The organism is Listeria grandensis, assembly GCF_014322885.1.
Classification (GTDB): Bacteria; Bacillota; Bacilli; order Lactobacillales; family Listeriaceae; genus Listeria_A; species Listeria_A grandensis.
Window position 1 is genome coordinate 1 of record NZ_JAASUG010000001.1, and the last position, 57,671, is coordinate 57,671.

The 57,671-nt window shown below is 36.6% G+C and carries 52 protein-coding genes (1 of these 52 running past the window's edge); 11 read left to right on the top strand and 41 right to left on the bottom strand.

From position 1 onward, the window contains the following. Window positions 1-342: 342 nt before the first annotated feature. Window positions 343-951 carry an HD domain-containing protein gene (locus HCJ54_RS00005; RefSeq protein ID WP_187136158.1) on the bottom strand — a complete coding sequence of 203 codons (609 nt, stop codon included), beginning with the start codon at window positions 949-951 and terminating at the stop codon, window positions 343-345. 90 nt (window positions 952-1,041) lie between these two features. On the opposite strand from HCJ54_RS00005, the gene HCJ54_RS00010 reads away from it, so the two are divergent. After that, a complete protein-coding gene (locus HCJ54_RS00010; RefSeq protein ID WP_187136159.1) occupies window positions 1,042-1,815 on the top strand; it encodes an ABC transporter ATP-binding protein in 774 nt (257 codons plus the stop codon). A 90-nt stretch (window positions 1,816-1,905) separates the two neighbouring features. On the opposite strand, the gene pepT is transcribed toward HCJ54_RS00010, so the two are convergent. Continuing rightward, window positions 1,906-3,138: a peptidase T gene (gene pepT, locus HCJ54_RS00015; protein ID WP_187136160.1), complete on the bottom strand. Its 1,233-nt coding sequence runs from the start codon at window positions 3,136-3,138 to the stop codon at window positions 1,906-1,908. A gap of 46 nt (window positions 3,139-3,184) precedes the next feature. Then, window positions 3,185-3,712, bottom strand: a complete 528-nt coding sequence (locus tag HCJ54_RS00020; protein WP_187136161.1) for a DUF1697 domain-containing protein — start codon at window positions 3,710-3,712, stop codon at window positions 3,185-3,187. Window positions 3,713-3,784: 72 nt separating this feature from the next. Between HCJ54_RS00020 and HCJ54_RS00025 the strand changes: the two genes are divergently transcribed. Continuing rightward, window positions 3,785-4,540 carry an exodeoxyribonuclease III gene (locus HCJ54_RS00025; protein WP_187136162.1) on the top strand — a complete coding sequence of 252 codons (756 nt, stop codon included), beginning with the start codon at window positions 3,785-3,787 and terminating at the stop codon, window positions 4,538-4,540. A 90-nt stretch (window positions 4,541-4,630) separates the two neighbouring features. On the opposite strand, the gene HCJ54_RS00030 is transcribed toward HCJ54_RS00025, so the two are convergent. The 5 genes from HCJ54_RS00030 to HCJ54_RS00050 form a co-directional block, all read right to left on the bottom strand. After that, window positions 4,631-5,698 (bottom strand): glucosaminidase domain-containing protein, encoded by a 1,068-nt coding sequence (locus tag HCJ54_RS00030; RefSeq protein ID WP_187136163.1) that lies wholly within the window; start codon window positions 5,696-5,698, stop codon window positions 4,631-4,633. Between the two features lie 221 nt (window positions 5,699-5,919). Beyond that, entirely contained in the window at window positions 5,920-6,771 is an 852-nt protein-coding gene (locus HCJ54_RS00035; RefSeq protein ID WP_187136164.1) for a glucosaminidase domain-containing protein, read from the bottom strand. Window positions 6,772-6,885: 114 nt separating this feature from the next. After that, a complete protein-coding gene (locus HCJ54_RS00040) occupies window positions 6,886-7,413 on the bottom strand; it encodes a DUF3267 domain-containing protein (RefSeq protein ID WP_187136165.1) in 528 nt (175 codons plus the stop codon). 213 nt (window positions 7,414-7,626) lie between these two features. Then, a complete protein-coding gene (locus HCJ54_RS00045) occupies window positions 7,627-8,241 on the bottom strand; it encodes a GyrI-like domain-containing protein (protein ID WP_187136166.1) in 615 nt (204 codons plus the stop codon). 247 nt (window positions 8,242-8,488) lie between these two features. Continuing rightward, complete coding sequence (locus HCJ54_RS00050; RefSeq protein WP_036067222.1) at window positions 8,489-8,683, bottom strand: hypothetical protein; 195 nt, start codon at window positions 8,681-8,683, stop codon at window positions 8,489-8,491. Between the two features lie 70 nt (window positions 8,684-8,753). On the opposite strand from HCJ54_RS00050, the gene HCJ54_RS00055 reads away from it, so the two are divergent. Genes HCJ54_RS00055 through HCJ54_RS00065 form a run of 3 tightly spaced genes read left to right on the top strand, consistent with a single transcriptional unit; the run spans window position 8,754 to window position 10,385 of the window. Continuing rightward, window positions 8,754-9,395 carry a uracil-DNA glycosylase gene (locus HCJ54_RS00055; protein WP_187136167.1) on the top strand — a complete coding sequence of 214 codons (642 nt, stop codon included), beginning with the start codon at window positions 8,754-8,756 and terminating at the stop codon, window positions 9,393-9,395. A gap of 60 nt (window positions 9,396-9,455) precedes the next feature. After that, window positions 9,456-9,905 (top strand): DMT family transporter, encoded by a 450-nt coding sequence (locus HCJ54_RS00060; RefSeq protein ID WP_187136168.1) that lies wholly within the window; start codon window positions 9,456-9,458, stop codon window positions 9,903-9,905. 12 nt (window positions 9,906-9,917) lie between these two features. Next, window positions 9,918-10,385 (top strand): DMT family transporter, encoded by a 468-nt coding sequence (locus HCJ54_RS00065; protein WP_187136169.1) that lies wholly within the window; start codon window positions 9,918-9,920, stop codon window positions 10,383-10,385. Between the two features lie 119 nt (window positions 10,386-10,504). Here the strand turns inward: HCJ54_RS00065 and HCJ54_RS00070 are convergent, their stop codons facing one another. Further along, window positions 10,505-11,104, bottom strand: coding sequence for a YdeI/OmpD-associated family protein (locus tag HCJ54_RS00070; protein ID WP_187136170.1), 600 nt, complete (start codon window positions 11,102-11,104; stop codon window positions 10,505-10,507). Window positions 11,105-11,305: 201 nt separating this feature from the next. On the opposite strand from HCJ54_RS00070, the gene HCJ54_RS00075 reads away from it, so the two are divergent. Continuing rightward, complete coding sequence (locus tag HCJ54_RS00075) at window positions 11,306-12,214, top strand: magnesium transporter CorA family protein (protein WP_187136171.1); 909 nt, start codon at window positions 11,306-11,308, stop codon at window positions 12,212-12,214. Between the two features lie 408 nt (window positions 12,215-12,622). On the opposite strand, the gene HCJ54_RS00080 is transcribed toward HCJ54_RS00075, so the two are convergent. The 5 genes from HCJ54_RS00080 to HCJ54_RS00100 all read right to left on the bottom strand — a co-directional run bounded on the left by HCJ54_RS00080 (window position 12,623) and on the right by HCJ54_RS00100 (window position 19,016). Continuing rightward, complete coding sequence (locus HCJ54_RS00080) at window positions 12,623-13,288, bottom strand: hypothetical protein (protein WP_187136172.1); 666 nt, start codon at window positions 13,286-13,288, stop codon at window positions 12,623-12,625. Between the two features lie 42 nt (window positions 13,289-13,330). After that, entirely contained in the window at window positions 13,331-17,512 is a 4,182-nt protein-coding gene (locus tag HCJ54_RS00085; RefSeq protein ID WP_187136173.1) for an NACHT domain-containing protein, read from the bottom strand. Between the two features lie 73 nt (window positions 17,513-17,585). Beyond that, the gene (locus tag HCJ54_RS00090) at window positions 17,586-18,134 is read right to left on the bottom strand and encodes a topoisomerase DNA-binding C4 zinc finger domain-containing protein (RefSeq protein ID WP_187136174.1); all 549 of its coding nucleotides are present in this window, start codon (window positions 18,132-18,134) and stop codon (window positions 17,586-17,588) included. A 217-nt stretch (window positions 18,135-18,351) separates the two neighbouring features. Then, window positions 18,352-18,594, bottom strand: a complete 243-nt coding sequence (locus HCJ54_RS00095; protein ID WP_187136175.1) for a helix-turn-helix domain-containing protein — start codon at window positions 18,592-18,594, stop codon at window positions 18,352-18,354. Continuing rightward, window positions 18,591-19,016 (bottom strand): sigma factor-like helix-turn-helix DNA-binding protein, encoded by a 426-nt coding sequence (locus tag HCJ54_RS00100; protein WP_187136176.1) that lies wholly within the window; start codon window positions 19,014-19,016, stop codon window positions 18,591-18,593. Before HCJ54_RS00100 ends, HCJ54_RS00095 begins: the two co-directional genes overlap by 4 nt. A 537-nt stretch (window positions 19,017-19,553) precedes the next feature. On the opposite strand from HCJ54_RS00100, the gene HCJ54_RS00105 reads away from it, so the two are divergent. After that, entirely contained in the window at window positions 19,554-19,889 is a 336-nt protein-coding gene (locus HCJ54_RS00105; RefSeq protein WP_187136177.1) for a plasmid mobilization protein, read from the top strand. After that, window positions 19,844-21,190: a relaxase/mobilization nuclease domain-containing protein gene (locus HCJ54_RS00110; RefSeq protein WP_187136178.1), complete on the top strand. Its 1,347-nt coding sequence runs from the start codon at window positions 19,844-19,846 to the stop codon at window positions 21,188-21,190. The genes HCJ54_RS00105 and HCJ54_RS00110 overlap by 46 nt, the downstream gene beginning before the upstream one ends. 51 nt (window positions 21,191-21,241) lie before the next feature. Here HCJ54_RS00110 and HCJ54_RS00115 read toward each other — a convergent pair whose 3' ends face one another. The 4 genes from HCJ54_RS00115 to HCJ54_RS00130 form a co-directional block, all read right to left on the bottom strand. After that, window positions 21,242-21,883, bottom strand: a complete 642-nt coding sequence (locus HCJ54_RS00115; protein ID WP_187136179.1) for a hypothetical protein — start codon at window positions 21,881-21,883, stop codon at window positions 21,242-21,244. A 16-nt stretch (window positions 21,884-21,899) separates the two neighbouring features. After that, window positions 21,900-31,172, bottom strand: coding sequence for a DUF6531 domain-containing protein (locus tag HCJ54_RS00120; protein WP_187136180.1), 9,273 nt, complete (start codon window positions 31,170-31,172; stop codon window positions 21,900-21,902). Window positions 31,173-32,068: 896 nt separating this feature from the next. Next, entirely contained in the window at window positions 32,069-32,953 is an 885-nt protein-coding gene (locus HCJ54_RS00125; protein WP_187136181.1) for a helix-turn-helix domain-containing protein, read from the bottom strand. Window positions 32,954-33,248: 295 nt separating this feature from the next. Beyond that, window positions 33,249-33,536 (bottom strand): hypothetical protein, encoded by a 288-nt coding sequence (locus tag HCJ54_RS00130; protein WP_187136182.1) that lies wholly within the window; start codon window positions 33,534-33,536, stop codon window positions 33,249-33,251. Between the two features lie 98 nt (window positions 33,537-33,634). Between HCJ54_RS00130 and HCJ54_RS00135 the strand changes: the two genes are divergently transcribed. Then, window positions 33,635-33,862, top strand: coding sequence for a helix-turn-helix domain-containing protein (locus tag HCJ54_RS00135; RefSeq protein ID WP_187136183.1), 228 nt, complete (start codon window positions 33,635-33,637; stop codon window positions 33,860-33,862). Between the two features lie 97 nt (window positions 33,863-33,959). Here the strand turns inward: HCJ54_RS00135 and HCJ54_RS00140 are convergent, their stop codons facing one another. From HCJ54_RS00140 to HCJ54_RS00170, 7 genes are all read right to left on the bottom strand, one after another. Beyond that, complete coding sequence (locus HCJ54_RS00140; RefSeq protein ID WP_187136184.1) at window positions 33,960-34,340, bottom strand: immunity 22 family protein; 381 nt, start codon at window positions 34,338-34,340, stop codon at window positions 33,960-33,962. A gap of 4 nt (window positions 34,341-34,344) precedes the next feature. Next, window positions 34,345-35,784: a T7SS effector LXG polymorphic toxin gene (locus tag HCJ54_RS00145; protein ID WP_187136185.1), complete on the bottom strand. Its 1,440-nt coding sequence runs from the start codon at window positions 35,782-35,784 to the stop codon at window positions 34,345-34,347. Then, window positions 35,771-36,073: a hypothetical protein gene (locus HCJ54_RS00150; protein WP_187136186.1), complete on the bottom strand. Its 303-nt coding sequence runs from the start codon at window positions 36,071-36,073 to the stop codon at window positions 35,771-35,773. Before HCJ54_RS00150 ends, HCJ54_RS00145 begins: the two co-directional genes overlap by 14 nt. Window positions 36,074-36,101: 28 nt before the next feature. Then, the gene (locus tag HCJ54_RS00155) at window positions 36,102-36,389 is read right to left on the bottom strand and encodes a TIGR04197 family type VII secretion effector (RefSeq protein WP_187136187.1); all 288 of its coding nucleotides are present in this window, start codon (window positions 36,387-36,389) and stop codon (window positions 36,102-36,104) included. A 144-nt stretch (window positions 36,390-36,533) separates the two neighbouring features. Next, window positions 36,534-36,770 (bottom strand): hypothetical protein, encoded by a 237-nt coding sequence (locus HCJ54_RS00160; RefSeq protein ID WP_187136188.1) that lies wholly within the window; start codon window positions 36,768-36,770, stop codon window positions 36,534-36,536. A 233-nt stretch (window positions 36,771-37,003) separates the two neighbouring features. Next, window positions 37,004-37,831, bottom strand: a complete 828-nt coding sequence (locus tag HCJ54_RS00165; RefSeq protein ID WP_187136189.1) for a hypothetical protein — start codon at window positions 37,829-37,831, stop codon at window positions 37,004-37,006. After that, entirely contained in the window at window positions 37,832-38,479 is a 648-nt protein-coding gene (locus tag HCJ54_RS00170) for a matrixin family metalloprotease (protein ID WP_187136190.1), read from the bottom strand. A 230-nt stretch (window positions 38,480-38,709) separates the two neighbouring features. Here HCJ54_RS00170 and HCJ54_RS00175 point away from each other — a divergent pair, with 230 nt between their 5' ends. Next, window positions 38,710-39,537, top strand: coding sequence for a helix-turn-helix domain-containing protein (locus tag HCJ54_RS00175; protein WP_187136191.1), 828 nt, complete (start codon window positions 38,710-38,712; stop codon window positions 39,535-39,537). Between the two features lie 94 nt (window positions 39,538-39,631). After that, a complete protein-coding gene (locus HCJ54_RS00180) occupies window positions 39,632-40,585 on the top strand; it encodes a hypothetical protein (protein WP_187136192.1) in 954 nt (317 codons plus the stop codon). A 185-nt stretch (window positions 40,586-40,770) separates the two neighbouring features. Here HCJ54_RS00180 and HCJ54_RS00185 read toward each other — a convergent pair whose 3' ends face one another. From HCJ54_RS00185 to HCJ54_RS00260, 16 genes are all read right to left on the bottom strand, one after another. Beyond that, window positions 40,771-41,484 (bottom strand): antirestriction protein ArdA, encoded by a 714-nt coding sequence (locus HCJ54_RS00185; protein WP_187136193.1) that lies wholly within the window; start codon window positions 41,482-41,484, stop codon window positions 40,771-40,773. Window positions 41,485-41,497: 13 nt separating this feature from the next. Continuing rightward, on the bottom strand, window positions 41,498-41,722 hold the full coding sequence (locus HCJ54_RS00190) for a transposon-transfer assisting family protein (RefSeq protein WP_187136194.1): 225 nt from the start codon (window positions 41,720-41,722) through the stop codon (window positions 41,498-41,500). Between the two features lie 2 nt (window positions 41,723-41,724). Then, window positions 41,725-42,714 carry a hypothetical protein gene (locus HCJ54_RS00195; protein WP_187136195.1) on the bottom strand — a complete coding sequence of 330 codons (990 nt, stop codon included), beginning with the start codon at window positions 42,712-42,714 and terminating at the stop codon, window positions 41,725-41,727. Window positions 42,715-42,734: 20 nt separating this feature from the next. Continuing rightward, window positions 42,735-43,511, bottom strand: coding sequence for a hypothetical protein (locus tag HCJ54_RS00200; protein ID WP_187136196.1), 777 nt, complete (start codon window positions 43,509-43,511; stop codon window positions 42,735-42,737). 47 nt (window positions 43,512-43,558) lie between these two features. Next, a complete protein-coding gene (locus tag HCJ54_RS00205) occupies window positions 43,559-45,613 on the bottom strand; it encodes a type IA DNA topoisomerase (protein WP_187136197.1) in 2,055 nt (684 codons plus the stop codon). After that, entirely contained in the window at window positions 45,610-46,320 is a 711-nt protein-coding gene (locus HCJ54_RS00210; protein WP_187136198.1) for a CD1107 family mobile element protein, read from the bottom strand. The genes HCJ54_RS00205 and HCJ54_RS00210 overlap by 4 nt, the downstream gene beginning before the upstream one ends. After that, window positions 46,310-46,576, bottom strand: coding sequence for a DUF4315 family protein (locus HCJ54_RS00215; protein ID WP_185426928.1), 267 nt, complete (start codon window positions 46,574-46,576; stop codon window positions 46,310-46,312). The genes HCJ54_RS00210 and HCJ54_RS00215 overlap by 11 nt, the downstream gene beginning before the upstream one ends. 19 nt (window positions 46,577-46,595) lie before the next feature. Next, window positions 46,596-49,013, bottom strand: coding sequence for a CD1108 family mobile element protein (locus HCJ54_RS00220; RefSeq protein ID WP_187136199.1), 2,418 nt, complete (start codon window positions 49,011-49,013; stop codon window positions 46,596-46,598). Window positions 49,014-49,081: 68 nt separating this feature from the next. Beyond that, window positions 49,082-51,526 (bottom strand): VirB4-like conjugal transfer ATPase, CD1110 family, encoded by a 2,445-nt coding sequence (locus HCJ54_RS00225; protein WP_222712934.1) that lies wholly within the window; start codon window positions 51,524-51,526, stop codon window positions 49,082-49,084. Continuing rightward, complete coding sequence (locus tag HCJ54_RS00230; protein WP_187136200.1) at window positions 51,483-51,878, bottom strand: PrgI family protein; 396 nt, start codon at window positions 51,876-51,878, stop codon at window positions 51,483-51,485. Before HCJ54_RS00230 ends, HCJ54_RS00225 begins: the two co-directional genes overlap by 44 nt. A gap of 15 nt (window positions 51,879-51,893) precedes the next feature. Beyond that, window positions 51,894-52,274: an LPD16 domain-containing protein gene (locus HCJ54_RS00235; RefSeq protein WP_187136201.1), complete on the bottom strand. Its 381-nt coding sequence runs from the start codon at window positions 52,272-52,274 to the stop codon at window positions 51,894-51,896. A 16-nt stretch (window positions 52,275-52,290) separates the two neighbouring features. Beyond that, on the bottom strand, window positions 52,291-53,106 hold the full coding sequence (locus HCJ54_RS00240) for a VirB6/TrbL-like conjugal transfer protein, CD1112 family (RefSeq protein WP_425324785.1): 816 nt from the start codon (window positions 53,104-53,106) through the stop codon (window positions 52,291-52,293). Between the two features lie 57 nt (window positions 53,107-53,163). Beyond that, the gene (locus HCJ54_RS00245) at window positions 53,164-53,376 is read right to left on the bottom strand and encodes a Maff2 family mobile element protein (RefSeq protein ID WP_036059534.1); all 213 of its coding nucleotides are present in this window, start codon (window positions 53,374-53,376) and stop codon (window positions 53,164-53,166) included. A gap of 14 nt (window positions 53,377-53,390) precedes the next feature. Continuing rightward, on the bottom strand, window positions 53,391-55,145 hold the full coding sequence (locus HCJ54_RS00250) for a VirD4-like conjugal transfer protein, CD1115 family (RefSeq protein ID WP_187136203.1): 1,755 nt from the start codon (window positions 55,143-55,145) through the stop codon (window positions 53,391-53,393). Beyond that, a complete protein-coding gene (locus tag HCJ54_RS00255; RefSeq protein WP_187136204.1) occupies window positions 55,142-55,639 on the bottom strand; it encodes a PcfB family protein in 498 nt (165 codons plus the stop codon). The genes HCJ54_RS00250 and HCJ54_RS00255 overlap by 4 nt, the downstream gene beginning before the upstream one ends. Window positions 55,640-55,811: 172 nt before the next feature. After that, window positions 55,812-57,671 carry the 3' portion of a SpaA isopeptide-forming pilin-related protein gene (locus tag HCJ54_RS00260; protein WP_187136205.1) on the bottom strand. It continues 534 nt past the right edge of the window, so only the last 1,860 of its 2,394 coding nucleotides appear in the window; its start codon lies off the right edge, out of view; it ends in the stop codon at window positions 55,812-55,814.

The window sequence follows — 57,671 nt, forward strand, 5'->3', positions numbered from 1 at the left end:
AATAAAAGATGAATCTGAATACTTATTCAACACCGTGAATAAGATCCTTGCGTCAAATTGACTTCGCTAGCAAATAACTTTACTAGTATTACTTGTGGAAATAGCTCTCTATTTCCGTCCTGTGATTCTTACCCGAAAACATTGCTGTCTTCTTGGTTTTATCTTTGTTTCTGTTCAGTTTTCAAAGGTCATTTGGCTGTTCAACACAACTTTCGTATCTTATCATATAACTCATAAGCATGTCAACAACTTATTTTTATTAATATTTTGAAGCTCTCAACTCGAGAACTTTTTAAGTATATAATATATATTCATAAAATGCAACTGTTTTGTTTTAATTCATTAAAATTGTATATTGCATTCATTTTCAAGCTCTTTTAAGAAAGATATCAATATACAATGCCTCTTGTCTGCTACTTCTTTCGCTGAATCTGTTTGAATGATACCCTTTATATTTAAAAGCTTATCAAAAAAATGTTGGACACTCGTCGCCTCTTTATTTTCTGAATTATAGATTTGTCTTCCTTCAGATCCACCATACGTAAAGCATCTAGCAATTCCTATTGCTCCAATTGCGTCCAAGCGATCCGCATCTTGTACAATTTTTGTTTCTAAGCTAAGATCATGAGAATGACTCGATTCGTTGCTATATGAGATATTTTTTATTACATTCGAAATCATTTCTATTTCCATTTCGCTTAAATTATTTGCTCTAAACCATGCTATCATTTGCCGCTCTGCTTCTTCTGGATATTCTTTCAGCTTTTTATCTGTAAAATCATGAAAAAGAGCCGCTAATTGAATGATCTTTAAATTACCACCTTCTTTACTCTGAAGCTGCGTTGCCATTTTATACACCCTATCAATATGATACCAGTCATGACCTGTCACTTCATTTGCAAACTCTTGTTTGATAAATTCTTTTGCTTTCTCCAAAACTAGGTTATTCATCTAACTACTACCTCACTTTATATTTCCAAATTTTCTAATACTTATGTAAAATAGATAAAAAGATAACACATATATTTAGGAGGAATCAGTTTGTTTAAATTCGATCAAGTATATTTAAAGCGTGATGAAAAATTTTTATTGCATGCTATTGATTGGGAAGTACATCATAAAGAAAATTGGGCAGTTCTTGGACTAAATGGATCAGGAAAGACTACGTTATTAAAATTATTAAACGGTTATCTATGGCCTACCTCAGGCTCTCTCACAGTTTTAGGGCAACGTTTTGGCGAAACTTCCTTACCCAACCTCCGTAAATCTATTGGCTGGGTAAGCTCGTCATTACAACAACAGTTAAAGGAGTATGATTCTGCTGAATCCATTGTACTGAGTGGCAAATTTGCTAGTATTGGCTTATATCAAAAAACTACTATAGAAGAAATGGCATTGGCCCGATCGCTATTAGCAGACTGTGGTGGTAAAGAACTTATAGGTAAACCATATGCTGTTCTATCGCAAGGAGAGAGGCAAGTTGTACTTATTGCTCGAGCTCTTATCGCAGAACCTAAGTTACTCATACTCGATGAACCTTGCACCGGTTTAGATATTTTCGCAAAAAAACGTCTATTGGAAAAAATATCTAAAATCTCAACGCTATCACATGCACCAACAATTCTTTACGTAACACACCATACCGAAGAAATATTACCATGTTTCGAATATACACTGTTACTTCGAGATGGTAAAACCTACGATGCAGGAAAAACTACTGAAATGCTCACAGTGGATAATTTATCGTCTTTTTACAAACATGATGTAGCAGTGGTTTCTTTGGAGAATGGACAAGTCTCCGTATTTCCTAAATGAGTTAGACAAGGGCTCTGTGGATTAGAGATATGCTACGAATCTCTCTCTAATCCATTGAGCCCTTGTTTTATAATAATATACTTCGCAACTTTAAGCTTCGTCCTCAAACAAGCGAGCTATTTCTATAATAACTTCTGTCGCCTTAATCATACTCTCAACGGAGATGTATTCAAATTTCCCATGATAGTTCTCTCCACCTGTAAAAATATTGGGTGTTGGCATACCTTTAAAAGATAACTGAGAACCATCTGTTCCACCCCTTATCGGACGAATATCAGGTTCAATATTTAAATTTTTCATTGCTCTATGTGCCATATCAACTATTTCTTTGACCGGTTCAATTTTTTCTTTCATATTGTAGTACTGATCATTCATTTCTAAAATTATCTTATCTTCTCCATATTCAGCTTTTAATTGATTGGCTATGGCGATAAACTTTTCTTTTCTTCTAATAAATGCGTCATGATCAAAATCACGGATTATATAATAAGACTTAGCTAGCTCGACATCCCCATTTAAAGAAATCAAATGGTAGAATCCTTCATAGCCCTCGGTATGTTCCGGCACTTCAGATTCAGGTAAGTGCGCATGAAACTCCATTGCCATTTTATTTGCATTGACCATTTTATTCTTGGCTGTCCCAGGATGTACACTATTTCCTTTAAATATAAGTCTCGCTGCGGCGGCATTAAAGCTCTCATATTCCAATTCACCTAGAGGTCCCCCATCCATTGTATAGGCAAACTCAGCACCAAAAGTATCCACATCAAAGTGATGCGGACCACGCCCAATTTCCTCATCAGGTGTAAATGCTACTCGAATTCGACCGTGCTTTATTTCAGGATGATGAATCAAATGGTTCATTGCTACCATTATTTCTGCTATACCTGCTTTGTCATCAGCCCCAAGAAGCGTAGTCCCGTCCGTCGTAATAATCGTCTGCCCTTTATATGTAGGTAGCTCCGGAAATGCTTCTGGTGAAAGCACAACATCTAACTCTGCATTTAGCGTAATAGCATTGCCATCAAAATTTTCATGAATTTGTGGAGAAACATTCTTACCTGTCATATCTGTCGCAGTGTCGATATGCGCTAAAAATCCAATTGTCGGTATATCCTTTGTAGTATTACTAGAAAGCGTGGCCATAACATAGCCATTACTATCAACAGTCACCTCCTCCATACCAATTTGCTTTAGTTCTTCTACTAGTATTTTGGCTAACTCCATTTGCCCTAGTGTTGTTGGCACCGTTTTACTCGCTTCGTTTGACTGTGTATCGACTTTTACATACCTGATAAAACGTTCGATTATTTCATTTTTCACGCCAATGACCCCCTTATTCAAAATGCATCTCAGTATCAGTATACGCTTATTGCTTACTTTTTTCATTCATTTTCATTACGGTATTCCAATTTCTCGCTGTTGCCTTTACTTGCAGTGTCTTTTCGACGAATTTATTTGAAAACAAACTATCTGATACTCCTTCTGTCAGTGAAACATATAGAAACCTATCTATTATTTTAAATTCGTCTTTATCACCTTGGCTTAGCTCTATAAGCCGAAGAACTGCATCCTCACTCGGTATCCTATCTAAGAAATGGAGCATCAAACGGTCACCTTGAAAGGCTTTAGCTCTGACCCCTCGTTCATATTCTTCTAACTGAAAAGCAACTGCTGGTACATCAAATTTAAGATGAACTTTAATAATATGTTCGATGTTCCTTTGAATGGCTTCGTAACTCTCTTCTTCGTGCTCAGCAATAATATTTCCAGTCTGGATATACGTTGAAACATTCCGATACCCCTCGCTTATCAGTGCTTCTCTTAAGTCAGCCATCTTGATTCTACGATTTCCGCCCACATTGATTGCTCGTAGAAAAATTATATATTTCATCATCCACCTCCTGCCTTATATTATACCGAATAATTAATATAAGGTATAATATTAGTAATTGGAGGAGTGATAAAATTGAAATTAATTTCTTGGAATGTGAATGGCCTTAGAGCTGCGGAGAAAAAAGGATTTATGGATTATTTCCAAACAGTAGACGCAGATTTATTCTGTCTTCAAGAAACAAAATTACAAGAGGGACAGATTGATCTAGACTTATCAGGATATCATGATTACTGGAATTACGCTGTGAAAAAAGGCTACTCTGGTACAGCTATTTTCTCTAAAATCGAGCCGCTTAACGTATACTATGGTTTAGACATAGAAGAACATGATCAAGAGGGCCGTGTCATCACACTCGAATTTCCGAAATTCTATATGATTACTGTGTACACACCAAATTCGCAAAATGAGTTGAAACGATTAGACTACCGAATGGACTGGGAAGATGCTTTCTTGGCTCATTTAAAAAAATTGGATAGCGTAAAACCAGTAATTGTCTGTGGTGATCTAAATGTAGCACACAAAGAAATCGATTTAAAAAATCCCAAGACAAACCGCAAAAATGCTGGATTCTCAGATGAAGAGCGTGGGAAGTTCACTGATTTGCTTGCCAATGGCTTCACCGATTCCTTTAGATACTTGCACCCAGACATAGAAGGTGCCTATTCTTGGTGGTCCTATCGGATGAACGCTCGTGCTAGAAATACTGGTTGGCGCATTGACTATTTCATCGTTTCTAACAGAATCGCCACTCATATAGAGAGTGCTTCCATACATGCTGAGATTCAGGGCTCTGATCATTGCCCTGTTGAACTCACAATTACTATTTAAAGCTATAGTATTTATATTCGACATACTTTCTTAAAATCCTTTAAAACACTAAAAAAATCTCGTACCCTTTTTATCGGATACGAGATTTTTTTATTTTAGTACTGGAGACTCAACCCAGCCTAGCCGTTTATCGCCATCATTAATGCGATACCAAATTTGGTTGTTAATTACGGCTTGTCTATCTACATGCACTTCCTCTAAACCTACAAGTGTTCCTCGAGCAGTACTTGCATCGACTATCGGAAACGCATAAATTTTTCCATCGGCTTTTTCAACACCTCGGATTAAATTTACTTCTTGTTCCATCGAAGTTGTGTACACAAGATTTAAGTCTGTAGCATTGATCCAACCAATATGAACGCCGTTTAAAGTGGCCTCATACCAAGTCGAACCATTGCTTACTTTCGCTCGGTTAGTCAGCCGTAAGTTTTTGCCTTTATACTTAGACAGAGATGCTTTTTCCGTTGCGCCTTTTAGCGTATTTGGTAAGCTCCAGACCGGGCTTTGTGTATTTGGTTTCGCTTGTCCATATGCATAGATAGTTGTTTTTGCTGTGACTGTATCATAAACTTGGTCATACTTGGCAAGTCCGTATGTTTCTACAGTTTCAATAAGCTGCTCAGCATAATTAGGATCCGTTGCATAACCACCATCCTCAATAACCTGTGCCGCTACTCGGTAATCCTCTTCGCCGACCATGTTTGCATATTTGTTTGGGCTCCACGATGGTCCGTTAACAAATAGTAACGCGTGATCCTCTAGCGACTCATAATAACTCGGGTAAGCACGGAAGGCTGCATCAATTGTCGTCCAGCTATTATTATAAAATTCTTTCGTATTCATCGTGATAGATTGGCCTTCGTAGCTACCTTTAATTCCAAATAAATTATTGGCTTGCTGCGTTAAACCACTATTTCCCCATCCTGATTCTAGAATAGCTTGAGCAATAGTAACACTTGTTAAAATCCCATGCTCGCGTTGTAGTTTCTGGGCATCTGGAACTATTTTATCAAGAAAATTTTGTTGGGAATTTGTGTAGCTTATTTGTGAATTATTTTCTCGTTCTGCCGCATATGTGCTAACAGGAATACCAACTGTGCCCATCATCATTCCAATGGTTCCTAGAATAGCTAAGTTGCGTTTGACTGATTTTTTCATTCGATTTATTCTACACTTCTTTCTGAAATTTTTTATAGTATTTTTGTTTTCATGTATCTTTTCAAATCAACAGGGTTCATTCTAGCAAAATTAGTGTTTCATTTAGGTTACAGGAACGTTTCATTTCTGTTTATAATATTACGATGGCTGTATAGACCGCTTTATAAAGCCAATGCGAACATATGTGTTTTTCTTGAACACATCAAAAAAACGCTCTAATTTCAGAGCGTTTTAATGCGAATCACATCTTTATTTACCCAACCTAGTGTTTTTTGATCCACTTTTAGCTGATACCATATCCTATTTCCAAGCTTCATTTCTTGAACAATTTCCAACTTTTTATTTCCATATTTAGCTAGATTATTTATTTTTTTTGCGTTTTTTGTTCTCTGTGGGCTAGACCAAATTGCAGTGTCTTTTGCAATGATAGGCACCCCTGTTAGATTGACTGCTTTCGTGTACACAATTGGATCATAAATTTTGTCGTATGCTTGCAAATCCTGTTGTTCGATAAGATCAATTAGCTTCGTAGCATATTCTGGATCAGTTGCATATCCTGATTTTTGCAAAGCCTGCGCAGCTGTTTTGTAGTCTTTAGCTTGGATGACTTCACGATATTTATTTTTGTCCCACGAGGTTCCTTTCAGAAAAAGTGCGGCGTGATCGTCAAGTGATTCGAACCAAGTTGGATACTTTCGGAATGCTGCATCAACCGTAACCCACTGATTATTTTCGTACTCCTGGGTTTGCATTGTCACAGAGTCTTGCTGGTACTCGCCCTTGATACCAAATAAATTCCGACCTTTCGTTGCCAGCCCACTGTCCCCCCAGTTAGACTCCAAAATCGCTTGGGCTAGAGTGATACTTGTCAAAATTCCTTCTTGATCTTGTATTTGTTGTGCATGTCCAGCAAGCAGTTCAATAAATTCTTGCTTTGGGTCGACATATGTTATTTCTACGGGGTCATCATCTTTTAAAAACAGCTTGTCAACTGCGATAAAAGCCATTCCGCCGACTAGAACGACTGCAAGTAAAATTCCAATAAGAAGTGGCGCTTTTTTTCGACGTCTCATTCTGTTTAAAAACCTACTTTCTTTACCTTGATGCCCTTTTTATCCTATCCTCTCATTGTATACGAAAAGCTACCCCAATAGCATCCAACTTAAGCCTGAGAAGCATAATTTCAGTTAGTTTTCTGACACAATTTGGATACCTTCTCTCGTATCTTTTATTTGTGCTTTTTTTGGTGCAGATGATATTAGTTTCATCGTGTATATATCTGCCATACAAAAACCTGAATGTGCAGTGATCAGCAAATAAATAGCCACAAGATCTACCGGAAATTCTAATGCTAAAATGACTAGAATTAGGGTTAAAAGAACACATGGACCAATCGTAATAATCTGATACTGCCATTTTGAAAAAGATTGATTGGGACAGTTGAAATATAAAAACCCTTTTCGATGACTCAACTTGATTTTATCATTACTGAATATCCAGAAAAGAAGTCCGTGGATAAGCTCATGGATAGTAAAAATAATATACAGTGCGATGCAAAATAAGATAATACCCCATACTGTAAAATTAATTGGCACTGATTCGCGTAAAGCTAGCACTGCGCCGACAATTAACATTATCACGATGAGAGCAGTGGCCATTAATTTAATGGTTTGCATTCTTTTTTTGTCGTTAACAATGTTGTATTCTTTAGACAATGCTTGTGTCCTCATAACAAATCTTGACCTCATTTCTCACAATTCTTACTAACATACATGACATTCCCTATATCCATTATAGTATGAAAAATAGCTAGAAAACAATTATTATGTAAAAGATAAAAATAAAAAATCCGTCTTTCTTCTATATAGAAGCGGTTTCCCTATATAAAAAACTTTTTGCACCAGTCTCAATTTGGCGCAAAAAGTCGATTATTTATATTTAATCCGAAACCGTAATGTTGTTTTTAATTTTTCTGGGCTTACTTTGCTGGCATCGGTCAAATAGATTTCTTTATGCGCTTTGCTCAAACGCTCTAAATTATTCGCCTCACAAAATGCCTCCATTTTGGCAAATGAAGCTGGTTCGTCATCGTAACTTCCGAGGTGCAACATTTGTAAGTTTAATCCTTCTGTTATTTCCTCTAATTCTAATTTGTCACGATGTTCAGCTGGAACTTTTTTTACGATGGCTTCTTTGGCAATTTCGAACAATTCTGGTGTCACAAAATCAGGTTGCCGAATCATGAGCTTGTAAATCAGCTTCTCTTTATCAAGCACCAGACTGCCCTTTTCTAAACTCCAAAAACCCTCCAGTGGAAATACAGTATAATCATAGTATCCATCGGGTGTTATCCCTTTTTTTGGCATCATTTTAATCGCGTAAGACGTGGCGTATAAGGCTGTTACTAACTCCGAAAAAGCAGGGGCATTCGGATTTCCTTTGCCACAAATCGTGATGTATTTTACTGGACCTAGTTCGATGATTTCAGGATTTTCTTTTGGTAAATATATTTTCTTGTCATGTTTTCGCCATTCATATTTCATTAGTAGACTCCTTTATCGGGAAACAAGCTTCTGTTACCCAGTTTTCTGGATTTGGTTCGGTTGCAATGGATACGTGATAAATATTAAACATCTTGTTGCCTCCCTCTTTACTTTTATACTCTTATCTTAAACTATGACACATGCGGAGAGTCAAGCGTCTTCTTCGTAACGGATGTTCACGCTGGGAAAGCGATTGGTTATTAGCCTAGCAAAAGTGGCCTGCTGAAAATAAAGCAGACCCCTTTTTTTATTTGCGTTTTTCGATGATCCAGCTGCCCAACGCCCCTACTAAAAGAATCGCAAGTGATGGTACAGAATGATCTATGAAAAATGTCGTGAATGGGATTCCTGCGAATTGTAGGGCAAGGCTCACTAACCTCCCAACTAGCAAAATAAGCCCGATAACCACTAATACATTGAAAAAAATCTTTAAAAAATGCATAGATACTGTCCTCCTTATTCTCCCATGGTATAATTTTATAGAAGAAAGTTCAAGTTTAGGAGTGATTGGCATGACTTATCCAAGAGAATTAATTGATCCTATTATCGCGAAAAATGCTGATTTCGATTTAGAAGGCTTTGTATTTGGGAATGGCGACTTCACGCCTGATATTATGCTTATCGGGGAGGCACCAGGTGAGGTAGAGATTCGAACGGGGATTCCATTTACTGGACGTTCTGGGAAAGAGCTGGACAAAACATTGGCAATAGCGGGGCTCACGCGGGATCAAGTCTATATTACAAGCATTGTTCGCAGCCGCCCTTTTGGTAGAAAAATGATGATCGATAAAACTGGGAAGAAAATCGTCAAGCGTCCGAATCGCATGCCGAAAACGCAAGAAATTTTGCTACATGCTCCATTATTAGACTACGAAATCTCACAAGTAAAACCGAAACTGATCGTGGCACTCGGAGGATGCGCGCTAAAAAGACTAATCGATAATAAGATGACCATTTCAGAATCCCACGGGCGTGTTTGGCATGGCAAGATTAAACAGATTGGGCCTAATTCTAAATATGTCGCTTCTGAGCAAGAATATCACGTATTCCCAACGTTTCACCCTGCCGCTATTTTTTACAATCGAAAAATAGCGACCGATTTAATGACAGATTGGGAGAAGTTAAAAGAAATTTTGGCTAAAAAGACTTTTTAAACGACAGATCCGCACGTTTGTTCTATAATGAGACTACTATGAAAAAGGGGGATTGTTTGAATGACGCTACTTTTGATGCTAGCTGGTCTGATGGCTGGAATGACGATTCCAGTACAAACGGCCGTGAACTCGCGACTTCGCGGTTACACAAAATCACCTTTTATCGCCTCTTGGGTGTCTTTTTTAATTGGAAGCTTGATTTTGATTCTATTAGCACTTACTGTTGAACATGGTTGGACACTCGATTTACATATGTTTGCGGTGAATCCATGGTGGATTTGGTTTGGTGGCGGAGCGCTTGGTGTATTCTTCCTAACGTCAAATATTTTATTGATGCCAAGACTTGGATCAGCCTTAACTGTTGTCATTACACTTTGCGGGCAAATGGTGATGGCGCTTTTGATCGATCATTTTGGATGGTTTAGTGTGCCGGTGCATGAGCTCAATTTGCCAAGATTAATTGGGATTGCAATGATGTTTTTCGGTGTTGTTTTGATGCAACGATATTAAGGAGGGGTTTTTATGACAGCAAAAAGATCCAAATCGATGATCGCGTTTATGTGTATGGGACTCGTCGCTGGGATGATGTCCCCCATTCAAACCTCGATTAACAGCCGCCTTCGCATTGCGGTAGATTCGCCCATCATTGCCTCGCTGATTTCTTTTTTAGTCGGGATGACTTTATTGCTAATCTTGTCGCTTCTTGTGGAGCGCAGATTAACATTCCAATTACGCGGAGTCGGACGAATTCCTTGGTGGATATTTACCGGCGGCGCATTAGGTGTTATTTTTGTGACGTCGAATATATTGCTTTTACCACTACTCGGATCGGCACTTACCGTGGTTTTAGCACTCTGTGGACAAATGATTATCGCGCTGACTATCGATCATTTCGGTTGGTTCGGGATTATTCCACATCCAATTAATCGCTATCGTCTACTTGGCGTGCTTTCCATGATTGGCGGCGTCTTATTAATTCAATGGTTTTAAAGCAACCGCTTCGCCCTTCCCAAGACTGGGTTGGGCGTTTTTGTTCTATTTTATTCTTCCGCTAAGCGAGCGTCAAAAAAAGATTTCCCTCGGCATGCTAGGAAATCCATTTTCTTCATTTAGTATCTGTCGTTCAACCCAATACCATCAAAAATCCGATCCATATACTTATCAATTCTTGAATCGCGGGTTTTCGATTGCTTCGGTGCTGAGAAGAATAGTAAGTAGGCTCGTTGCCGCCCTGGCGTTAGTTTCTCGAATGCTTCTTTAAAAGCTGGTTGTTCTTCAAAACGATTTTGTAATTCTTCGGGAACCGTGAATTCCGTTTCCTTCTTCATTTCTACTTCCACGCCTGATTTCTCTACTTCGATGGCTTCATGAATATAAGCTTTGATCATCGGTTCCATTTCTTTGATCTCTTCCAAGCTTTTAAAACGAATTTGGCGCGCTGCTTGTACATTCTCTGTTTGTTGAATTAGAATACCACTCGGATCCTTGAGCAACACACCTTTCATAAATAAAAGCGCACAGTACTCCTTGAAACCGTGGATCAGAACAATATTCCTGCCTTCATGCATAAAACAAATATTTTTCCACTTTATGTCCTCAGATAAGCCGCAATCAAGCCCAATTGCTCTTAATGTTTCGAATTCCGTCTTCCATCTCTTTGCTTTGCCTAAGTATTCATCCACTTTTGGGTTCGTTTCATTTTTTGCCATCAGGAGACACCTCACTTTAATTTGGTGGATTCGCTCGTCATTATGTCCATCCTAGAACTTATTTTCCACTTTCCCTGTTATTTTAACGCAGTTCGCGGGGTCTTGCAACATTTGCCGTAATAAGCTTCGACTTAGACTTTCTTTATTTAAATTTACTGCTATAATAATAGAGGGTTACATGCGAAAGAGGGAGCTGATTTCATGATTACGAAAATACCTTTTAATAATAATACGTGTGATTGGATTAATATAAATGTCGATAGTAGTGTTGAGTTAGAGCAGTTTTATAAGGAATATGATATTGACGATGAAGTGGTCGCTTATTCTTTGGATAGAAATGAACGGGCTCACTTGGAATATGATGCCGCGACGAATACTTTTGTTTTATTTTTCAATGTGCCTAATCCTGGGAAAATTGACAATCATTACGAGACGATTCCGATGACATTTTTAATAAAAGGACAGCAATTGATTACGGTGACGAATAGCAAAAATCATTACGTAACGGAGAAGTTGAAAAATTATTTGGCTAACAATGATGCGATGAGCACGTTTAAATGCCTGTTTAGTTGCCTATTTTTAATTACTGATTCTTTTTTTCCATATGTAGAGGAAATGGATATTGATCGAAAAATCATTAATGACAAGTTAAAAGAAAAAACAACGAAGCAAAACTTGCTTTCATTATCTGATTTAGAGACAGGCATTGTTTATTTTGTTTCCGCTTCGAAGCAAAATCTTGTTTTACTAGAGCAAGTGAAGACGCATGTGGTTTATCGGACGCTCGATGCGAGTGAGAAGGAGCAGTTTGACGATGCGGTGATTGAGGCGAAGCAGCTTGTTGAGATGACGCAATTATCATCGCAAATTTTGCAACAGCTCTCTGGGACGTATAATAATATTTTGAATAATAATCTGAATGATACGATTAAAATTTTGACTGTATTATCGATTTTGTTAACTGTACCCACGATTGTTACCGGATTTTTCGGGATGAATATGCCTTTGCCGCTGGAGCATAATGCACTCGGTTGGGTGACGACGATCGCGATAAGTTTAGTTTTATGGTTTGTGCTTTCATATATATTGCGCAGATTGTTGAGAAGATGACGTGTGAAAACCTCTGGCGAATTTGTTGGAGGTTTTTATATTAACTTGACGCCGTGGTAGCTTTGCTATACGAAAAAAATTTATAAACACAAAACTGTTATCACTCGACACAGAAAAAGCTCTAAAACCTTATCATTACTGGGGTTTTAGGGCTTTGTTTACTATTCCCACTCTATAAAGTACGTACAGCATATAAACAAGTATCATTGATAATCAAGGGTTTTGAACGTTTATTAAAAACTATAAAATGAAGACAAAAATATAAAAAGTGCAATAATAGTGCAATGAAGTTTTAGCCTTGCTCGGGCTTTAGAAAGTAATTGTTCATGATATTCGACAATACATTTAGAAGACCAAATATCTGTGGTCTTCTTTTTGTTTATAGTGCTGATTATGATCCCCAGTACCTCAACTATCCATTATTTCTTTATTAATGAATTCTTGCTCAATATCATAAAGCAACTCTACTATAGCATCAATCGTATATCTTACTATTTCTTCACCGACTTCAGAAGAGCTTAGCTGATCATGTACAAATTCATTTCTCAATTTTCTACTTTCCTTCAAATACTCTGGCATTGAGATTTCAGATTTCAAGAACTCATTTAGTACAAAGACGTACTTTTCAACGTTACTCATTCCCTTAGAACGAATTTTCTCATCTGAAATAAATAATTTAACTAAATCGTTTAAACAACTTTCTAAAAACGAATTTAGTAGTGTCACTGCCGTTAAGTAGAGCGTCTTATTTCTATTGAAAGACCATGTAGATTTGACTGATTCCTGAGTCATTTCTAATTCTGCTGTTCCAATCCAAATCCAATCTGGTTCCATATTGGACTGTAAATTTATTTGTTCTTTCGTCTCTTCATTTGTTTTTTCTAAAAGAAAGACTATATAATCATTAAGCCGTTTTAATTCCTCTTCATAAACTGGAAAAGGAAACCGACTACTGATACTTCTATACAAATAGTCTTGATAATCCAAATGGGTTTGCCATTTATTTGTATCTTCATCTACTATTATATATGGGTCACTGGATGGGTACAATCTATCCTTTTCTATTTGCTTCATTTATACACCTAAATTCACTTTTTTATTTTACTATACGCGTGTTTAAAACGAACAGTCCATGACGTAGAAATCAACAATCTTTTTATCTACTTTGACCTGCGTTGCTTTCAATTGTTTAATTACTTCATTCTTCGATAACTTTTTAGCATGGCTCCTTCTATCAGTCATATCCCATTTCACACTGTTAAACCATCCTACTAAGTATAGACCACATGAATTAGGATTGCTTTCTAAATAACGATTTATTAATTGCTCTTCCATAGCTATCATTAAATCCTTATTCCAGTTGCCCTTTACTTCAATAATGAGTTCTATTTGTTTATATGATTCATTCTGCCTCTGTGAAGTAGCCGAAATAATTATATCAGGGCGTTCCCCACTAACAGAACCACCAGATCTCCTTATTTCAACCTCACGATTAGCCACAATTCCTTTATCATCAAGCCTCTCTCTTAAAAACTGGCAAACATAATCAGAAAATTCATTTTCAGTTTTAGGATTATATACTTTAGAGCCATTTCCATTTTTTTGCTCGTTCCATAAAAATTGTACTTGAGGATTTTCGCATTGTAACTTAAATTGCAAATCATCTAGCAACCTTTTAATAAGAGCTATTAATTCTTCTTCACTATTAATTAATGTACTTTTATTTGAATGAACAAGTTGTAATAATTCATTAGTTGAGACGGGTTGCCATATTTTCCGCCTAGCGTTATCTCTAGCTATATTTAAAGAATATTTCAACCATACTTTCTCTGGGTTGGCTTGTGATATTTCTAGAAGCATCTGATAACTAAGTTTAGTTCCTTTTTCTCGTAAAATAGTTATTAATCCATTTCTAAACTCACCTATTTCATCTCGTGGAGATACGAAATGAGCTACTCCTCCCGAATGCTTTGGATCATCTTCCTCAGGATATTCCACTAGAGTATATTTATATAATTCTGCAACGTCTTCTTCAGTTAGACTTATCCATTCTTGGCGCCTGCATGATGCAAGTTCTTTGATTATTTCTTTACCAAAATCATGATCTACATTCATGTGCTTCCACAATAACTTCCAATATTCATTCTTAAAATTATTCAGCACAGTTCCTACCGAGTTAACTAGTAGCTCCATTTTATATGGACTAGCTTGGTTTATGTTCTGCGCAATTTCCAAGAGGAAACCAGTGAAAATTGGCATTTGAGCATTAGGAACATTCTCCAATACATATTTAAAGCTTTTAGCGGTGAAATTCTCCGTTCTATACTTATCAATAACCCATTCAGTCCATTCTTCATCCCATATTCTTGCTGCTAATCGTAATGTAGATAAATAGCCTGAATCTATATTTTCTTTTTCTACTTGTATAATGAGTTTACTGATTATCATATTCGAAGCTTTTGAGTGAATTAATGCTATTAATTCTATTGCTTTATGTTCCATCTCACTACCTGTAGAGTATGGATATTTAATTATACATGGTATGAAAATCATCCACTTCTCAAGTTTAAGTTCAAATAATACACCCTTCTGATTGTCCCATAAATAGCTAAGAATTTTAAATACTAATAATTGCTCATAGGTTACACTTGTCTCGCTCTTAGCACATTTTATTTCTACTACATTTTCTAGATACATTTTCATGCCTTCAATAATTAAATTCTCTGTTTCCTTATCAAGTAACTTCCATATATCCGTTTCATCAATTTTAGACTCCCACGTGTTCTTAGTATTTCCATATTTATCAAACGCCATTATTTCCAATGCATTGAATAAAAACTTGGTATCTCCATTTAAAGAGAATTTATCCAACTCATTTTTGCACTCTTCCATTTCCATATCAACTATGCTATTCTCCACGGATTCCTCTTTATTCTTCAGTTCCCAACTTATCCACTCTCTTCCTTCTTTGGCTTTCTCAGACTCTAATTCGATAGCTTCAAAATAATATTTTAATTCTCGGTGTGCGGCATCATCCTTCTTCATCAATCTAAATATAGCTTCATGTACACTGCTATCTAAACTATAGTGGAAAAGCATAAAAACTAATTTTAATATATATCCTTTATTAAATTGCACTCCAAAATCGTATTCATTAATTAGATATATTATTATTTCTTTATTCTCACTTGAATCTCTGAAATATTTTATTATATCCGAAAATCGCTCTACATCAGGTGCTATCATCATCATATTTCCCCAAAAACTAATTGCCTCCAGAGAATTTAAGCTTAGATAGAATTTTCTTGAACGCTCATACGAAGAAGGAACATTTTTTGTTATTTCATTAAAAATTGTTTGGCACACCATTCGCGTACTTTCTGGATAATTACTAAACAAGAGTTCTCTAATTTTCGAGATAAGTTTATCAAGCCTCCTGCTCTTAAAAAATTCATTGTCTAGCTCTGATAACCACTTAGCATAAACATCTAATTCTTCCTCAATTTTTGATTCTTCAATTTTAGTTATGAAAAGCTCATAAGATCCATAAAGCTCTAACTCATTTTCCCGTATCATTAAGTAGCCCAACATTTCTTCTGTTTCAATTAAATCAGGCCATAATATATCTAATATTGTGCCTCTTAATCGAAAATCAAAATCATTTTTATCATTGATAAATTTTCTCAAATCTAGCTTTGCATTTATATTTCCATATTGTCCTATATAAATAGCACATTCCTTTTTAAATAAAACGTTCTCATTTGAATCATCCAATATGCCAAAAAGTAATTCAATTATTTTATTTATTTCTCTACCGCAATAGCCATAAATTAAAAGTGCCTGTCTGCGAGACAATAAATTAAATTGAGAGCCTTTGATATACTTTAATAATATTTCTTCCATATTGTTAAAATACAGTCCACCTATACAGCTTCTTAAATCCAATTGAAAGTCGTCTAATTTGTACTCTTCTAAAAAGAGCAATATATTTTCTAAAATTAATTTTTTCTCTACATCAGAAAAATGACTCAAGTCACTTTTTATTGCAACATCTGGATTATTTTCAATCAATAATTCTCTTATACTTTTATTTTTAGCAGCTACCCAAACAGCCGTTTCAACAAGCGGATTCACAGATTGTACACCTGCAGTGATATTCTCAAATAATAGTGTCTCTAATTGTATATCCGTTAGTTTCTTTTCTAAAATATAATATGCTGCTAAGAACTCAGCATAAGAATAATGACTCCATGCATATTTCTTTTTTCCATCTGTTCTAAACAGGGCTGTCTCTAAAACTTGTCGTATATCAGATTCCTCAATTTGCATACTTTCATCTAATGTATAGTCTGAGCCATTAGCAAGTTCACTAATAGTTATACTATTTCCGTCTTCACAAAATTGTTCTAGGACAAATACATTACGATTAGTAAATATAGAGATAGCCGCTATCCTTGAAGCAATGATAAAACTTTTTCGCAATGTCAATGGGAGTTTTCCTGTTTTTTCTGTACGCTTAGAATTTATCTCCCCACAAAGTCTCTGACATCCATTGAAATACAAATCAAATATATCTGTAGGAAACTGTTCATTCTCATCATACATGTTAATTAACATGTTTAAAGTAACTGGTCTTAATAAAAATGGAATTACCTTCGCCCGTTCTGCTTCCTGAACAAATTTATCCACATCTATTTTTTTATCTATGAGTACTTCTCTAACATTAGATAATTGCAATGGCGCCAAATTAAAAATTTGAACTTCATTTATTACCTGATTAGCTTGTTTAGAAGGATACCAAGCTTTTTTTATATCATCTAGAAAAAAACTTGGCCATTCGGTACTTCTAGAAGTAATCCTAACAAATAGTTTTTCCTTGAACTCTTTTAGTTTTTGAAACTCTTGAATCAATAGGAGACCAATACCCGGCATTCTCGACTGGCATTCATCAAAACTATCTAAAAACAAATACATGCTACTGTTATTATTTTTCCATGTTGCAATTTGTTCATTGTTAAAAACATTACTAACTACGTTTTCTTCATTATAACAGTTAGATAAATCTACATATACCTTATCCGCCGTGGTATTATTTCTGATTTTTTCCAGCTCCGTACTTTTCCCAATTCCTGGATCTCCAAGAAGAATTAGAAAGGGGATCCACGCAATATCTTGATATATAGTAGCATTATTCCTATATTTATCCGTATCTAGCATAAAATCATCAAGAACTGATTGCTCCATAAAATATGCAGCCTGTTCTTCGCTATACCAATATCTTTGAGCCATCTTTTCCATTTTTAAATCTCCAATCACTACTATATTTAAATTATAATAATAATGTTTATTCACCTATATTTTTCAGTACATGCTATGAATAGATTCTCCGCAAATCATGACTTAAATCGCCAACTTCCTCTACAGACAGTACTCCATATAAATATTTTTCCATGTCATGATTATGCCAAAGTTCTGTTATAATTTCATGCGGATCGTCCACAACATAATTTCTTCCCTGTAGTGAACCGCAATGCTCACAAGTATTGGCAATATATGTTGATTTAGTTGTATGGCTATAACATTCTTTTATTGATGGAATCCCCTGTTCTAATAGTCTGTCCACAGATTCCAAATCACCAAGACCAATTGGTCCAAGCATGCCTAAATAACTATCTAATTCTTCTAGCTCATAATTTAGAAAATAAGAAATAACAGGTGTTGTTTTACTGCATTTCCAGCATATTTTTCCCCAACAATAAATCTTTATTCCTTTTTCTTTAATAAAATTTTCTACTAGCTCAGGAATCTTCATAGACGATTTACATTTAGGAAATTCAGAACAACCAGCAAATACACCAAATTTTCCATCTCTAACAATATAGTGTCCCGTACATGTTTTAACTTTGCATAAGATCTCCATTTGCACATATCTCCTGTCTTGATTTTTATGTAAGCGTTATACTATTTATAGTATACCATATTAATTCTACTTAAATATGGAATTTCTATCTTTTTTATACATGAATATAGTCCAATTTATAATATTAAAATAGCAAGAATAATTCGGTTTTAATTCGAACAACTCTTGCTTATTTTTCTCTATTTAATTTCTACATCATACTATCTTGTTATCTGATTCACATAGCATCGAATAATAATAGCTTTGAAACCAATTTAGCTTCTATCCTCCGTCTTAAGTCCTCATCAACACATACATGCGAATTACCAAATTCATCAAATAATAATCTTGTAGAGAGCGTGATAATATAGCCAGTGAAATGACTCAACACTAATTGGATTGCTTCCACATCGCCTTGGGATGCTGCAACAATGACTGGGTAAGGTATAAGAACTGTTCTTCCTTGATTTATTTTGTTCATTTTCTAAGTTCCTCCATTATCTTTTTTAATTCTGAAAGTGAAATATTCCGCCTTCGTGAAACAGTACGACGAACAAGATCTAATTTTTCAGCAATTTCTCTATCTGTCATTCCTAAAAAATAAGATAGTAATACGATATTACGTTTGTCTTCTGGTAGATTTTTCAGTGCTTCCGCAATAAGCTCCCCCGTTACCACTATTGTTCCTACGCCGTTCACTTCAAAGAAAAATTCATTCTTTAGATGTCCTTCATGAATCACATATTGTGACAATTCTTTTTCAGATAGACTATCCATAGACACTTCATATTTCCTTAACCGTTCAAATTCTTTATAGATATTTCGTGTTTCGTTTTTTAAAATTTTCTTGCAGTAGCTATCAAAGGCGTGCTGCTTGTGTTTTTCATGCGACTGTAGACTCATCTCCTCACCTCCTTACGCATTTTCAAAGGAGATATTTTCCTTTGCACCACTACTACAATAAAAACTATTATTTGGGACATTACTCTACCAAATATCAAAAAGACTCCAAATTAAAGTTAGGTAAGTAAATCACCAATACTCATATGGGAGTTCTTTTAATATTATTTTATTCAAACGTACTATATTACTATCTAAAACTTTTTAGCCTATCTTGTAATTTTTAAAAAGCTCAATAATTACCAATAAATTTTATCATAAAAATAGCTAGAATTAGTCAAACTACACAATCTAGACACAAACTAGCTTAATGACTAGAAAAAATGTATTTTTCAATAATATTAATAATAATGCTGCCAAAAACCCGTTTTAATTTGTAATAGTATTGCGAAAGTTAGTTAGTAGCAAGCACTGGAAATGGATAGCCATTTCCTATTTTCAGCCGATTTCGCTATCGCGATCTCGGTTGAAAATGCTTGTTGGGGAAATCCCCAAACCCCTATCCTTACTAAAAATTATGTATAAAGGAGAAATCTATTTATGACGACAAGAACAAGAAATATTCAACTAAACTTTAGAGTCACTGAGGAAGAAAGAGATTTTATTCACTTGAAAATGAAAGAAGCTAATATTCCCAACCGAGAAGCTTATTTACGCAAGATGGCAATCGATGGTACTATCCTTACTTCTAACTTTGAGGAAACTAAGAAACTTATTTTTGAAATTAATAAAATCGGTATAAACATTAATCAAATTGCCCATATCGCAAACACAGATGATGAAATAACAAAAGAAGCTATTCTAGAAATAAAGGAGATGATGAATGAACTATGGCAGTTACAAAAATCTGGTCTATTAAGCAAACGCTCTTCCTAGCTATTCAATATATTTTAAATCCTGATAAGGTTGCCCATGTCCACAGCTATGCCTGCGCGCCTCAAACTGCTGACTTGGAATTTGAATTGACTTTGGAACAAAATAGCCGTTCTGGCGGGAGTAATAAAGCGTTTCATATCATGCAATCGTTTAAGCCACATGAAACAACACCCGAACAAGCGCATGAGTTAGCAAAAGAAATGCTTGAACGTCATCTACAAGGGAAATTTGAATATGTGTTAACGACTCATGTTGATAAAAAACATATTCATAACCATATTATTTTTTGCGCTTCAAGTTATGTGGATCACAAAAAATATAATGACTGTACAAAGACGTATTATCAGCTACGTGCTATCAGTGATGAGCTTTGTCATGACAATAATTTATCTGTTATTCCGCCAACTGAAAATAAAGGCATCAGTCACTATGAATGGCAAATGCGACAAGAAGGAACGAGTTGGAAACAAGAACTTCAAAAAGCAATCGATAATGCTATTGGCTCCACGAATTCTTATGCGGATTTCCTTGTAAAAATGGAGCTTCTTGGTTATGAAATCAAACATGGTAAGCATCTTGCTTTTCGTGCCAAAAATCAAGAACGTTTTACGCGCGGCAAACGTCTAGGTGAAGCGTATACAGAAGAAAATATTAAGTTGCGGATCGAGCAAAAAGATAAGGTGGCAGTTAAAAAGCGCAAAAAAATAAGCCCAACCAATCAGCCGTTAAGCATCATGATTGAACTCGATAAAAATAAAAAAGCAATGGAGAATAAAGGCTATGAACATTGGGCGAAATTGCATAATTTGAAGCAATCTGCGAAAACAGTAAACCTAATGAATAAGTATAATATTAGTTCTATTGATGAATTAGAGGACGTGATAACTCAATCGAATACGCAGCTTCAAAATTTAACCACTGAGATAAAGGTTGTAGAAAAAGATCTCGCTCTTCAACAAGAAATAAATAAGTATTTAAAAGTCTACCATCAAACACAGAAAGTTTATTCAGATTATCAGCATGCTAAAAATAAAACAGTATATTATGACTCGCATTCCTCAGCTATTTTATTGCATCAAACGTCTATGAAGGTATTACAAAAACTCAAAGTAAATCCTAATACGATTACATCCAATTCATTACTTGAGAATATATCTAAGCACCAAGAAAAACGACAACATCTAAATCATGAACATAACACTCTCAAGAAAAAATTACGAGAATATCAAACTCTTCATCAAAACATTAATCTAACACTGAAATCTAATAGAGAATCAAACAAAGATGATAAGGAAAGATAGTTGGATGTAAGAAAAACCAAGCAAATACGCATGTTTGCTTGGTTCATCTACTTATTCTAAACGAGCATTTTCCTCAAGATTTTTTCCTGTAGTCTCAATTAAGAACTCATTCAATAATTCATATAAATTCTTAATTGCTTCTTCCTCTATTTCACTGTAAAAATTTATTATTCGATACCAGTCTTGACCTGTTTTCACACTGTATTTATTTTCGATCCATTTTTGAAATTGTAGGCTGAAATGTATCCCATTGATATCACTATTATTACTCACACTTTCATACCCATGAATCAAATGATATAGCCTATATAATTTGTTCTCTGAACCAACTATTAAGATAGGACGTAATCTGTTAAAGTACAACAATTTATATATTGTTTCATTTCTGCCGTCTGTGATCTCTAATTTAGGAACATCACTATTCATAAATTCATCTAATTCATCATAAAAATTATTAAAAGCTAATTCATCACTCAATCCACTTTGCCAGAGAATTATATGCTTCCAGTTATAATAACTATATACATGATATTTATTTTGTAGTCTATGTAAAAATCTTTCAAAAAATGTTGCATCCTTAATTTCCTTAACTCCTTGATAATAACCAAATATATAGTATTCTAAGGCTTCTATTGATTTTTTTCCTATTATATTTTTATAATCATTCTTTATACTCATTAGTAATTCATACATTATTTAACCACTCTCCTTAATAAAACACGGTTTTTAGGCTCTGATATTTTCCTGGTGTTATTGTTGGTGCGCCTGGTCCTACAAAATCATTCAGCCAAGCTTTTAAGGGCATCCCTGCTTTATGTACATTACAGAAAACAATCCCTTTATATAGAACACCTGTGTGATACCCATTTGTACTAATAATACTCTGTGAACTACCCACACCAAAAATGGCTTCCATGCTATTACTTATCACATGACCGTTACTAGTTAATGGGAACTTCATTGATATTTGCTCAAATTCTTCACCCAAATTTTTCAAAAACGCTACAGCAGCTGCCGCTGCTTGGATACACTCATAATTCTTGTATTTATCCATAATATCACTTAATCCATCTAAAGTATTTACCCTAGGAATCGTACTCGCAGGAGCTGGTGTTAGAAATACAAAGGCAACACTACCAATAACAGCGATTAATGGTATTCCCAATCCAAGGATTCCCCACAATGGCAATGTTCCTATTACGCCAGCAAAAGTAGCTAATGAGCCTCCAAATAATAAAAATGCATCCATAATAACTTTTTCAATCGGAACTGGATCAATGACAACTCCTGCATTTATTCCAGCAGTCATGACTTTGATTGTAATACCATTTTTAGTAGTTCCTCCTGTTGAAGTATCAGGATTTGGTCCGAATGTTGGCTTAAATGAATCCGCTCTTGCTTGTGCCTCACTAAGATTTAACGTTCCTGCATCTAGTGCGTCACACAGCTTTATTATTTCTATAACTCTTCGCAGTAATGCTTCACCAGTAAGTCCATCCAGTAGACCATCAATATTTAACCCCCATGCCTTTGCACGAGAAATTGCTTCATTAGTCATTTCTTCAGTTCTTATTGCGTCTAGTGCCGCTTCACGAGCTAGTTTTTGTTCTCTAGATTCATAGCCTTGACCTTCATAATATTCTTGTAACTTGTAGCCACCATCTGAACCACCATTCGAAAGTGGTGTACCTCCGCCTACAGGTTTTGATATGGATGGAGTATCATCACAATCAATGAGTGTTTTACCATCTTTCGCTAAACATTTCTTCCCTTTTGGAGCTGGTCTGAGGCTAGTATTAGTTGAACGAGTCGCTTTATGCCCACTCGGGTCATTCGCATTCGTCGGATTATTTTGTGTGTATGCAAATCTGTTCTGGCTCGCAGGACTTCTTGTATCACCTAAGTATGAATCTTGTTGACCGAATGTTCCCGACTTATTGTCATAGTAACGCACTCTTAAGTATTGTGTTCCATTAAAATCATGACTCTCAGCGTTATAGCCGTACTGATTATCCATTTTGACATTAGTTTTTCCAAAATCATTATAAGTTGCTTTGAAACTGAGTTGCTCTGGTTTTTGTATTGTTTCTTGCCCAATAACTGAGCCACGAGCATCATATGCATAGTAAGTTGGTGCTTCATCTTTTTTTGTATCATTAATGCGTTGCACGCCGTATGTATAAGTATGAATCGTATTCCCATCTGCATTTTTCGTTTGCAGCACTTCGGTAAATTCACGATTAATGTCGTTGATATAGTTAATCGTTTCTAGACTTTCCTTGGGGGCATCTTCATCTTCCACAGGACAGGTTTGATCATAAGTGTCGAGATGATCGCTAATAGTTTGACGAAGATTATTTAGCTGTTCATTGGTTGTCTGACTCACTAATTCTTGATTGTAATCTTCGTTATATGTATCGTCTGATTTCAAGAAACTGAGGAAGCCTGAATCTTCACTCGAGGTAATCGATGTCTTCTCTGTTTTTTGTGTTCGATTCCCAAAACCATCATAGGAATAGTTGATGGTTTTTCCTGTTGTTGATTGGACACTGAGTAGCATTCCTTCTGTGTCATATGCAAATTTCTCAACAACACCATTAGCATAGCGTTTTTGGCTCACGTTTCCAGTGGCATCGTATGAATAATCAACACCTAGTCCGCCTTTTTCTTCAATCAACGCATTTTTGTTATCAAACTTGTATTGCTTATTGGTTACAATCCCCGCGATGGTTTCAGTCGCCGCAAGCTTATTCCCAACTTGATCATAGAGATAACTATATTCTTTCGTTGTACTACCGCTCACATGTGTTGAAGATAGTAATTGTTCTTCTTCATCATAGGCATACGTTTTCAGCGTGTTGATACCATCAATAGTTGCATTCTCTGAACTAATATTACCGCGCTCATCATACGCATATTCAATGTTTGACATGATGGTGCCATTTTTACTCACGGTTTTCAGTTGCTCTATCTGATTATTAGCGTCATAAGAATAACTCGTCACTGACCCATTTGGAAGTATTGTCGATAACAGATTTCCAAGTATATCATAGGTATAGTTTGTGATGTCGTTCCCAGTACTCACTTTCACCAGATTATCGTTCAAGTCATACTCATATTTTGTTTGTATACCATCAGGGTAAGTCAATCCCACTCGGCGACCAATGCTGTCATATTGATATTGTACCATGTTTTGATTTTGATCCGTATAGGAAATCAAATCACCATATTGGTTGTATGTAAGTGTTGCTTGTGACTTAGTGTCAGTTACACTAGTGACTTGGTTTTCCGTATTATACGAGTATTGATATTGTTTGTCGTCAAATCCTTTATAGACTTGATTATTTAAGGCATCATATTTATAGGTGATACTTCGTCCATCTTGATTTTTTTGTGAAATCTCGTTGCCTTTTAAATCATACTGGAAGCTTTGTACTTTTTGGTCTGCGGTAATAACTTTGGTTTGATTATTATTTTTATCATATTCAAACTTGGTACTATTGCCACTCGCATTCGTTGCTTTGATAAGATTGCTGTTGGCATCATACTCATACTTTGTTTCTGCGTCTTTGCGGTTACGAACAGTCGTCATACGGTTATTCGCATCATAATCGAAGGCGGTTGTATTGCCACTGGCGTCAACTTCAATCGTTTTATTGCCATTAGCATCGTACGCATAAGTCACTTCATTACCTTTTGCGTCACTTTCGCTCGCGATTGCTCCACGCTCATCATAAGTTGTTGTTTGTGTTTGACCTAAAGCATTTGTTGTTTCGATCGTTTGGTTGTTTTTATTGTACTTATATTCAGTAGTTGCAGTTAATGGATTAGTCTCAGTTAATAGATTTCCATTGCCATCGTACATGTATGTAAATGTTTTATCACTTGGATATTTCACCGCAAGGACTTGTCCTAAGGCATCATACATGTATGTAAATGTTTTATCACTTGGATATTTCACCGCAAGGACTTGTCCTAAGGCATCATACATGTAGGCAGTTACGTTCCCACGAATATCCGTCATCGTTTCAACGCGTCCATTTTCATCATATGTATAACTGATTATATTACCATTTGCGGCGATTGTTTTGATAATTTGACCTTTAGAATTGTATTCATACTGAGTTTCGTTTTTATTTCCATCAAGTTTGCTAATCAATTGTCCAAATTGGTCATAGGTGTTGACTTCACTTGGTGTCGCGTCTTGATTATTTTTCACTTCAATGACATCACTAAACTCGTTATAGGTTGTCGTAACGACCAAACCATTTGGCTGTTTCGATTCAATTAATTGGTCAAAGTCATTGTAGGTATTCGTAGTGACATTTCCTCTACCATCCCATGATTTTGTCAAGAATCCTTTCGCGTCATATTCATAGCGCTCTGAAATATCATTTGGTGATTCAAGTTTCGCTACTTGATTCCAAACATTATATTCAGTTGTGGTTGTATTATTCTTTTTATCAGTGGTACTCACTGGTCGATTGAGTGCATCATAGTCAGTTTGTACACCGTAGCCTAATGGATCGATCGCTAAAATCTGATTCCCGTTTTCGTCATATTCGTATTGGGTCTTGTTTCCTTCAGGATCAATCACTTGAATCAATTGTCCTTTTAAATCATACGTATTCTGAACCATACCACCGTTCGCGTCCGTGCTTGAGGCTATCAGTCCTGTTGGTGTATAGGTTGTTTTCATAACGTTGCCAAGTGCATTCGTCGTTTCCACAAGTTGTCCTTTCGCGTCATATATAAATGTCGTGACATTGCCGTCTTGATCAGTGGTTGCGACGGGATTTCCAATCAAGTCATAGCTATACGTTGTGTTTTCGGTATCCGTCGTTCCACATGGTAAACAACTGGTTCCCATGCTTTGAAGTGTTTGTCCAATACCGTTATAGGTTACGGCTTTTTCATTACCTTTCGCGTCTTGTTCTAATGTGAGTTGGCTCGAATCATCGTAGGTATATGTAGTGACATTACCACGCATATCGGTTGATGTCGTTTTTTCATTATATTCATTGAAAGTGGCACTTGTGGTTTCACCTTTCCAGTTCGTGGTTTTAGTTTGGTTGCCCATGACATCATATTCGTACTTCGTGAAACGATCAAAGTTATCACTTGATTCAAGCAACTGTCCTAATTGATTATAGGTGTTGTAGGTAGTGACTCCAGTCGGAGCGATAATTTTAATTTGGTTCCCTATCGCATCATATTCGTAAGTCGTTGATTGGTTTAATGCGTCCGTTGATTTGATGAGTTGTCCTTTGGCATCATATTCATTAGTATTTTCAAATCCTCGTGCGTCAATTGATTTCTCAACACGACCAACAGTGTTGTAAATTGATGCGACTTCATTGCCGAGTTGGTCAACGGTTGTGACTAATTGACCTTTGGCGTCATATTGGTTTTGAACAACGCCACTATCAGGATAAGTTGTTGTTGCTAATTGATTACGTGCTGTATAGGTGTACGTTGTGGTGTTGCCGATTTGGTCAGTTTCACTGATCATATTGCCATTGCCATCATACGTTTTATGAACCGTGTTACCAGCACTATCAATGGTCGCGATAATATTATATTCACCATCATATTGGTAGCTTTGCGTTGCCCCATTACGCATCGTGGTTTTGGTAACCAGAAGTGCTGCATTATAAGTGCGTGCAGTCTCAAAGTTGAGAGCATCATGCTCGCTTACTTCTGTATCCATTGTGCCAATAGTTTTAGAAGATATGCGAGTTCCATTTTGGGTTTCTATAGTGTTACCATTATAATCATATTTGTAGCTTGTCACTAAGCCATTTTTATCCGTTTTTTCAATCAGTTGATTTAAACCATTGTAGCTATTTGTTTCAATACTGCCATCAGGGAATATCGTTTCAAGCAAATTCCCTAAAGTATCATAGCTATAGCTTGTGACTGCACCATTTGGAGCAGTTTCTTTTGTTTTTTGATTCAGAATGAAATCATACTCATAATGGGTTTCAAAACCGAGTTGATCAATTGAAGTAATCAGGTGTCCTGCACTATCATACACATTCTGAGTATGACTTCCATCCGCATACGTCGTTTGAATTAAGCGATTAGAACTGTCATATGTAAAGTTCGTTTCTTCTCCAAGTTCATTGATCTCACTAGTCTGATTACCATTCACATCATAAGCATAGGTTTCGGTACCGTAACTATCCGTTTCACTTAGTAAGCGACCAATACCATCATAGCTATAGGTTTTCGCGTTACCATTCGCGTCAGTTTCCCATATTTTTTGTCCATCAGCATCATATTGGAATGCTTGCGTGCCATTTGGACGGACATAGCTTGTGAGTTCACCGCGTTTATTGCGGTTGTAAGTACTCGTATTCCCAAGTGCATCCGTCTCTGATTGAATCATTGAGTTGGCGTCATACGTGATTTGTTTACTTCCTAATGGATTTGATTCGTTTACTTTATTCCCACTTTGATAGGTATAGGTTGTAGTGTTGCCATTTTTATCAGTCTCACTTATTTTTTGACCATCAGTATTATAGATCCAAGTCATTGAACTACCATCACTATATTGAACTCCAGTCATATTATCATAACTGTCATAGGTGAAATGAGTAACTTCACCATCAAAATTAGTAATCTCTATTGGCATATGTTGCGCATTGTACATATAGGTTTTTACTTTGCCATCTGCTCGGGTTTCACTCGTATTATTTCCGTTCGCATCATAGGTATATGAAACTGGCTCTTCACTTGGTGTGTCAAGTGCCGTCATATTATTTGAACCATCATATGCTTGTACTTTACTTGTGCCGTCTAGATTGATTTTTTCGGTGGTACGTTTATTTTCATCGAAGTAGACGATTTCCTGTTTCCCATCATAATTAGTTGCGATTGTCGCATTTTCTTGGTACTCAAAAGTGACGACACGATTTTCCGCATCCGTCTGTTTTACTACTCGTCCTTTAGTGTCATACTCATTTTCAATGAGGGTTGGATTGCCACTCATTCTGGACTTATAACTTGTCATCGCATTCGGATTATTTATGTCTTCATACTTGTATTGGAGTTTATACCCCTCTTGGTCAATGAAAGCAGTTAAATTCCCGCTCTCGTCATACTCATATTTTAAGGTATTATTGTCGGGTAAGGTAATGGTTGTAATATGATAATCATTATTCGCATAGCTAAATCCGACCGTTTTTCCACTACTTGTCGTCGTTTTGATTAAGCGCTCTTTGTCATCATAGGTAAATGTCACTTCATGTCCATAACGATCGGTCACTATCTTTTGAAGCGTTCCAGTCTCATTAAAGTAATATGCCTGACCCTTCGTATCTTTTACGATAAAACTATTTAATTGAATTACTTCATCTTTTTGTTTTGGCACATCATCGACTTTATCGTAATAATCGGCATCTACTTTTACAGTTGAAGCTGTTTGAATTTTTTCGATCGTATAATCTGTACCAAATGGTGTGTCATAGCCATTTCCTGTCTTGTGAAAAAAGAAGCGTTGACCAGTACCATTACCAAAAACAATCGTCCCATCTGCTAATTGTGATAAACGGTAATTATAACTTGACTCCCACCCACGTCCAAATGGTGAATCAATTGTTGAAATTAGTGAATTATAATGCCGTGTCAACACACTCTGGTCATCAAAATCAAACCATGATGCGTCTTGATTGTTGTAATAAAAATTCCCTGTATTGAGGTTAATTGGTTCATAACCAAACTCACAATGCTTGCCAGTTGCCACTAATCCCCAATCTATTTCACGCATATCTCCCTCAGCTAGAGGTTGTGGGTGATATGCTTTCCCTTCATTTTTAGTCGGATTACGTAAAAACATCGTATTGCCTTCAATTAAGTAATTGGAACGCATATTGTTATCTATTTTCGTGTTCATATACGTTAAGCCATAGAAATCATTGACGCGGAATATCGTATCCCAGCCTGTCACTTTATAGGTTTGGAAGGTATCACCATTTGTCCATTCTGTTGTCTCTTTAACACTTCCATCGGTATTGAAAACAGTGGTCTTAAATTTCACTTGATACACTGTATTGGCTTTATAATCTGTCGCAAGTCCTGCGTATCCTGCTGCCTGCCAGTTTGATTGTAAGCCATAGTATTTTTGCGTTTTATCAATGGTTGGATACATGGAACCTTCATAGTATGGAAACGTACGATAGCCTGTTCCAACAGGAATAGCACCTGATTCGTAGACTTTTGTAGTCGGTGTATTTTTCTCTACAATCTCCACTTCAACGACTGATCCAGGGCGAGCAACTCCATCAATGCCAAGCGCCTGAAATTTGAGCACACCTTGCGTATCATTACTCGTGAACGCGCGCAAACTTACTTTTGTGTCTTTTAACGGTAAATCATCGGCTATCGGTTCTTCTTTGATATGTACAATTTCCATAAATGGTTGAATACTGTGCGTTTCTGTCGTAAATAAATGCGCCTTATCTGATTCATGGACAGACTGTAAAAGGATGCCGTAATCAGGTGCTTGGCTGAGTGGCGTTCCGTACCATGCTTGCATCGCTTCGGTAATATTTACTTTTACATCGTTGCCACTGCCATTATTTTCGCCTCCAATCCAAAAATTCGAATTATTGATTGGAATAGCATTGACACCACTATTGCTCCACGAACGCCAAGTTAAGTCCTCAGGATTTCCGTAGTTGCCGGTAACACGGGATGCATAAAATTCTGTCCAGTGTTGTGACGCACTTTCGCGCCCCAAATAAAGTGTCGCACTGACGACTTCCCGATTATTTCCTAATAATTGACGCCAGTTTCTACCGCCCTCTGGATAACCACGTATAACACCCTTCGTTCCACCTAAATAGACGCCACCTGATGTTTCACCATATTCTCCGCCTACATAAAAGTACGGGAAAGAATAGCCTGTGGATGCGTTGTAGGCATTATCAGGATTGGCAGCACGCATCGCATACACGCGAACATTGCCATCAACTACATGCGTCCATGCTTTCTGCGTAAAATCGATAGGATATGCTTTTAAGCCTTTTGCGAGCACATTATTATCCAACTGAATATGAACAATATTATCTTCTTGAATCACAGTGCTTTCCACATAGTCATTATTTTCGGCATCATGAACAAGTGGTGCAAATAAACTAAAGAGTTTTTCCTTTGTTTCACTATCTATGATTGCGACTTCCTGATCTAGCTCACCCGCAACCGCTTCTGTTTCTACTGGAAGATTCAATTGATAATCAAAGTTTGATGGCGCACTCGTATCGTAGCTTCGTCCAGTGATGGTGAGACTTTCATGACTGAGCGATAAACTAATATCGGTTTGCGCGTATGCATTTTTGAATAGCATACTGTCCTGAGCGACTTGTCCACCCGTAAAGTTGCCTCCAATTGGCACCACTTGAATAATCCCTAATGCTGTTTCTATCTCAATCGGGTGCGTCGCATCAATGGTTGTTTGTAGTTGTACAGCTCCTTGTTCATCAGTCGTTTCATATGTTTTTGGTGCGCCAAAAGCTTGAAGCAAGCCATTATTTACTGGTTTTAGTGTACTATCATAGTCCGTCCAATTGCCTTTTTCATCTTCAAAATGAATCGGGGTTTCACTAATGATTGTCCGTTCTACAGTATCCGTCGCATCGACAAATGTTTTAGATGTTTCCGTACGCATCGAAAGGTCTTCACTAAATCCATCATCTAAAATTGCTTGATATGATGATTCCAACTCCTCTATTTGGAGCCGCTCACTTACTGGCGAATCACTACTTGGAGCGGCTACCTCATTAGCAGGTGCATTCTCAATCGTGTTTGGCGTACTATTATTTTGAGTCACATCCACATTTGCATATTGTCCAACTGTTGCGACTGATGCGGCAAATGTAGTCACACTACCTAGTTGTATCCCTGATACAAACAATAGCGCGGATAGCCCTATAAATAATACTTGTTTCATTCGTTTACTGCCTTGTTTTAACTTTTTCATTCGTTCATATCCTCCTAGATTTCACATGCGCCCCCACATGTCTTTCTTGCTTTCTCATTTCTTTCGACTCTATTTCAACCTCATCTGATAACAACAAACAGACCATTCTCTACTAACGAATCGCCTGTCTTATTTTCGTATACCACTGTCTTTATGTACTATCCATCTCTATATTCGTACATTTCCTTACCAATACAAAAAGGAAAGTATAAGCCCCCCAAAACTTACCCACCATCATATATACATCCACCTCATTTTAAGAAAATACATCTCGACTTAATTATCTTACATTTCAGACTATTTGTGAAGCTTTTTTATTAATTTTCACTATTCATAGACAGAGCGTTGGATCTGTGTATGAATACTGCTAATTATTAAGAATAAGCATGCTACATATTATTACATCTTATTTTAGAAATTTAGATGAAAATAAGATGCCAACTTGACACCTTATTTCCTGAGGACACGTGTATAAGAAAAAATTAGATAGCTGCCAAGGGATTGGAGCTATTCCCCCTATTGATTCATAATAAAAGACAGTATTAGTTGAAAGTTCCTTTTCAATCTGAATATTGAGGATAGATAGAAATACTGTCTATCATTACTGGAGTTCCTGTATATAATATATTATCCGAAAACCTCTTTTGAACTCCTACTATTAGTATATACAATCCATTTGTGCATTTAAACACACAAATATTCAATGAATTTTGACACATTTATATACCTTTTTGCTAGACACCCACATTTTGGTGTGTATTTTAACCTACGAATAGACTAAAATAATGGTTGGAGGTGATAGCCATGTTTTCATTTTTGATTTATTGGATCGGTGCTTAGGCTACAAAGTTTAAAAATACATACAAATAAAAGAGCATTCCTTTTCGAATGCTCTTTTATAATGCAATGTTATATTGCATCAATGTATCAATAAGACCTTCTCTTATATACATATGATTTGAGATTTCACATACTTTAAATGCTTCTTGCATTAATACTTTTCCTTTATCTCTTTCAATGTTCATCATATAAAGTGAGAATCCTTTTAAAAAAAGAAAATTTGGGATGAACTTCATACTTTCTATTTGTTCAGCAATTTGAAGTCCTCTCGAGCTAACCTCCAGTACTTTTTTCCAATTCTCGACCATATATGCTGTAATCATCAACCCATTTAGTAAAAATAATGAAAGATAGTTATCCTGCAAATATGGATTCTGATTTTCCATCCAAGCCAATGCATTTTCCGCTCGTTCAATATTAGATGGACTTTGTTCATATCGCAGGACAATATTGATTAACTTTATTTCTTCATCCGTATAATAAGTCGCTTTATCTTTATATGATTTGTATAGCGATTTTTCTGCTAACAGCTTTGCCCGATATATCTCACCATCCACACTCGTCAAGACCTCAATACGCATAATATCAATAATTTGTTGTTTCTTAATGGAAAGATTTTGATACATCACATCATCAATAAGTTTTAAGTCCTCTTTCACAGCAACCCAATTATTTGTTTCAGCATGTTGTTCCATTGCCATTCTTTGTTGCGTGTATAAACGATTTTGTTCCAAGCTAGCTTCTGCGATGATTTTCTCTATAGAAACGCCCAACCGCTCTACAAGAGCCAAAAGTATCTCAAAAGATGGTGATGTCTTATTTGATTCAATACGCGCGATTGAATTAATATTACATATTCCATCACATAGCTCCTCTTGTGAATATCCCATTTCCGTCCGAATACGCTTAATTACATGCCCCACTCTAAATCTTATATTCATGTTTATTCCTCATTTTCTTCTATTTCTGTTTATCTTTCGATGAATTCTCAAATAAGATATATGTACATTAGTTTATCATATCAATAAAATGCCGTTTTCCACCAAATTATTACTAATAAAATTTTATTTTCACTATTGTACAATAATTATATCGCGAAATAATTTTTTGTTAAAGTTTATCACAGATACGCCCAATTTCTACAAAAGGTGAATATAATCACATTCCTAATGAATATTTATCGTTGCTCCTTCATAAAAACAGCCATCAGAATCCAATAATTCTGATGACTGCTTATTATGCTTGCATGATTTTTTTTAATCGAAGACAGTCCATATATCCATTTTCATATGCCAACCGAGCATACTCTTGCTGTATCTTATTCGCAATTTTGATTTGGTTAGCAATGATTAGTCGTTGTTCTTCCGTTAGATTGATTTCAAGGTTTAGATAGTCGATTTCAGCCTGTGCTTCTTCCTCCACATACTGTTGATACCGTTCACTTTTCGCCAATGTATCCTCTAGCCTTTGTTCCATAAAAATAGTGGTTAATTGTTCGATTTCAAAGCTCATTTGCTGTTCCATCTTTCATTTCCCCCTCTTCAAGAATAGGTTATACAAACTATTATATCTGTATTACAGATATAATGCAATATCTTTAATCCAGATAATTTATACTGGAAATGAGGGGGTGTATTGAGACGGTAGTTTATAGAAATATACGAGCGATTCGAGAAGATAACGACCTAACCCAAGCCCAAATGGCAGCCTACTTAAATATCTCCCAAAACACTTACAGTCAGTATGAAACTGGGAAAATTGAGTGGACAGCAAGTACCTTAATTCAAATTGCAAATTATTTTGATGTGAGTATTGATTATCTGCTTGATCGGACATCCAAGAAGAAATAACAATATAAGAGCCACACCATACAGCGATTTTCATATCGGTGTATGCTGTGGCTTTTTTATTATCAATCAAATAGAATCGATTCAATGAAAAACTTGTTTACTCATCTACATATGTGGAGACGCCTATAAAATTTAGTGTGCCATTTTTATAAGTACTTGTTTTCATATTACCGCTATACTCATAATTATATATTAAAATAATTGTATTATATCCTTCACTCAAATTTACACTACGAAATTGCTCTATTATCTGATTGTCGTATGAAAAATCCTCTAGAAGAATTTCAATATTATCAGAACGTTCCTCAGCCCAAAATTTTTCAACTAAATCTCTGTCGTAGTATCCCAGTTTAAAATTTTCTTCAAACGAAGACGGAATGCTGTCACCATCTTCTGTGTATTTTATTTCAAAATACTCATTAAATGTTGCTTCTTCCATATTGCCTAACCATAAAGAAACGCTATTTTCATTATTCATCTAATTACCTCCTTAATCCTTCTGGTAAATCTAACCTGCCATTGGACATACGTGTTGTTGCCCAGACGTTTAGTCTACTGACAAAAGTTTCATAATTTGGGGATTCATCAATTATTTTCAATATTTCATTATGAGCCTTTGTTGAACCTTTACCTCCATGAATACCTGGGGGATTTATAAACTTGACGTCTACTGTTAAAGTTCGCAATTCTTTTATCTTGTCCATACTAACGCCCCACTCTTTGAATTTTGGTGCTCGGGAAACCAAGTGCCATTCATGATATCCCCCCGGCTGTCTAATTCTGTCTTCAATTTTAGAACGAATTTTAGGATCTGACCACGCAGTTTTAAACTCTTTAACGGAGGCATTATCAAACCATTTATTAAATTCTCCATTTCGTACAGATGGAACTTTTATTTTTGGATATGATCTTTTCACCTTAAATACTTCCTTCATATTCACATCTGTATATATTGTATCAAAGCTCTTCTTAGATATTTTAAAACTGCGACCTTTAATCGCAACCATTCCCGATGCTATCCCTGCAAGTACGGAAAAGCTTTGCATACTCGTTAAATTATGCCCAGATATCGGATCATAGCCATCTAGAGCACCTTTAATTCGCTCGGCATCAAGGTCTGCATTTTCATCACGTGGCACCTTTATTGTACCATCATTAATTCCTTTATTGTAGGCAATCGTTGCTTCTGCTGCCTCTGCATCGGTCTTACCGTTTTTCGTTAGCACCCAGTAGCTACCATGTAATGTTTTCTCATACTTGGCATACGGATCTTTTTTCTCAGAGGTCAGGTTTTTTAGCCATCCCATATTTAATGCTTTCGTGTTGAATGTATGGCTTACAGTATTAAATGCTTTACTGCTCTGGATTTCATTTAGTCCTTGTTTTACTTGATACAGCTTTGTCAGCACATCATACATCACATTTTGATGGCTCATGTCAAAATCCAAATAGCGTTCAATAATCTGCATTTCATGTTGTAATTGTCCCATTGCTGTTTGCATGCCTAACTGCATCCCGATTTGTTGTCCTAATGAAGAACCACCCGCCATTGATTTCATTTTTACTAACAAGTCTTCATAGCGATTTTGGCATTTTCTTATCTCACCTTGTAGCTCTTGTAATTCATCGGAATCGATTCTAGCATTCATCGATGGATCAACCTGATTATGAAAATCCGTGGTATATTTTTTCAGAATTTCTTCGGCATCGGTCATACATGCTTTCGTGGTGTCTACAATGGGATAATGAACCATTTCGTAATAGTCTTTCGCACTGTCTGCGATTTCGCCTTTGATTTCATTATCAGCTACAATTTTTGCAACTGCTTTTCGATAGTTTGTCAGGGCTTCCTTCAATTTTTGGGACTCTCTTAAAAAATGTTCCACAAAATAACGTACTTCGCCAATATCAATGCGTGGCATCCGCTTTCGCCTCTTTCGCTCGTTCGACATCAGCTTTTGCTTGTTTGTATTCGGCTTGTAGTTGGTCATCTAAGTTGTAGAGTTTCTTTTGCGTCATGCGTTGTTCCTGATTTAAATCCAATGCAATGGCACCTAATTTGTTCTCTGAAAGATTGCCTCTCCACGCATTCCCAATTCTTACAAGCAAATCTTCTTGTTGGCGTTTTAATTGCCTAAACTCGCGTTCTACTTCTTCTAACTCCCGTTGTTTCTCGATACTCTTTCTTACGGCATCTTCCTGCTGTTTCATCCCTTCTTTTCACTCCTCATGTCCTTTTTTATTTGTCTAAATGAAGCGCTTTACTCCACATGTCTGCCATCGCCTTTTCTGAAGCGACAAATGCTTGCTCGACATTTTTCAAATTTTGCACATCCTTGTTAAAGGCTTCTGGCATAGCTTTAATCATGTGTGCTGCGTCCATACTGCTTTGCACTAGTTGGCGTGCGGAACTCGTGGAATAAGACATAGTAGGTCGTAGCTCGAATGATATACCATTGGCGCTATTGCCGATTTCTTTGGCATGTTCGGATAAACGCCCACTTGGTAATTGGATTTTCTTTGACATCACTTTACTTCCTTTCTAGTTGGATTTTCTGTGTAATAATTGGATCATATTCTCATACATATCCTTAATTATACCATTGATTTTATTGAAAAGAAAAGAAGCGATATTTAGTATTAATCACTTCTCACTCACCAATATATCTAACTAACGAAATGTCTTAGCTGTCAATTCTTTGATACCTAAAAACTGCGTATTATTTTTTTCTAAATCCCTACTTATTATATGTTCAGATACTACAAACATACTTACCACCTTCCACTTTCCTTCAGGTAATTGATAATGTTCCAGTACAACATCTGAATTTTCAACAACCCATTTTTCTCTTTTTTGATGTTTAACTAAAAATGATTTTTCTCCTTTAAATATTTTCGTAATTTCCATCTCTATTTCATATGGATTTCTAGCTAAGTTAAAATCCTTAGTTTCAACTACAAATATTTTTTTGTTTTTGTATTAAATGCTAGTATATCAATATCTCCTAACTCCTAAGCATAATTATTACTTAAAACACCTTTTTATGAAAATAAGGATAGAGTGTATATTGAGTTTTAATTCAACATGCACTCTATCCTTATTTTTCTCATTATAATTACATAGCTTTTACTTCAACTACATTATTTCTTCCCAGACGGCTCACTTTGCGTATCAAATTCCTTTATTTCAAGAGTTTTTGGATCTTTTTTTCCTAAGTCTTCAAATTCCTGAATGATTTTATTATTTTCTATCTCTTTACTTAATGTTTGTTTGGTAGCAGATATCTCATAACCCGTTCCCATACTATTAACAACTAATTGTCCGCCCACTCTGCTGTCGTTATTAACTGGAATAATATAGACTTCTCCTTCTTTCACTTGTGCTTGTCCTTCCACTTCTAATGTTGGAAGCCCGGCAACTATGACTTGAATCCTACTATTTGTAGACCCTACTTGACCTTTAACTGAATCAACTATTTCAACTTCCCAAACTGTATAGAAATAGAATTCTTTTTCAAAGCTAGATTCATTTGCCTTCTCCTCAAGCTTGGCTTCCCCCATCTCTGGATTAGTGGGTTTTTCTGCTTCACTAGTGGTTCTATTTGATTTGCTATCAGAAGTAGTCGCTACTAAGTCAGGATTTTCAGCGGCAATTTGTTTGGCTTGCTTAAGCACATTTGTTTCATCTTTTGTATTTCCGATACCAACTATTTTTATGAATTTTCCCACAAAAATATTATCGCTTGTTGCAAATACACTTTCGTAGTCATCAGGACCAAATGCTGTAAATGCAGAAAGTTGACTTTTAACTAATAAATCTTCATATGATTTGGTACTGTTAGCATACGCAACCTGTTCTTGTCTTTCCGCTTTGATATTAGTAGTCTCTTGTGGATTATTTAGTGTGAATACCATTGTGCCAATAGCAACAAGTCCCGCAATAATCCCTATTACATATTTTCTTTTCATTTAATATCCCCCTCCCCAGAACGATCCAGCACCCCATCTTTTTTCATACGAATCATTATCGTCTCGACCAAAGTAAACACTACTTGCTTTTGGAGATGGTGTCATTATATTTCCATTGTAAGGATTATGCCCTAAACCTAGAGCATGACCGAATTCATGTGAGATTGTATAGTAAATTTGATTATCAGAGTAGTATATTCCTTTTTTAGTATTCCACATTACATCGTCGTTTAAATGTATTTCACCGCGTTGAGCTATTTTTGTCCTATCTGTACCATGTTTAAAGTACAATCCAGGAACTTTTGCTCCTGTGTCTCCTGGGAAAAGAAGACTATCATAATAATTTCCACTAAATACACTAACATCTACATAGGCTGTCTGACCTGTGCTTAACTTATACGTGTTAAAGTTCTTAGAAAGAACATCAATTTTTCCATTGTAATGCCATAAATTTGCTCCTTGATTTATTCTCCAACTTGAATATGTTGAATTATTCGTATACCAAATACTCCCGTAGTTTACTGCTGGGTAACTCCCTTGGAGATTCGTATAGGCTGTTGCATTAACGGATTGTGACGCTACCAGAGTTGATAATAACACCACGGAACAAAATATAACTACTCTTACAAATTTCCACCCTTTTTTCATAAATTAGATTCCTCCCTATTATTTATTAAACAGACCGCAACTTATCCTATATACTTTGTTCCACCGAGAAACCAATTAATCATTAGCCACATCGCATGATACTCCTTTCACAAAGCCTGTTATTTGTATATCCAATATGTTACACTACTTATAAACAAGTTTATTTTTATGTTCACTATATTCACCCCCGAAATATTTTAATTATTCACTTCGATTAAAGGAGAATTATCATGAAAACATATGGAGCCGCTATAAGACAAGTTAGAAAGAACAAATCACTTTCTCAATCGGATGTATCGAATAATATTCTTGCACGAACTACTATCTCTAAAATTGAAAATAACAACATTACACCCACTATTACTACAGTTGAGAGCATCATTATTAAATTAGATGTAACAATGGATGAACTTCGATATATTAAAAATAACTATCAATTGAGCACGCGCGAAGAAATTATTACAGACTTTTTCAAGCTTGTATCTAATACTCAAACCGAGCTACTAATGGATATCATCTCCAGATGCAATATTTATACAACTAACCATTCTAAAGACAGACTATTAGAAGACATTAGTATCGTTTTAAATGCAGCATTACTTTTAGCAAATAATGAATTTGAGCATGCACAAGAACTTGTTAAACCTATATGGAAACGCTTAGAAAAAATTGACCATTTTTCGCTAATAGAAATACGACTTGTATGCAATATACTATTTTATTTCCCACTCGAGGTTATTGAAAAATTTGTACCACGCTTATTAACAATGATTGATAAATATCAAGCTTTAGATAAGACTCTAAACTCATTAAAAGCAGCGTTGCTTATCAATACTGCCTCAATATTTATGCAGTCTAACTCAGCCATCACTACAACTAGTTTAAATACGGCTATTGTTATCGCTAAGGATATTAATCGTTTTGATTTACTTGCTAGTGCTTACTATCTACAAGGAGTTAATACTGATGATTTCAACCTAATAGCTAAGGCAAAAAATATTTTTCTCGCAATTGAAAAAGAGGATATTTTATTTCAATTTGAAAAAGAGTATCTCTAAAACATTCCTTTTACGCAGTTATTTTTCAAGATAACTGCACGACATAAGGGAAATAATTACATTTAAAGCAATAATATACAGGAGGATTACAATTTTGGATATTTTTAAAGACCCCATTCTATTTCACAAAAACTTTAAGATGGGAAAAGAGTTAGATATTGCTGGCGAATTTATATATACTGGAATTAGCAAATTAGAACAAATGGAAGATTTAGATAATCAGACTGATGTATTCTACTTTTTATATCACATATCAATTGGTATAGAAAGATTACAAAAGGTCTTGATCATATTGCTAGAAAAATTCGATATAGAAAAACTAGAAGAATTTGAGAAAAGTCTGATTACTCATAATCATGAAAAGTTACAAAAGAAAATAAAACATACATTGCAATTAGAACTGAATCCATTAGAAAACAGTTTTTTACAATTATTAGACCGCTTTTATAACACATCTCGATATAACCGATTCAATACTCTTGGAGCAATAGACAGTGAGACTACAGCACTTGCCCATTTTATAATAGAAAAATTTGAAGCTCGCTATGAAGAAAACATCTTTCGTAAAGAGCACCTCGTTATTTCAGATAAAATCAAGGAACGGCTGGGAAGAATCATTGGATCAATTTCTAACAAGTATTTCTCTCTAATAAAAACTTATGCCTCAAAACAAAATCTATATACCTATGAAATAAGTTACGATTCCAATGCATATAAAATATTTAATGTTAGGTATAAAAAACAATCACTGCATGAAATGAAGCTTAACGAAAAGATATCTGTAAAAGAATTATTGATATACCTAGTAAATTCTAAGGATAGTAATTCTATTATGAAACTTATTAAAAATATAGAACCCTTGGACTTTGATGAAACTGAGATCAATGACTTCTTAAAAGAGTTACTAAATGGACATATAACTCTAAGTTTACTGGATTGTGTGGAGACCAACTATGAGGAGGATATCGAAAATATAAATGAGCGAATAAACTTACTCAGTCCCATCGCTAACCCTAATACCATTTTTCCTGACGAAGATGATTATTAGTATATCTTATCTACCTATCTAATATAAATGCCATTATTGGCTATTTTAATTAAAGATGAAAAATATTGGAAATATTATGCAAATCTCGAAATAGAAGATTAAAAATCAAAAAAGCGATACCTCCAAAAATGGGGGTACCGCTTTTTTCTTCTGACTAGCACAATGAAAGTATAACACAACTTCATTTACCATTCTATTTCTTTATTTTGACTTCCCTTTTCCACCTCAACTTTCACTTCTCCTTGCTTATCCTCCAACATCGCCTTTATCGATTTTTTCTCTACTAACTTAAAATCGGTAACAACATAATCCTCTGGTATGTCTGCGCGCTTACCAGTATAATGCTCGTAAGAACTTTCGCCATTATGATACACATAGTTCCCATTAACGAAATCTCCTGCCCATTCTATATCAAGATCATGTCCATACTGCTCAAAATCAAAATACGATGCAAAATCGCCCATATGCTCTAAAATCTCACTATTAAGTTCATCCATCGCAAACTGTCCTAAATCTGATTTTGAATCTACGTTTGATATCACATCATAACAATCCATATTTTCAGTTAAATTAATGTAATCTGCTATGGTGGTAGTACTTTCAATCGCAAGAATCGCTTCGTATTTTTCTAATTCATTCGGATACAGGTCATCTAATTTATTGGCAAGATAATTCAGTTCATCTATATTCTCATACTCACCCATTTGAATGCCGATAGAACTTTCATAGTCCGTAATAAAATATTCCTCATACTCTTCGCCAAGTCCTATTCTCTGAAAAACAGCTTGCATTTTTTCTGCGTCAGTTGGCAGTGTGACCCATTCTCCAACTAGTGCTCCTTCATTATATTTCCCTAGATTGGTCAGGTAAATGGCTAGTTTTTTGATTTCATGCTCCATATATCCTTACCTCCTACCATATTTCTTCACTGTAGTAATCAGTGAAATCGAATGGCAGCGCACCAAAAACAGCATCCGAAATACTATTCAATTTGCCAATAATACCATTCATAATATCCATCAGTTCTTTATTATAAATGTACGGTAATGCTGCTTCTAAATCTGCAAGTAGGCGTTCCTTAGATGACATATCAAAAATACACATTAATTGTTGTTCTTCTATTGTAAATAAATCCATACTTATAACCCCATTGCTTTCGATTTAGTTGGTGTAGATTCCCCATGTTCTGGCTGAGAAATCTTGTCCTTATTCTGTGATAGCTTGCTCATAATAGATTTTTTCTGTGGTAATTCCTGTGTCTGTTCTTTAAAACTTGCATCAATAACCCTAATATTACTCATTGTCGTGAAATGGACGGACTCTAGGACGCCTTTGAAAAGATTCACATCAGACGCATCTACTTGTTTTGCAAGCGCTAATAGCTGTTCTGCTCCCGCTTGAATACCAAAATGCTGGCATGTCGCATAAAGTACGCTTTCTTGTTCGAATGCTTTTACCACATCTGTCTTTGGAATTCGGTGGTTCATTCCAGATTCATCTCTCACGAACAGCTCCTCTTTCTTATCCAACTGCCGCGTTGTCAAAACTTGAACTGCCTCTTTTAATGCCGTCTGCTTATTAGCTCTTGGCTTTATCACTAATGGTTCTCCTAATGTACCCTCGATACTTTTTATAAGTAGTCCCATATTTTCAACGCCTGCCTGTTCAGGAATAAGCGCTCTATCACCTTTTGTTTGGGAGATATCAAATAGCGCTTCTGTTTTAAAATTTGGAATGGTAATCAGTTCTTTTTTAGTAATAGCATTTCCTTCCCCATCACGCAGAATTTGATTAGTTCGCGGATCAACGACTTCTTTATCAATTTCCTTCGTATATGGCGTATATTTTATGACTCGTACTTTCGACTTTTGATTCACCTGCAATTCATATTTTTCATTCCAGTCATTATACGTTTCCAGTTTTGTAGCACTGGACATTTGTTCATGAATCAAAATGCTGTTATTTAACGTGAATCCTTTTAGCTTGCCTAGTTGCTCTAAAAATAGTTTATACAGCTCTGGTGTTGCTAGATTCTTCAAACCGCGTTCAATTTTGTCATTCGCTAACTCTAGCTGTTTCTCATGATATGCAGTTAATTCTTCGGGGCTCATTCTTTTATCTTCTGCCATTATTTCTGGCTCCTTTCTTTTTATCGTTCTAAATTCGGCTTCTTTTCTTTGCTTTTTGTTTGTGTCGGCACCTCTTTTTTGATGTCATCTAGCACCGATTTTTTTCCTAATCCATCGCTTGCTGGCAATACACGATATTTTTCTGGCATATCCGCAGGGGATGTGAAATATTGTCTTGGCATTCGTAGCTGTTCTAAAAAACCATTTCTCGACATATAGACTTTCCCAGTTGGTTTAGGGATAGGATTGGGCACACCTTGCATTTCTGCATGAATGCTTTTATTCAGCGATTTAGGCATCCCAAGCTTATCTTGATACTGATTTGCCAGATTTTGCATTTGCTTCTGATTTTGTTCTAGTTGAAAACAGTCCGTGTTCACCACCATGTTCAAAATATCGGTAATATCATTCGCTTGAAATACTTCTAAGCAAGCTTCAAAAATGGCTTTGTTTTTTGGTGAGCCATCCAGACCATGTACTTCTTCTGCTAATGTATTGAGTACATCCAGATCTATTCTAGCGCTTATTCTTTCTGCTAATCCTTCAATAGTACTTGTCACGCATAAACAAATACAATCCGATGGTTGCTGTATATCTAAACGTTCCCATGCATCTTGCATCGCCTGCTTGTTCGTTGGAAACGATACCCATTCTCCTTTACCTTTATTTACTGTTTTCTCATTCGTAATAAAAGTCGCAATAGGCGCTACCTGAGGCACATATTTACTAATTTCTTCTTTCCATGATGGTGACACGGCTTTACCATCCCATCTTTTAAATACTAATTGGTCTTGCATTGTGTTGCTCCTCTCAAAATAAGAGGGGTACATGACCCCTCACAGTCTTACTTTTTGTTGATAAATTCTAGTTTGAAGTTGACATATTTATCTCCAGTGTCATCTAGGACAACATTGGCATCATACGTCTTGCCTGTTTTTTCTGAATATAATTTCGTTACTTTACATTTTCCTTTTTCCAGCAATGTTTTAGCCATTCGTTTTGTTAGCTCTTTCTTTTTCGACGTGAAGAACTTGTTATTTTTCCACATGACAAAGCCACATTCTGTATTCACGCAACCAAAAGCCTTATCGAATTCTTGCACTTCTGATTGGCAACGAGGGCATGTACCAATGGATTCTTTTTCTTCTTGAAAAAGACTAGCTACATCCATATTTTTTTCTTGATTATCAGCTATTAACTGCGCAACAAACATTTGAATGGCACTCATAAATTGGTCAGCACTTGTATCACCCTTTTCAATCTGTGCTAATGCATATTCCCACTCTGCTGTTAATGCTGCTGATTTCAATACATCAGGTACAACCTGAATTAAGGTACTACCTTTCTGTGTAGGAAGCATCTTTTTACCTTTCCGTTCCACAAATTCGCCTTGCACCAAGCGTTCAATAATACCCGCTCTTGTGGCAGGTGTTCCTAACCCTTTATGCTCCATGTCAGCTGTGTCTTCTGATTCTTCAGCGCTCGCTCGTTCCATCGCTGATAACATGGTATCTTCTGTGAATGACTTTGGCGCTGTTGTCAAATGTTCTTGAACGTTCGTTGGCAGATATTCCATTGTTTGACCCTCTACCAGATCCAATTTATTTTCCAGACTCGAATCTTCTATTTCCAAGAATGATTTCCATCCCTTTTCTAGCACTTGCTTTTGTTTCAATACAAACAGCTCGTTCTCACATTGAAGCGTCACCACTTGTTCCTCATAAAGATATGGTAATGCCGTCGCAATCAGTAATCGATTGGCTATCAACATCAAGATATTCTGCTCAGCTTTCGTTAACGTCGCTACATCTAGTTTTGCGACTTCTTTGGTGACTAAAATGGCATGATGATCACTTACTTTCGTATTATCCATAATCCGTGCCACATCAGGCAGATGCGAAACGCCATGTTGAACTGGTAAACAATCAATGATAACTGGAATGAGCGATAAAGCTGTTTTTTCCATGTCCTCTGTAATATATTGACTGTCTGTTCGTGGATAGGTCACCAACTTCTTCTCATATAGTACCTGCACCGTATCAAGTGTTTGTTTGGCAGTTAGATTGAAGGTGCGATTGGCTTCTCGTTGTAATGTTGTCAAATCATATAATTTTGGTGGATTATTCGTTTTCTTATTTATAACGATTGATTCCACAGCGATTGGCATCTTTTCGCACGCTTGCTGTATAGCTGTTGCGTCCTCCTTACTGTCTATTTTCCGACTAACAAATGAATGTTGGTCTAGCGTTACAGCTACCGTATAGTAAGGCATTGAAACAAAAGTTTCAATCGCTCGTTCCCGCTCCACTAGCATGGCAAGTGTCGGTGTCTGGACACGTCCAATATTGAGTTTGGCGTTATATAGGGTAGAAAATAAACGTGTTGCATTGATACCGACAAGCCAGTCTGCCTGCGCACGGCATAATGCTGCTTGATATAAATTGTCATATTCACAACTTGGCTGTAAGTTTGCCAACCCCTCTGAAATCGCACTTGTTTCCATGCTTGAAACCCATAAACGTTCCATTGGTTTCTTGCACTTCACTTGCTCATAGGCTAGTCGAAAAATGAGCTCTCCCTCTCGTCCTGCATCTGTCGCACAAACAATACTCTTTACACGTTCATCCTCCATTAACTCCGATACAACGCTAAACTGTTTTTCTTTCCCTTTAAGAACTTGGTATTGGAAAGGATCTGGGATGATTGGCAAATCGGCTTGCCTCCATTTCTTATAGCGTTCGTCGTATACTTCCGTTGTAGCGAGCGACACTAAATGACCAATACACCACGTCACGATGAACGATTCATTTTCAAGATAACCATTTTGACGTTTCATTTTGCCAAGAACTTTTGCGATAGCTTGGGCAACACTTGGCTTTTCAGCAATAATTAATTTCATTCATCGTCCTCCTCATCGTCATCTTCTAAGTCATATACATCATCTGATTGATTTTGTTCTTTTCGGTAGCTTTCTACTTCATCCACAAACGAAAAATCCTCTAAATCTTCGGCATCATCCAAATCACGTTTCGGTTTACATACTTTAAAATAATAATATGCGCCACCGATGCCACCAATGAGCACTACCGCTAACAAAATAATCGGCATATAATTAGGTGCTGTTTCGGGTTGATTTTCCGTCGTCTCCGCCTCAGTTACACTTGGTTTCTCGACTTCTTTTTCAGGTGTTTCTTGGATAATCGGTTCTTCACCATTCACTAATTTAGCTAAGTCCTCTTGCGTCACATCAGTTAATAGATAGACATTATCACTTGCTTTAGTGTTATCAACAATAATGTAGAATACTTGTTCATCTTTTGTAGTCACGGTATAAAATGTTTTACCATCTCCCGAGGTATTGTTGCTCTCAATAACACTGCCACCACCACTTTGCTTCTCCGTCTCATCAATCGAAACATCGGTATCTGATGTATCTGTCTCGCCATCTGTTTCGGCTGTACTTGTGTCCGAATTTGGAATCGTTGGAATAACTGTAATTCCCCCATTCCCATCTTTCGCTTGTGCCATGACAACTGTATTTGGCGATAAAACAGCTAATAAACTCCCGATTAATAATAAACTTGCGATTATCAATTTATACTTCATGATTTGCATCACGCTCCATTTCTTTCTTTTTTTCTTCGCTTTCGATTACTTTTCGCATATCTTTGCGTTTGTTTTTAAGCAACTCTAATGCTTGTAATAACTCTTGCTCGGTCACTTCATATTTGCGAACAATCTTGACAAAGTTGCTATTTTCAACAACTACTTTCTTTTCTCGCAAGTCTTTTAGTTCTTGCTGAAATTTTTTGATTCGCTCTTCCATTTTCTCAATGGAGAGATTAATGCGATCTAACTTCATAAATTCCTCCTTTGGATTTCTAATTCTTTAATCGACCAAAACCGTAAAAATGTTGTTGCCAGTATGGCGAATCAATCGAACTGTATTGAATCGGGTCACCACAATGCAACATTTTTCCGTTGCCTACATAAATGCCGATATGCGTTACGGGTCGACCTGCGGGATAGGTTTCGGTGAAGAAAATCAAGTCTCCTGCACGCGCCTCCTCCCGACTAATTTTTGTCGTTTGGTCGTAAATGCCTTGTGCCGTTGTTCGTGGTACCTTGTGTACGCCTGAATTGGTATACACCCATGAGATAAACCCCGAGCAATCAAAACTAGTCGCAGGCGTTGAGCCACCGAACACATAAGGAAAACCGATATATTGTTCAGCATAGGTAATCAGTTTGTTGTAATCTGTCTCACTCATTGCACCATTGGTCGTTCCAGTGCCTATGTCGGGCTTGGATTCCCCGCCATTACTCGCATAAAAATACGCATCCATCCATTCCTCTTGATAATAAAATTCTAAGTGTAGATGGTTACCCGTACTGGCACCCGTTGTCCCAACAAATCCAACAACATCACCAACTTTTACCGTTTGTCCTTGACTCACATTCAAGCTTTCAAAATGGGCATACAAACTCTTGTAGCCTTTTTCTTTATCTTCCACAATGACATAATTTCCATAACCACCACTTGAAAACCCCGCAGTCGTCACGATACCATCATGAATCGCTTGCGTTGGTGTGCCTGCTGCCATTCCTATATCTAAGCCTTTATGCAGTTTGATTTCACCTGAAAATGGATCAGAACGATAACCAGGATAGCTTGTGATATTCGGGTACCAATCGCAGTTAAAAGGACTACCAAAGTTTTGGCGATTCCCCCGAGATTCCATATACGCCTCATACAGCGCTAACTGGTCATCACTTAAGTTAGCCTGAATATAATCGTTCATTGATGTTTGCTTTAAAGTGGTATTCAGCTGTTTGACAGTTTCGGTCGTCGTAACCGTGACCGTATTCTTGTTGCCATTCGCAAGATACGCTTCTAACGTTTGATGTCCCCATGCAATGGCTTCTTCGTGCGTATCAAAATAAATATCAAATGCGACACCATACCGCGCAAAATTTCCCGTGTCTTCTACTGTGTACTCAATACCATTCATAACAATCTTCGTTCCTAGCGGTACAATGGGATTTTTCGCATCGACCGCAATCGTATGCTTTGCGCGTGGCATCGCACCACTTGCTGTGGCACCTCCCGACCATTGCCCTGTACAAATGACGCAACTACAGTAAGCAGAAGTCACAACCTTGCCAAGACTCTCACCTACCTTGATTTCTTTCGTCACAGTTCGGGTGATTATTTCTTCTTTCAGCTCTAATTGATACTGGGCTTGAAATAACTTATCAATTTCATCTTGTACATCAGGATAGTGAAACTCCTCAAACTTTGCAGATAGATAGCTGATAAGTTGCACAGGGTCATGCTCAATGGCACCAATGTTGTAGTTATATTCGTCATAACCGTTATGGTCATGTTCCACTTGATTGATTTTCTTTTGTAGTTCCGCTTCTAATTTGGTGTAATACAACTCGGCTTGATTAATGTCACTATCATCTGATAGCCATGTAGACGCTACAACCATCGTACCCGTCTGAGTCACAATAGCAGAACACATGGACAAAATAGAGGATAGGATGACAAATACGAGAATGACAACGCCAACAATCGCCACGATTCTGCGTTTGGCAAATATCTCTTTCGCGATTGCACTCGCTTTTTCTACGCCACCTTTGATGCGCTTGACATTGGTCGTTGTGGCTTTTGCTGTTCCTGCTACTTTTTTTGCTTGAGCATACTGTTTCTTGATTCTTCTCTTTTGAAATAACTTATTCCATAGATTCGTACTCGGTTGCTCCGACTTCATTCGCTCATACATATAGTTCACATTGGCTTTGGTGAGTTTGTTTTCTGCTTTTTGGAATCGCCCAAACGCCCGCTTTTCACGTAACTTTTCGCGTTGTTTTAACTTCTGTGTGCTTTGGTCGACAAATTTGGTACTTTTATGACTGGCTTCTACACCCACATTTTCGTCTTCATGTTCCGACACTTTTTGATGAATAGTCTGGCTCATTTTTCGAGATAATTGGTGTGCCTTTAGTTGGGCTTTTTTTGTTATGCTATCATTCGGTGACTCAGGTTCTATGTCAAAATAGAAACGACGCTTGATTTTCCCTTTGGACTCATCAGTCACCCATTCACTTTTAAGCACTCGTTTTTGTGGCAGTCTTTGCTTCGCCTCTTGAAACTTCTGTTCCGCACGATTGGCTTTGCCTTCTAGTCGTTCCAGCTTTTTCTCCATAACTTGTTCGGCTTCAATTTCCTCACTGTTGAACTGTAAAGGGCTATCTCGCTCAATACTACGTTCAAATCGTTCTTCCTTTTTCATTTGTCACCTCAATTCTTAGAAAAGAGCATTCCCAATGTTTCAAGAATGCTCCAATGCTTCCTATTTCGTTATGCTACTTCATCTGGTTTTGTTGTCATGATTTTATAGAGTTGCGTGTCTTTCGGGAACTTATCAACAAATGGGATAATTACATTCCCATAAAAAATTAGTCCCTCCCCCTCATTGCTATTGGTCACATACGAAAGTTGATGTGAGGATATATTCAACTGCTTGGATAAAATTTGACGGTCACCCGATGCTTGATTCAACATATAGATAAAATCGCTATTTTCAAAGATATTTTCAATCTCACGACTCGCGAGTAAATCTTTGATATTTTGAGTAAGTCCAGTTGGAATTCCACCCCATTTACGGAACCTTTTCCAAATCTCCACAGAATAGGCAGCCGTCTGTTCTTCTTTGAGTAGTAAATGGAACTCATCGATGTAATACCATGTGGATTTCTTCTGTGCCCGATTTAACGTGACACGATTCCATACTTGATCTTGCACAATCAACATTCCTAGTTTCTTCAACTGCTTACCGAGCTCTTTAATATCAAAACAAACTAAGCGATTATTAATATCCACATTTGTTCGATGGTTAAAGACATTTAAACTTCCTGTGACATAAATCTCAAGAGCCGTTGCAATACGTGTCGCCTCGAGTTCAGGTTGCGCTTTAAGAACATTGTATAAGTCTTCTAAAATTGGCATATTATCAGGACGCGGATCAAGTAAATAATCTTGATAGACGAATCGTACCGCTCGGTCAATCAGTGTTTTCTCTACTGGTTCCAAACCATTTTTCCCACCTACAATTAATTCACACAGCGACAAAATGAAGTCTGCTTTTAAAGATAGCGGATTATCATCATCACTATAATTTAGATTCAAATCCATCGGGTTCACGTACTGCGTACTTGTAGGAGATATTTTAATCACTTGCCCGCCAAGTGTTACGACTAACGGCGCGTATTCAGATTCAGGATCACAAATGATAATATCATCATCGGTAACTAAGAAAACGTTGGTAATTTCGCGTTTCGCACTAAATGATTTCCCACTCCCCGGTGTTCCTAAAATGAGTCCGTTTGGATTTTTCAATAATTTACGATTGACCATTATCATATTTGATGACAACGCGTTTAAGCCATAGTACAAGCTCTTTTCTTGAAATAACTCTTGGGTTGTAAAGGGAACAAAAATAGCGGTACTGGATGTGGTCATCGCTCGCTGAATCTCAATTTGGTTTTGTCCGATTGGAAGTGTACTCATCAAAGCCACTTCTTGTTGGAAGTCTAATGATTTCAAAGCACAGTTGTATTTTTGCGCAATAGCTCGCGCTTGAAATAGCGTGTCCTCCAATTGTTGTTTGGAATTGGCAGTATGCGTAAACAGTACTGTAATCAAAAACAGTCGCTCATTTCGTGACTGCAAATCCTCCAGTAATGACTTGGCTTCTTTACCATACGTATTCAAATCGCTTGGAATGATATCCATGTCGTAACCTGCACGTACTGCTTTTTTCTGCTCCTCAATTTTCATCTTATCCAAATCAGTAATCTTCCGTTTTACCGTTTTAATGGCAGATGCCTGATCAACCGATTCAATATGAAAATTAATGACTTGATTACATTCCATTTCCAAAAAATCAGCCAACATGCGATCGGTGAGTTCTGGTGCTAGGATTTGTAGAAAAGAAGAGCTACCAAAACTTTGTCCAATTTTGAAACTATCGGTTTCTCGAAAATCAAAAGACGCAGGAGCAATAAAGTCTTTCGTTGATAATCCAGTTCCCGCTAACAGGTTCCAGTTATTAAACAAAAACTTGTCTTGACTATTTGGATGTAACACATCATGAAATAGCTTTAATCGCTCAAAACCATCCAACACTTGCGCTAATACACCCAAAGTTTTAAAGTTATTCAAAATATCCATCTCAATCCGTTCCAGTCTCGTTTTTGCTTCTCGAATCGAATTGGCTTCAATCCCAAACGTCACGTACTTAGTGCGTACGAGTCCATTGTTTCCTTTCGTCAGCTGATTCTTCAACATCGTTGCATACTCGAGACGAATCTCATCAAAACCGTCTTTTTGTGGTGGAATATCAATCGATGCGACAAAATCAAGAATATCCACAGATTGATTGAGAAAGGTCATCTGAATATGAATACTGCTGTCGAAATAATTGAGAAAATCGCAGTAGTTTTCAAATATCGCGTGCTTATCCTCATTTTGTGCCAACTGATAATTGATGTCATAAAACTGAATTGTCTTGGTATATAGCCTGTCATTCACCTTACAGACACCTGCTTTATTGATACTTTGATATGGAATGGTTGCTTGCGTACTGTCTTTTGTTTGCGCATCTAATTTCGCTTTCTTAATCGCCCGCGAGACACGTCTTTTTTCACTGGACGTTAATTTTTTATTCGGTGTAATCACTAACTGTTTTGGCTTACTTTTTTTAACGTTTTGTTTTTGTTTTTTGCTGAATAGATTTTCGAACAATCGGCGTGACCTCCTTTATTAATTGGTTTTGTTGTTCTAATAATTTGTAGTAATTTTTCGTGCGATATACACGCTTTCGCTTTTTGATAAAGCGAGAACGGATATAATTTCGAGCTAATTTCTCAAATGGTTGTCCATCTTTTTCAAATAAAGCCACAAAAAATAGCGGTAGCATGATGATAACCATCGCGATTGCCGCTAAATCCGTACTAATATGCTGTTTTAAAAATAGATAGCTTGGGATTCCTATTCCTGCCGCTATACTAAAACAAATAAGTTGGCGTTTGGTTAAATTAAACGCAACCTTTGTTTTCACCTTCGTCAGATCTTTTGGCACTGGCACAAAAGGCATCGAATCGCTCCTTTCTTATCGTTCTTCTCGGTTTTGGGATGAACTTGTTTTTTTATTTTCTGGTACCTTTTCTGTATCTTTTAATGTCTGTACAATAGAAGGTTTCACAATCGTGCTCTCCCCCTTCATTGCTTTTTCAATTTTGCTTAATTCTTGCTTTGAGGTCTTTTTAAATAGTGTCTCAAAATCAATTTGCTCCATGGGCTCTTCGAACATACAATGATCCTGAATAACTATATACATAGCTCCAATAATAGAAGTAGGAACTGCTACGATACCGCCATCTTGTAAATAATAGTCTGTATCAAAAATGGAATACTCGAAACCCTCATCACACACCTGCATACTCACATATCTATCTCCAATTGCCATAGCTAATTCATCGTTTATTTCCAATGTTTCCGATTCCTCCTTAATGTGCTCCAAAAATCGATTTTGATACACTTCCTGTTTTAAAGAGAGTAAAGCATAACAAAACCGTATATGTGGCAATTGAGAAAATCGCCATATGAATATTATCCGATACGGTCATTGCTTTTACTAAAATGGCATAGATTCCAACACATACCATGATGAAGAATCCTTGAAAACCGAGCGCAAATAAAGACTTGAAATAGTTCGTCCCAATAGTTCCCCATTCACGATTGCTTAAGGTCGCAAACGGAATTGGTGCCACCGAACAATACAGATAAATCTCAATCATACGCCCGTAAATAATCACCATGATAATTACCGCCATGATTTTCATGCACAAAGATACAATAAGTGTTTCAAACACTAAGCCGAATAACTCGCCAACGCCCATCTCCTGCATCCGCTCTTTCATTGTTGTTAATACCGCGGATATATCAATACTGGCACTTGAATTAATCGTGCCTGCTGCTTGATTGACCACATACTGCGCCAAATCAAAAACAGCCATTGTAATATCAAATGTGTGGCTGACTAACATGACAGCCACACACATTTTGAAAAAATATTTAAAGAACATGAATGTGTCCACATCCTGCATATTATTCTTTTCTAAGATTAAGGTGATTAGCTCATAACAAAGAATATAGGTGATGATTAAGCCCGCTATCGGTACAATCACATTATCAGATAAGGCTTGAATCATGCCGAAAATGTCAGCATTCCATCCCGCAGGTGTTTTCCCAACCTCTTTAGCAATCATGTCTACTTGCTCATTGACATCGATAAACATATTAGTTAGATTTGATTCAACCATACTTATTAGAAGTTCCTGTATCCACTCCCCAAGTTTCTCAAATACGCCAAACATAACTTAAAACAACTTCCCAAGCATTGGAATCAGTTGCATTCCAATGAGTACAACGCCTCCACCTGCCATCAATTGCTTAATTCCTTGTGATTTAGCCCCCGGATTATCATTACCGTACCCCTCAAGTAAGTTGATAACTCCCCACACAGCAAGTCCTGCGCCAAGGGCAATAACTAGTACTTTTAAAACGTTAACTGCTTCTGTAAAAAATTCCATTACATTCCTTCTTTCTATAATTTTATTTGATACATATCAACAGATTCACCCGTTGATATGTCATTTAACGGTCTTAAATATTGCTCAATATCAAATACATTTTTACTGTCATAATCGGATAAATATTTGTAGTACTTGTGCTTTGTAATATCGTATTTATTAGATAAAAATGGTCGAGCTCCACGTATTTGCAAAATACACTTACCACCATCCATGACCGCAATTTCATCTTGGGACATGAGTTCCTTACCAAGCTTTTGAAAGTTAAGCCCATGGCTCTTTTGTTGCGCATAGGTAATGCTCGTATTAAAGGAATCAATCGTTTCTTTCCCAAGAATTTCAGTCATTTCCTTTAGTGTAGACTTTTCTTTTCCACCTAAAAATAACGTCGTATCGCAGTTTCCAATAATTGTATCGGCATTATCTTTATAAATGGCTTTAAGTTGGCTCTGTGACTGCAAAATAATAGAAGCCGATATTTCGCGACTTCTAATCGTAGCTATTAATTTTTCGAATTGTGGAATCTGACCGATATTCGCAAATTCATCCAGCAAACATCGAACATGAACTGGCAATCGACCACCATATACGTCATCGGCTTTATCGCAAAGTAAATTAAACATTTGTGTGTACATGATAGATACTACAAAGTTAAAAGTACTATCCGTATCACTGATGATAACAAACAACGCCGTTTTTCGATCGCCTATTTTGTCTAACTCTAATTCATCGAAAGACATGAGTTCTCTTAACTCTTTGATGTCAAACGGTGCGAGCCTAGCTCCACAGCTAATCAAAATAGATTTGGCGGTTTTTCCTGCTGCCAATTTATATTTCTTATATTGCTTTACAGCAAAATGGTCAGGCTCCTTTGCCTCCAATTCGTCAAACAATAAGTCAACTGCATTTTTAAATGATTCATCATCTTCTCGAGCCTCACTTGCGTTGATTAACTCAAGCAATGTGATAAAGTTCTGCTCATAGCTTGGTGCTTCATACCATATATAGCCGATAAGCGCATTATAGTAGAGCCGTTCTGCTTTCACCCAAAAATCCTCACTCGATTTTTCACCCTCGCCTTTTGTATTGGCAATAATCGTATTCACCAATTTTAAAATGTCTTTTTCTGAGCGAATATACGCAAACGGGTTGTAGTGCATCGACTTCTTGAAATTGATCGTGTTGAGCACTTTGATTTTGTAGTTCGCCTTTTCTAATAGATGCCCACACTCCACTAGTACCGTTCCCTTAGGATCAGTCACCACATAGCTAGAATGCATTTGCATCAGATTAGGTTTTACAAAAAATCTTGTTTTTCCCGATCCCGAGCCACCGATGACAAGCACATTTTTATTCCGCGCATACTTCGGTTCTTTTGGACGACCATTCATCATCAAACGTTCGGTTTCTGTTAGTAACACATTCATTTTAAAAATGGGATCAATGTAAGGCGCAATGTCTTTCTTAGTCCCCCACCTCGCACTCCCATATTCGATTCCTTTTCGATACTTTTTCGCGTTTTTGGTCTTCTGATAAATCGTCAATCGAATCAGTACGACAGTGCCTGCTGCCACGAGTAAATCTCGAATATCAAAACTAGGTGCATAACTTCTAAAAAGCAAATCAATATGCCCAATGAGTAAAACAATCTTTTCAACCACATTGTCCGCTAAAATCAGTCGGTAAAGCTCCGCTAATTTATCCGCCAAATAAAATAGCAGTAAATAAGGTAAATGCAGAATCACTTGTTTTCTTATATCAAGACTCATCGCATCAACTCCTGAGATTTATTTTTCCCAAGCGCTTTTTCTATACTGCCTGCTAAATCGTGTTCTACATCTACTTTATTTTCTTGTAATTTGTCAATAATAGACGGCTTGTCGTGTGATTTTACATGCTTTTGCGTATATTCCTTAAAAGCCTGTGTCATGACATCCACATCGCGTCCTTTAAAATAAACAAGATAAGTCGACGTTTCCGTGGTATTATCTTTTTTTAGTGCAAAATCAAGCCCATACTTCCGAGCGATTCGTTTGAAACTACCAATGTTATCATCTGTAATTTCAACATTGGATAAGGCAGTGTTTTGTTTCATAAGTTTTTTGATAGATTGCTTGCCACTGTGACTACGCTGCTTATTCTTTTTTGCAACAAAGCCTCCCATTTTAAGAAAGACAGCTACCGCTTTTCTTAACTCTCTGGCTGTTACTTTCGTCGTGTTAATCGAAAATGCGATGGTTTTATGATTAATTTCTTCCTGCATAATTCCTCCTTTCTCTTTTTGAAATGACACTTCCTTTATGGCGGATGATACCACCATTCTGAATAAATCAGTATCTCACCTTCCTTCCAATAATACAGCTACCGCACTTCGCTTGGTGGCAGTGCGATTTCAAATCGGTTTGTGCCAAACCAATTCAAAATCGCACTGTTGTTTAAGCTTTCTGCAAACGCCACAATGAAAGTAGGCTTGCCATGACAAGTGTTGCTCCTATGGTTAGCGTTGGGAGCAGATATTGACCTGTTTCCACTAATTTTTCTGGGTTCTCAGGTATGGCTTGATCGCCAAATCGAATGACAATCAATCCGCCATGACTACCGTCCACAGTGAATGTTACTTTTTCCGATGATAATTGATATCCAGTTGGTGCTTGAACTTCACTCAATTCATAGTTTCCGTATCCTAACGCTTTTGATAGTTGTAAAAATCCCTCGCCATTAGTATAAAACGTGTCTGTAAATCCATCCGCATCCACATTCGGTAATTGAACAAGTTCGCCCGTTGCAACATTTCGAATTTGAAATCCTGCACCTGCGCGTGGAATCGTTTCACCTGTTGCCAAGTCATACTTAACCACTTTCAATCGCTCTTCAATGACTCTATTTTCAACCGCATAATGATGTGTTTGCCCATGTTCCGATATGGTCACTTCAAAATCATTGGATACTTTATAACCTTCTGGCGTCACTGTTTCTTTAACGGTATAGGTGTCATAAGGTAAATCTTTGAATGATATATACCCCTCATTATCCGTAACACCTACTTGTACAATCTCATTTATTGTCTTACTGATAACTGTGAACTCGACATTTTCAAGTGGTAAAATCGGCGGGTTCTCACCTTTCAAATACTGAATTAAACTATTCTTCCAGTCATAGTTACCGAATTTGATAATGTCGAAGCCTCCTAAAATCACATCTTCTTTTACAATGGTTTCTTGAACAGCGGTTTCCACTTTTTCACCTGCATAGGTTAAAGTAAATACATGTTTTTCTGTATCAAGTTGATAACCCACAGGTGCTTGTTTCTCAACCCAATAATAGTTATCTAAAATTAGATTCTCTACTTGCGCGCGACCATTTTCAATAATGACAGAATCAAGTAATGCATCGTCAGTTACTCGATGCAATTCATAGATGGCTCCATCTAGTGTGGCAGCCCCTTGAGGAATTGCTCCAGTTACTCTATCTTCTTTCATTAAGACAGCAATGCCTTTATGTTCTTCGTTTGTTACTGTTACCGAAGCCGTAGTCAGTTCAACCGCTTGTCCTGCATAAACTAACGTAAATGGTATCTTCACATTACTGATTTTAAAGCCAATTGGTGCCTTTTCTTCCATCAAGTAATAATTGCCTAACTTCAAGTTACTAAGCGCTCCATGTCCACTTTCATCTGTTTGAATCGTACCTACTCGCACATCTTTATCATTAAACACCCCAAACGTCGCATTTTCGAGCGAATAAAAAGAACTGGGCATGGTTGCTCCAAATTCTTCGCCTGTTTTTATAACATTAATTGTTCCTAATTGTTCTTTATTATTCAATGTGAGCGTGACACATGAATTCGGTTTAATGATTGCTGATAGAAGTTCACCTTTGTTCACATATCCGTTCGGAGCACTAATCTCACTCACTATTACTTCGGTACCTTCCAAAATATTTTCGATTCGTGCAATACCATCTTTTCCAGTCATAACTTCCTTGGTTGTTGACCCATATTGAAATTTGATTTTTGCATTCGCCAATGGTTGTTTTGTATCTTCATCAATTTTCATGACTTCAAGATCTCCACGATGACGAACTTCAACGGAAAAACTAGATTCTCCCTTGTCCTCTAATTGAAATTTGGCTAAGGATTGACGGTCAGGTTTGGTGTAAATAATCGATGTGCCTACTTTATTGTTCGTCACTTTTTGAAGACTCACAATGCCTGATTCCGAATTAGATGTCGCCGTAATTTTTAGCTTATTCCCGTCCTTCTCCACTTTTAGATTTTTAGGAATCGACGCTAATTG

Coding starts and splice junctions, on each gene's coding strand:
- HCJ54_RS00005 (WP_187136158.1), bottom strand. CDS start 951: ATGAATAACCTAGTTTTGGAGAAAGCAAAAGAATTTATCAAACAAGAG.
- HCJ54_RS00020 (WP_187136161.1), bottom strand. CDS start 3,712: ATGATGAAATATATAATTTTTCTACGAGCAATCAATGTGGGCGGAAAT.
- HCJ54_RS00030 (WP_187136163.1), bottom strand. CDS start 5,698: ATGAAAAAATCAGTCAAACGCAACTTAGCTATTCTAGGAACCATTGGA.
- HCJ54_RS00035 (WP_187136164.1), bottom strand. CDS start 6,771: ATGAGACGTCGAAAAAAAGCGCCACTTCTTATTGGAATTTTACTTGCA.
- HCJ54_RS00045 (WP_187136166.1), bottom strand. CDS start 8,241: ATGAAATATGAATGGCGAAAACATGACAAGAAAATATATTTACCAAAA.
- HCJ54_RS00050 (WP_036067222.1), bottom strand. CDS start 8,683: ATGCATTTTTTAAAGATTTTTTTCAATGTATTAGTGGTTATCGGGCTT.
- HCJ54_RS00055 (WP_187136167.1), top strand. CDS start 8,754: ATGACTTATCCAAGAGAATTAATTGATCCTATTATCGCGAAAAATGCT.
- HCJ54_RS00060 (WP_187136168.1), top strand. CDS start 9,456: ATGACGCTACTTTTGATGCTAGCTGGTCTGATGGCTGGAATGACGATT.
- HCJ54_RS00065 (WP_187136169.1), top strand. CDS start 9,918: ATGACAGCAAAAAGATCCAAATCGATGATCGCGTTTATGTGTATGGGA.
- HCJ54_RS00070 (WP_187136170.1), bottom strand. CDS start 11,104: ATGGCAAAAAATGAAACGAACCCAAAAGTGGATGAATACTTAGGCAAA.
- HCJ54_RS00075 (WP_187136171.1), top strand. CDS start 11,306: ATGATTACGAAAATACCTTTTAATAATAATACGTGTGATTGGATTAAT.
- HCJ54_RS00080 (WP_187136172.1), bottom strand. CDS start 13,288: ATGAAGCAAATAGAAAAGGATAGATTGTACCCATCCAGTGACCCATAT.
- HCJ54_RS00085 (WP_187136173.1), bottom strand. CDS start 17,512: ATGGAAAAGATGGCTCAAAGATATTGGTATAGCGAAGAACAGGCTGCA.
- HCJ54_RS00090 (WP_187136174.1), bottom strand. CDS start 18,134: ATGGAGATCTTATGCAAAGTTAAAACATGTACGGGACACTATATTGTT.
- HCJ54_RS00095 (WP_187136175.1), bottom strand. CDS start 18,594: ATGAACAAAATAAATCAAGGAAGAACAGTTCTTATACCTTACCCAGTC.
- HCJ54_RS00100 (WP_187136176.1), bottom strand. CDS start 19,016: ATGAGTCTACAGTCGCATGAAAAACACAAGCAGCACGCCTTTGATAGC.
- HCJ54_RS00105 (WP_187136177.1), top strand. CDS start 19,554: ATGACGACAAGAACAAGAAATATTCAACTAAACTTTAGAGTCACTGAG.
- HCJ54_RS00110 (WP_187136178.1), top strand. CDS start 19,844: ATGGCAGTTACAAAAATCTGGTCTATTAAGCAAACGCTCTTCCTAGCT.
- HCJ54_RS00115 (WP_187136179.1), bottom strand. CDS start 21,883: ATGTATGAATTACTAATGAGTATAAAGAATGATTATAAAAATATAATA.
- HCJ54_RS00120 (WP_187136180.1), bottom strand. CDS start 31,172: ATGAAAAAGTTAAAACAAGGCAGTAAACGAATGAAACAAGTATTATTT.
- HCJ54_RS00125 (WP_187136181.1), bottom strand. CDS start 32,953: ATGAATATAAGATTTAGAGTGGGGCATGTAATTAAGCGTATTCGGACG.
- HCJ54_RS00130 (WP_187136182.1), bottom strand. CDS start 33,536: ATGGAACAGCAAATGAGCTTTGAAATCGAACAATTAACCACTATTTTT.
- HCJ54_RS00135 (WP_187136183.1), top strand. CDS start 33,635: ATGAGGGGGTGTATTGAGACGGTAGTTTATAGAAATATACGAGCGATT.
- HCJ54_RS00140 (WP_187136184.1), bottom strand. CDS start 34,340: ATGAATAATGAAAATAGCGTTTCTTTATGGTTAGGCAATATGGAAGAA.
- HCJ54_RS00145 (WP_187136185.1), bottom strand. CDS start 35,784: ATGCCACGCATTGATATTGGCGAAGTACGTTATTTTGTGGAACATTTT.
- HCJ54_RS00150 (WP_187136186.1), bottom strand. CDS start 36,073: ATGAAACAGCAGGAAGATGCCGTAAGAAAGAGTATCGAGAAACAACGG.
- HCJ54_RS00155 (WP_187136187.1), bottom strand. CDS start 36,389: ATGTCAAAGAAAATCCAATTACCAAGTGGGCGTTTATCCGAACATGCC.
- HCJ54_RS00160 (WP_187136188.1), bottom strand. CDS start 36,770: ATGGAAATTACGAAAATATTTAAAGGAGAAAAATCATTTTTAGTTAAA.
- HCJ54_RS00165 (WP_187136189.1), bottom strand. CDS start 37,831: ATGAAAAGAAAATATGTAATAGGGATTATTGCGGGACTTGTTGCTATT.
- HCJ54_RS00170 (WP_187136190.1), bottom strand. CDS start 38,479: ATGAAAAAAGGGTGGAAATTTGTAAGAGTAGTTATATTTTGTTCCGTG.
- HCJ54_RS00175 (WP_187136191.1), top strand. CDS start 38,710: ATGAAAACATATGGAGCCGCTATAAGACAAGTTAGAAAGAACAAATCA.
- HCJ54_RS00185 (WP_187136193.1), bottom strand. CDS start 41,484: ATGGAGCATGAAATCAAAAAACTAGCCATTTACCTGACCAATCTAGGG.
- HCJ54_RS00190 (WP_187136194.1), bottom strand. CDS start 41,722: ATGGATTTATTTACAATAGAAGAACAACAATTAATGTGTATTTTTGAT.
- HCJ54_RS00195 (WP_187136195.1), bottom strand. CDS start 42,714: ATGGCAGAAGATAAAAGAATGAGCCCCGAAGAATTAACTGCATATCAT.
- HCJ54_RS00200 (WP_187136196.1), bottom strand. CDS start 43,511: ATGCAAGACCAATTAGTATTTAAAAGATGGGATGGTAAAGCCGTGTCA.
- HCJ54_RS00205 (WP_187136197.1), bottom strand. CDS start 45,613: ATGAAATTAATTATTGCTGAAAAGCCAAGTGTTGCCCAAGCTATCGCA.
- HCJ54_RS00210 (WP_187136198.1), bottom strand. CDS start 46,320: ATGAAGTATAAATTGATAATCGCAAGTTTATTATTAATCGGGAGTTTA.
- HCJ54_RS00215 (WP_185426928.1), bottom strand. CDS start 46,576: ATGAAGTTAGATCGCATTAATCTCTCCATTGAGAAAATGGAAGAGCGA.
- HCJ54_RS00220 (WP_187136199.1), bottom strand. CDS start 49,013: ATGAAAAAGGAAGAACGATTTGAACGTAGTATTGAGCGAGATAGCCCT.
- HCJ54_RS00230 (WP_187136200.1), bottom strand. CDS start 51,878: ATGCCTTTTGTGCCAGTGCCAAAAGATCTGACGAAGGTGAAAACAAAG.
- HCJ54_RS00240 (WP_425324785.1), bottom strand. CDS start 53,106: ATGGTTGAATCAAATCTAACTAATATGTTTATCGATGTCAATGAGCAA.
- HCJ54_RS00245 (WP_036059534.1), bottom strand. CDS start 53,376: ATGGAATTTTTTACAGAAGCAGTTAACGTTTTAAAAGTACTAGTTATT.
- HCJ54_RS00250 (WP_187136203.1), bottom strand. CDS start 55,145: ATGAGTCTTGATATAAGAAAACAAGTGATTCTGCATTTACCTTATTTA.
- HCJ54_RS00255 (WP_187136204.1), bottom strand. CDS start 55,639: ATGCAGGAAGAAATTAATCATAAAACCATCGCATTTTCGATTAACACG.